Annotated in this window: 46 protein-coding genes and 5 pseudogenes (1 of these 51 running past the window's edge); 36 read left to right on the top strand and 15 right to left on the bottom strand. The window is 65.4% G+C overall.

Features of this window, described 5'->3' with window-relative positions:
- Positions 1 to 344: 344 nt before the first annotated feature.
- The 11 genes and pseudogenes from BLV94_RS51370 (at position 345) to BLV94_RS46910 (ending at position 8,799) form a co-directional block, all read left to right on the top strand.
- Positions 345 to 1,034, top strand: coding sequence for a hypothetical protein (locus BLV94_RS51370; RefSeq protein WP_244163955.1), 690 nt, complete (start codon positions 345 to 347; stop codon positions 1,032 to 1,034).
- A gap of 118 nt (positions 1,035 to 1,152) precedes the next feature.
- Positions 1,153 to 1,554, top strand: a complete 402-nt coding sequence (locus BLV94_RS51365) for a hypothetical protein (protein ID WP_244163953.1) — start codon at positions 1,153 to 1,155, stop codon at positions 1,552 to 1,554.
- Positions 1,551 to 2,045: a BREX-1 system adenine-specific DNA-methyltransferase PglX gene (locus BLV94_RS46955; protein WP_244163952.1), complete on the top strand. Its 495-nt coding sequence runs from the start codon at positions 1,551 to 1,553 to the stop codon at positions 2,043 to 2,045. Before BLV94_RS51365 ends, BLV94_RS46955 begins: the two co-directional genes overlap by 4 nt.
- 92 nt (positions 2,046 to 2,137) lie before the next feature.
- A pseudogene (locus BLV94_RS48195) lies at positions 2,138 to 2,635 on the top strand (tyrosine-type recombinase/integrase); the annotation flags it as partial.
- A 45-nt stretch (positions 2,636 to 2,680) separates the two neighbouring features.
- Positions 2,681 to 2,926: pseudogene (locus tag BLV94_RS46940) on the top strand (transposase); the annotation flags it as partial.
- A gap of 269 nt (positions 2,927 to 3,195) precedes the next feature.
- Positions 3,196 to 3,642 (top strand): dsRBD fold-containing protein, encoded by a 447-nt coding sequence (locus BLV94_RS46935; RefSeq protein WP_341866528.1) that lies wholly within the window; start codon positions 3,196 to 3,198, stop codon positions 3,640 to 3,642.
- A gap of 9 nt (positions 3,643 to 3,651) precedes the next feature.
- A complete protein-coding gene (gene acsA / locus BLV94_RS46930; protein ID WP_072951315.1) occupies positions 3,652 to 5,424 on the top strand; it encodes an acetate--CoA ligase in 1,773 nt (590 codons plus the stop codon).
- Positions 5,421 to 6,419 carry a pyruvate dehydrogenase (acetyl-transferring) E1 component subunit alpha gene (gene pdhA, locus BLV94_RS46925; protein WP_072951317.1) on the top strand — a complete coding sequence of 333 codons (999 nt, stop codon included), beginning with the start codon at positions 5,421 to 5,423 and terminating at the stop codon, positions 6,417 to 6,419. Before acsA ends, pdhA begins: the two co-directional genes overlap by 4 nt.
- Positions 6,416 to 7,390: an alpha-ketoacid dehydrogenase subunit beta gene (locus tag BLV94_RS46920; protein ID WP_072951319.1), complete on the top strand. Its 975-nt coding sequence runs from the start codon at positions 6,416 to 6,418 to the stop codon at positions 7,388 to 7,390. Before pdhA ends, BLV94_RS46920 begins: the two co-directional genes overlap by 4 nt.
- A 15-nt stretch (positions 7,391 to 7,405) precedes the next feature.
- Complete coding sequence (locus BLV94_RS46915) at positions 7,406 to 8,542, top strand: dihydrolipoamide acetyltransferase family protein (RefSeq protein ID WP_072951321.1); 1,137 nt, start codon at positions 7,406 to 7,408, stop codon at positions 8,540 to 8,542.
- 8 nt (positions 8,543 to 8,550) lie between these two features.
- Positions 8,551 to 8,799, top strand: a complete 249-nt coding sequence (locus BLV94_RS46910) for an acyl carrier protein (RefSeq protein ID WP_072951331.1) — start codon at positions 8,551 to 8,553, stop codon at positions 8,797 to 8,799.
- Between the two features lie 11 nt (positions 8,800 to 8,810).
- Here the strand turns inward: BLV94_RS46910 and BLV94_RS46905 are convergent, their stop codons facing one another.
- Entirely contained in the window at positions 8,811 to 11,561 is a 2,751-nt protein-coding gene (locus BLV94_RS46905; RefSeq protein WP_072951324.1) for a cation-translocating P-type ATPase, read from the bottom strand.
- Positions 11,562 to 11,762: 201 nt separating this feature from the next.
- Between BLV94_RS46905 and BLV94_RS46900 the strand changes: the two genes are divergently transcribed.
- On the top strand, positions 11,763 to 14,093 hold the full coding sequence (locus BLV94_RS46900; RefSeq protein ID WP_072951326.1) for a heavy metal translocating P-type ATPase: 2,331 nt from the start codon (positions 11,763 to 11,765) through the stop codon (positions 14,091 to 14,093).
- A 12-nt stretch (positions 14,094 to 14,105) separates the two neighbouring features.
- Here the strand turns inward: BLV94_RS46900 and BLV94_RS46895 are convergent, their stop codons facing one another.
- The 4 genes from BLV94_RS46895 to BLV94_RS46880 all read right to left on the bottom strand — a co-directional run bounded on the left by BLV94_RS46895 (position 14,106) and on the right by BLV94_RS46880 (position 17,920).
- Entirely contained in the window at positions 14,106 to 14,987 is an 882-nt protein-coding gene (locus BLV94_RS46895) for a universal stress protein (RefSeq protein ID WP_072951329.1), read from the bottom strand.
- Positions 14,988 to 15,104: 117 nt separating this feature from the next.
- Complete coding sequence (locus BLV94_RS46890) at positions 15,105 to 16,835, bottom strand: GAF domain-containing sensor histidine kinase (protein WP_074933987.1); 1,731 nt, start codon at positions 16,833 to 16,835, stop codon at positions 15,105 to 15,107.
- A 70-nt stretch (positions 16,836 to 16,905) separates the two neighbouring features.
- Positions 16,906 to 17,553, bottom strand: a complete 648-nt coding sequence (locus BLV94_RS46885) for a response regulator transcription factor (protein WP_072950075.1) — start codon at positions 17,551 to 17,553, stop codon at positions 16,906 to 16,908.
- Between the two features lie 64 nt (positions 17,554 to 17,617).
- Positions 17,618 to 17,920 (bottom strand): hypothetical protein, encoded by a 303-nt coding sequence (locus BLV94_RS46880; protein ID WP_072950072.1) that lies wholly within the window; start codon positions 17,918 to 17,920, stop codon positions 17,618 to 17,620.
- Between the two features lie 451 nt (positions 17,921 to 18,371).
- Between BLV94_RS46880 and BLV94_RS46875 the strand changes: the two genes are divergently transcribed.
- Positions 18,372 to 18,974 carry an Rv1733c family protein gene (locus BLV94_RS46875; RefSeq protein WP_072950070.1) on the top strand — a complete coding sequence of 201 codons (603 nt, stop codon included), beginning with the start codon at positions 18,372 to 18,374 and terminating at the stop codon, positions 18,972 to 18,974.
- 47 nt (positions 18,975 to 19,021) lie between these two features.
- Here the strand turns inward: BLV94_RS46875 and otsB are convergent, their stop codons facing one another.
- Both otsB and BLV94_RS46865 read right to left on the bottom strand, forming a co-directional pair.
- The gene (gene otsB / locus BLV94_RS46870; protein WP_244163950.1) at positions 19,022 to 22,774 is read right to left on the bottom strand and encodes a trehalose-phosphatase; all 3,753 of its coding nucleotides are present in this window, start codon (positions 22,772 to 22,774) and stop codon (positions 19,022 to 19,024) included.
- Between the two features lie 75 nt (positions 22,775 to 22,849).
- Positions 22,850 to 23,383: a flavodoxin family protein gene (locus BLV94_RS46865; RefSeq protein WP_072950066.1), complete on the bottom strand. Its 534-nt coding sequence runs from the start codon at positions 23,381 to 23,383 to the stop codon at positions 22,850 to 22,852.
- Positions 23,384 to 24,020: 637 nt separating this feature from the next.
- On the opposite strand from BLV94_RS46865, the gene BLV94_RS46860 reads away from it, so the two are divergent.
- Complete coding sequence (locus tag BLV94_RS46860) at positions 24,021 to 24,806, top strand: universal stress protein (protein WP_244163948.1); 786 nt, start codon at positions 24,021 to 24,023, stop codon at positions 24,804 to 24,806.
- A 48-nt stretch (positions 24,807 to 24,854) separates the two neighbouring features.
- Here the strand turns inward: BLV94_RS46860 and BLV94_RS46855 are convergent, their stop codons facing one another.
- The gene (locus BLV94_RS46855) at positions 24,855 to 26,087 is read right to left on the bottom strand and encodes a serine hydrolase domain-containing protein (protein WP_072950063.1); all 1,233 of its coding nucleotides are present in this window, start codon (positions 26,085 to 26,087) and stop codon (positions 24,855 to 24,857) included.
- A gap of 217 nt (positions 26,088 to 26,304) precedes the next feature.
- Between BLV94_RS46855 and BLV94_RS46850 the strand changes: the two are divergent.
- From BLV94_RS46850 to BLV94_RS46810, 9 genes and pseudogenes are all read left to right on the top strand, one after another.
- Positions 26,305 to 26,575: pseudogene (locus tag BLV94_RS46850) on the top strand (SHOCT domain-containing protein).
- 182 nt (positions 26,576 to 26,757) lie between these two features.
- A complete protein-coding gene (locus BLV94_RS46845; RefSeq protein WP_072950061.1) occupies positions 26,758 to 28,176 on the top strand; it encodes a wax ester/triacylglycerol synthase domain-containing protein in 1,419 nt (472 codons plus the stop codon).
- Between the two features lie 70 nt (positions 28,177 to 28,246).
- Positions 28,247 to 28,534, top strand: coding sequence for a DUF1876 domain-containing protein (locus BLV94_RS46840; protein WP_072950058.1), 288 nt, complete (start codon positions 28,247 to 28,249; stop codon positions 28,532 to 28,534).
- 33 nt (positions 28,535 to 28,567) lie between these two features.
- Positions 28,568 to 29,725, top strand: coding sequence for a 4Fe-4S dicluster domain-containing protein (locus BLV94_RS46835; RefSeq protein ID WP_072950055.1), 1,158 nt, complete (start codon positions 28,568 to 28,570; stop codon positions 29,723 to 29,725).
- Complete coding sequence (locus BLV94_RS46830) at positions 29,722 to 30,183, top strand: cyclic nucleotide-binding domain-containing protein (RefSeq protein ID WP_072950053.1); 462 nt, start codon at positions 29,722 to 29,724, stop codon at positions 30,181 to 30,183. Before BLV94_RS46835 ends, BLV94_RS46830 begins: the two co-directional genes overlap by 4 nt.
- A 5-nt stretch (positions 30,184 to 30,188) precedes the next feature.
- Positions 30,189 to 31,028, top strand: a complete 840-nt coding sequence (locus tag BLV94_RS46825) for an FAD/NAD(P)-binding protein (protein WP_371851615.1) — start codon at positions 30,189 to 30,191, stop codon at positions 31,026 to 31,028.
- Positions 31,028 to 31,813, top strand: coding sequence for an NADH-quinone oxidoreductase subunit B family protein (locus BLV94_RS46820; RefSeq protein ID WP_072950050.1), 786 nt, complete (start codon positions 31,028 to 31,030; stop codon positions 31,811 to 31,813). Before BLV94_RS46825 ends, BLV94_RS46820 begins: the two co-directional genes overlap by 1 nt.
- Positions 31,797 to 33,089 (top strand): Ni/Fe hydrogenase subunit alpha, encoded by a 1,293-nt coding sequence (locus BLV94_RS46815; protein ID WP_072950048.1) that lies wholly within the window; start codon positions 31,797 to 31,799, stop codon positions 33,087 to 33,089. Before BLV94_RS46820 ends, BLV94_RS46815 begins: the two co-directional genes overlap by 17 nt.
- A complete protein-coding gene (locus BLV94_RS46810) occupies positions 33,086 to 33,553 on the top strand; it encodes a hydrogenase maturation protease (protein ID WP_072950046.1) in 468 nt (155 codons plus the stop codon). Before BLV94_RS46815 ends, BLV94_RS46810 begins: the two co-directional genes overlap by 4 nt.
- A gap of 24 nt (positions 33,554 to 33,577) precedes the next feature.
- Here BLV94_RS46810 and BLV94_RS46805 read toward each other — a convergent pair whose 3' ends face one another.
- Entirely contained in the window at positions 33,578 to 34,567 is a 990-nt protein-coding gene (locus tag BLV94_RS46805; protein WP_072950044.1) for an Acg family FMN-binding oxidoreductase, read from the bottom strand.
- Between the two features lie 178 nt (positions 34,568 to 34,745).
- On the opposite strand from BLV94_RS46805, the gene BLV94_RS46800 reads away from it, so the two are divergent.
- The 9 genes from BLV94_RS46800 (at position 34,746) to BLV94_RS46760 (ending at position 44,554) form a co-directional block, all read left to right on the top strand.
- Positions 34,746 to 35,657, top strand: coding sequence for an ABC transporter ATP-binding protein (locus tag BLV94_RS46800; protein WP_072950079.1), 912 nt, complete (start codon positions 34,746 to 34,748; stop codon positions 35,655 to 35,657).
- The gene (locus tag BLV94_RS46795; protein ID WP_072950042.1) at positions 35,647 to 36,447 is read left to right on the top strand and encodes an ABC transporter permease subunit; all 801 of its coding nucleotides are present in this window, start codon (positions 35,647 to 35,649) and stop codon (positions 36,445 to 36,447) included. The genes BLV94_RS46800 and BLV94_RS46795 overlap by 11 nt, the downstream gene beginning before the upstream one ends.
- Before the next feature lie 2 nt (positions 36,448 to 36,449).
- Positions 36,450 to 37,352: a universal stress protein gene (locus tag BLV94_RS46790; protein WP_072950040.1), complete on the top strand. Its 903-nt coding sequence runs from the start codon at positions 36,450 to 36,452 to the stop codon at positions 37,350 to 37,352.
- Between the two features lie 23 nt (positions 37,353 to 37,375).
- Positions 37,376 to 38,674 carry an MgtC/SapB family protein gene (locus BLV94_RS46785; RefSeq protein WP_083395998.1) on the top strand — a complete coding sequence of 433 codons (1,299 nt, stop codon included), beginning with the start codon at positions 37,376 to 37,378 and terminating at the stop codon, positions 38,672 to 38,674.
- Positions 38,675 to 38,826: 152 nt separating this feature from the next.
- On the top strand, positions 38,827 to 39,846 hold the full coding sequence (locus BLV94_RS52275; protein WP_425272521.1) for an Acg family FMN-binding oxidoreductase: 1,020 nt from the start codon (positions 38,827 to 38,829) through the stop codon (positions 39,844 to 39,846).
- 131 nt (positions 39,847 to 39,977) lie between these two features.
- Positions 39,978 to 40,829 (top strand): universal stress protein, encoded by an 852-nt coding sequence (locus BLV94_RS46775; protein ID WP_072950033.1) that lies wholly within the window; start codon positions 39,978 to 39,980, stop codon positions 40,827 to 40,829.
- 143 nt (positions 40,830 to 40,972) lie between these two features.
- Positions 40,973 to 41,572 carry an Rv1733c family protein gene (locus BLV94_RS46770; RefSeq protein ID WP_072950031.1) on the top strand — a complete coding sequence of 200 codons (600 nt, stop codon included), beginning with the start codon at positions 40,973 to 40,975 and terminating at the stop codon, positions 41,570 to 41,572.
- Between the two features lie 105 nt (positions 41,573 to 41,677).
- Entirely contained in the window at positions 41,678 to 43,111 is a 1,434-nt protein-coding gene (locus tag BLV94_RS46765) for a wax ester/triacylglycerol synthase family O-acyltransferase (protein ID WP_072950029.1), read from the top strand.
- 87 nt (positions 43,112 to 43,198) lie between these two features.
- Positions 43,199 to 44,554, top strand: coding sequence for a wax ester/triacylglycerol synthase domain-containing protein (locus tag BLV94_RS46760; protein ID WP_072950026.1), 1,356 nt, complete (start codon positions 43,199 to 43,201; stop codon positions 44,552 to 44,554).
- On the opposite strand, the gene BLV94_RS46755 is transcribed toward BLV94_RS46760, so the two are convergent.
- The gene (locus BLV94_RS46755) at positions 44,544 to 45,149 is read right to left on the bottom strand and encodes a hypothetical protein (RefSeq protein WP_072950024.1); all 606 of its coding nucleotides are present in this window, start codon (positions 45,147 to 45,149) and stop codon (positions 44,544 to 44,546) included. The two genes, BLV94_RS46760 and BLV94_RS46755, sit on opposite strands and share 11 nt — an antisense overlap.
- Before the next feature lie 64 nt (positions 45,150 to 45,213).
- Complete coding sequence (locus BLV94_RS46750) at positions 45,214 to 46,095, bottom strand: universal stress protein (protein ID WP_072950022.1); 882 nt, start codon at positions 46,093 to 46,095, stop codon at positions 45,214 to 45,216.
- Positions 46,096 to 46,486: 391 nt separating this feature from the next.
- Here BLV94_RS46750 and BLV94_RS46745 point away from each other — a divergent pair, with 391 nt between their 5' ends.
- Positions 46,487 to 46,669 (top strand): hypothetical protein, encoded by a 183-nt coding sequence (locus tag BLV94_RS46745; protein ID WP_072950020.1) that lies wholly within the window; start codon positions 46,487 to 46,489, stop codon positions 46,667 to 46,669.
- A 74-nt stretch (positions 46,670 to 46,743) separates the two neighbouring features.
- Here the strand turns inward: BLV94_RS46745 and BLV94_RS51360 are convergent.
- Positions 46,744 to 46,893 (bottom strand): annotated as a pseudogene (locus BLV94_RS51360) (universal stress protein); the annotation flags it as partial.
- A gap of 552 nt (positions 46,894 to 47,445) precedes the next feature.
- On the opposite strand from BLV94_RS51360, the pseudogene BLV94_RS46740 reads away from it, so the two are divergent.
- A pseudogene (locus BLV94_RS46740) lies at positions 47,446 to 48,119 on the top strand (response regulator transcription factor).
- Here BLV94_RS46740 and BLV94_RS46735 read toward each other — a convergent pair.
- Positions 48,095 to 49,513 carry a sensor histidine kinase gene (locus BLV94_RS46735; protein ID WP_083396000.1) on the bottom strand — a complete coding sequence of 473 codons (1,419 nt, stop codon included), beginning with the start codon at positions 49,511 to 49,513 and terminating at the stop codon, positions 48,095 to 48,097. The pseudogene BLV94_RS46740 and the gene BLV94_RS46735 sit on opposite strands and share 25 nt — an antisense overlap.
- Before the next feature lie 268 nt (positions 49,514 to 49,781).
- Positions 49,782 to 50,255, bottom strand: coding sequence for a DUF2231 domain-containing protein (locus BLV94_RS46730; protein WP_072950016.1), 474 nt, complete (start codon positions 50,253 to 50,255; stop codon positions 49,782 to 49,784).
- A gap of 533 nt (positions 50,256 to 50,788) precedes the next feature.
- Here BLV94_RS46730 and BLV94_RS49830 point away from each other — a divergent pair.
- Entirely contained in the window at positions 50,789 to 50,944 is a 156-nt protein-coding gene (locus tag BLV94_RS49830) for a DUF6131 family protein (protein ID WP_095864291.1), read from the top strand.
- Positions 50,945 to 51,115: 171 nt separating this feature from the next.
- Positions 51,116 to 51,391, top strand: coding sequence for a hypothetical protein (locus tag BLV94_RS46725; RefSeq protein WP_072950014.1), 276 nt, complete (start codon positions 51,116 to 51,118; stop codon positions 51,389 to 51,391).
- A gap of 96 nt (positions 51,392 to 51,487) precedes the next feature.
- Here the strand turns inward: BLV94_RS46725 and BLV94_RS46720 are convergent, their stop codons facing one another.
- On the bottom strand, positions 51,488 to 55,830 hold the 3' portion of the coding sequence (locus BLV94_RS46720) for a non-ribosomal peptide synthetase (RefSeq protein ID WP_072950012.1). Its footprint extends 181 nt past the window's final position; only the last 4,343 of its 4,524 coding nucleotides appear in the window; the start codon falls outside the window, past its right edge; the stop codon is at positions 51,488 to 51,490.

Below are 55,830 nucleotides of genomic sequence, written 5' to 3'. Positions count from 1 at the left end.
CGCCCGCCGTTCCCGACGAGATCCTGCAGCCGATGCTCGCGGCGGCGCTGCACCTGATGCAGGTCCTCGGCCCGCACGCGGTCGCATTGAACCAGCAGGTCCGCGAACACGACCGCGTCCATTCGGTCAGATCGGACAGCGGCGTCAAACCACCACCTCTGCGGTCGACGACATCGTGACCGTGTTGGCCGACTACACCAGGACAGGGACGCGCTGCCCGACACGAAGACCATGAGATCACCAAACGGCTGGCCGCCGGATGGTCAGCCGACGACCTACTGCTGCCCGTCGCCACCGGGATTCTCGCCAGGCAGGCCGGACGCCGCAATATCGACTCCCGTTGGTTGCCGCGACTGCGCGGACCGCTCACCAACGCAGTCGCCCGCGTCGGGGTCGAGAAGGTATTCGCTCGCGACGCCGAACAGGCGCCGACCGCCGACGGCGCGACACGGCCCTGGAGCCTGCCGCTGCACCGATCGCAGGCCGTCGCCGTGGTCGGGATCGTCCGAACAGCCGCGATCATCGTGCTCTCGGCATCATCAGGGATGCGCAGCAGCGAGTTGATGGAACTACGTGTTGGCTGCCGCCGCCCGATCGAGGAACCCATACCCGGGCTCATGCGCTACCGCATCGCCAGCAAGATCGTCAAAGGCCAGCCGCTCGGCGGCACCGACGACGAATGGGTCGTCATCGAACCGGTCCACCGAGCTGTCGAACTCATCGAACAACTGCACGACGATCCACGCGATGATGCTCTTCTGTTGTCCCGGTTCAGCTTCCGGGTCCGTTACATCTGGTTCCGCAACTGGGTCAACTCTTCGGCAGGAGAACGCCTGGGCCTGGCCCCAATTCCCGAGGGACCGGTCTCACTGCGGATGCTCAGAAGAACGATCGCGCTGGAATTGGCCTATCGCCCCGGGGGTTCTCGCAGCAAAACTGCAGCTCAAGCATATCGCAACCGCAACAACCGAAGGCTATGCGGCCCGGCCGGGTGGCGCTCAAGCCGAGTTACTGGCCGAGGTCAACAAGCATGAAGCCGACCGCAACCTTCAGCTGATACTGGCCGAGTTCCACAACTACCGCAACGGCATCCTGCCCTCCGGCCCCGGCGCACGAAACCTCACCGAGTTCTTCGCCACTGTCGACGCCGACGTGAACGCGGAATCGGCTGCGGCACCGAAGGTGCAGCGCAACGATCGCGACATCCTCAACCTGCTGTCCAAACGAGCCAAGGTCCTGCACCTGGGCCCGGCGAACTACTGCTGGTTCGTCGACCCGTCCCGCGCCCTCTGCCTCAAGCTGGCCGGCACCCCGACCGCGACGCGGCCGATGATCGGCATGTGTGACTCGGCGCGTTGCCCGCAGGCCACCCACCACGATGTCCATCGCTCCGTCTGGGCCGAGCACGCCGAACGCACCAAGATCTTCCTCGGCCAACTCGGCAAGACTCGCGCCACCGAGCGCACCCGCCTGCAAGCCGACCACGACCGCGCAGTCCGGGTCATCGCCGATATCGACACGGCCACAACCACCGCGAGCGGGGACCTGCCATGAGAATCAGTGCCGACCAACGCACCCAGAACGAGAACCGCATTCGCGCCGCCATCGACCGACTGCTGCGCGGCGAGATCCCACCCGGCGGAGGCTGCGACATCAAGACCCTCGCCGCGGAGGCCGGCGTCGATCGCACCGCCTTCTACGGCAGCAGGCCCTACGCGCACCTACGCGCCGAGTTCGAACACCGGCTTGAGCAGCTACAGAGCAACGGCGACACCCCCGACCCGAAGACTGCGCAGATCGAACGACTGAAAGCAGAGATAGACAAGCTCAAAGAGCGCCTGAACCAGGCCCATTCGACCATCGAGGAGCTCACCGACTTCCGCGGCCAGGCACTGGCGAGGCTGGCCGCACAGCACGAAGAAATCCTCCGCCTCCGCGCCGCCGCAGACCCGAACACCACCGTCACCGCCTGCCGACGACACGCCAGAAAATCATCGGGCCATGCTGACGCGAGATCGAGCGGTGACGTCAGTCACAAACACTAACGTCTTATCGCTACACAGGCGGCCACGAGCGTCGCGAACTCCGCGCCGGAGACCCTCCATTTCAAACGCAACACGAAACCCGACCGCACACGGCCTCTGCGGACACAAGGCACACCTGGGCGACCGAACTCGCCAATGCCGGAATGAGCCTGCAGGCGTTGATGGCGCTGCTCGGGCACGTCACTCCTCAGATGACTCTCCGCTACGCCACCCTCGCATCGCCGACGCTGCGCGACGCCTACGACCAGGCCATGGGCAAGATGCGGCGGCGGTTCACCCTCACCCCGGTCGGCAAACCGATCGTTCCCGACACCGTCAGCTGGCTCGGCAGCGAGATGCTCAAAACCCGCCTCGCCCATGGCTACTGTTCTCGGCACGAGGCGGCCGGAGCCTGTCCCTATGCCAACATCTGCGAGACCTGCGACAACTTCGTCACCGGACCCGAATTCCGCGACACGCTCGAGGCGCAACGCACCGACGTCCAGGCACTCGAAGCCGATGCCTGCGACCGCGGCTGGCCCGACGAAGCTGCTCGCCACCACCGCGTTGCAGACGCCCTGACCGATCACCTTCACCGGCTCGACCGCTGACCCAAATCGCGAACCTGAGGTTGACCCACACGCGAAGGCCGGTTAATCGAACGATTGAACAAGGAGATCAAACGCCGCGCCGATGTCGTCGAGATCTTCCCGAACCCGGCAGCGTTCCTCCGGTTGGCGACGGCGGTGGTGATCGAAGCGCACGACGAGTGGCAGGTCACCCGCCGCTACGTCTCAGACGTCAGCATGGACGAGCTCAAAGTCATCATCGCCGCCAAACAACGCGCCTCGACTGACGACACGACGCCGCAATCGTTGACACCCGAACTCGAAACCGCATAACCTACAAAATGACTCGTTGATCACGAACCAGATGGTTCACCGATCCGAAGTACACCACCCCATGGGACGCTGTCTTCCGAGTTCGGTGCGTACTTCACCCAAGACGCGATTGTTCGCACGGTTGCGGGCAGTATTGCGGACCTTGCGGGGGTTCCGATCGAAGACCTACCGGAGCTTGCCGAGCGGGTTGCGCGGCAGCGACTCTTCACGGCTCTGGAACTTCACCCGGAATCGGTGCTGTCCCTTCGCTACGAGTCGGCGCCGAACACATGGGCAGTCATCACTCCGACCGCCGGCACGGTGCCCTACGGCCTGGCGGAAGTGGGTCCGGCGACCGAGCACCACACACCGACCGAAGTGGAGGGGCCATGACAATGCCGTGGCAAGATCACGAATCGCAGGGGTGCCGACCCGCGATGAGCCGACCGATCCCCGCAACCAGTTGGCCCGTGGAGATCGAGATACGAGAAACCGACGCGGAGCCCACCTGCTCACGGGCCACGGCGCGCCTGCACACTCGCGATGAGACCATCGAAGGACAGGGCGAGGCCGGTTGCCGTTCCCGACACGCCGACACAGTCCAGGTCAGTCGCCAGATGGCCGCCGCACGTGCCTTGACTGACCTGGCGCACCAACTGTTCGAGCTGGCAGCCACCGACGACGCGGCTGCGTGCGCCCACGGGCACAGGGCTCGCGAAACCGGATGTGGGCTGTGAGCAACCGTCATGACCATCATTCCCACATCGCCGTCCACGAACTCGGTGAAACCGAACTTCACCGACTACGACGGTGAACGCACCCGGTTCTCGTGGTCTGACATCGAGCGTCAGCTCGGGCCCGCCCCCGGCGGCTGCAACATCGCCTACTATGCAGTCGACCGCCACGACTGCGATTCGCACCGGAACGAGATCGCCTTCCGATTCGTGGGGCCGAACACCAACGATGTCGGCGAGCTAGCCACCACGGAGATGACTTTCGGGGAATTCGCACTCCAAGTCCGCAAGTTCACCGACGTGCTCCGCGAACTCGGCGTCGGCAAAGGCGACCCCGTCGTCGTATTCACCGGCCGGATCCCGGAGCTGTACGTCAGCATCCTCGGCGCGTTGCGCAACGGAAATATCGTGTCGCCGTTGTTCTCCGCCTTCGGCCCCGAGCCGCTGGCCACGAGAATTCGACTCGGCGACGCTCACGTACTGGTAACCACCGAGCAGCTGTACCGGCGACGGGTGGAGAAGATCCGCGGCTCGCTGCCCTCCCTCCGACACATTCTGGTGGTGGGGGATTCCGGATCGACCACCGACATTCCGGACACGCTCGACTTCCACAGTGCGATGGCGGACGCCGACGGGGACTGCGACATCACCCCGACCTCCGCCGACGATGCTGCCCTGCTGCATTTCACCAGTGGAACCACCGGTACCCCGAAGGGTGCGATCCACGTCCACGGCGCCGTGGCCACACATTATGCAACCGGACTGTACGCCCTCGACCTGCATCCCTCGGACGTGTTCTGGTGCACGGCCGATCCGGGCTGGGTCACCGGCACGTCGTACGGGGTGATCACACCGCTGTTGCACGGCGTCACGTCGATCGTCGACAGCAACGAATTCGACGCCGAACGGTGGTACCGCATCCTCGAAGAGCAGGCCGTCACGGTCTGGTACACCGCGCCGACCGCGATCCGCATGCTGATGAAGTCCGGTCCGGAGCTGGCGCACAAGTACTCCCACCCGAACCTGCGGTTCATCGCGAGCGTCGGCGAACCGCTCAACCCCGACGCCGTGTTGTGGGGACGAGATGTGCTCGGACGGCCCATCCACGACAACTGGTGGCAAACCGAGACGGGCGGCATCATGATCGCCAACACACCCGGCTTCGCCATCAAACCGGGATCGATGGGTCGACCGCTTCCCGGCATCGACGCGTGCATCGTCCGGCGCACAGACGATGGCGGGACCGCACCCGTCGAAACACCGAATGTGGAGGGGGAACTCGCGATACGACGCGGCTGGCCCTCGATGTTCCGCGGCTATCTGAACAACGACGACCGGTACCGGCGTGCATTCGCCGGCGACTGGTATCTGACCGGCGACCTGGCCAAGCGCGACGCAGACGGCTACTACTGGTTCGTCGGCCGCGCGGACGACGTCATCAAATCGGCGGGTCATCTCATCGGCCCTTTCGAGGTCGAGAACGTCCTCATGGAACACCCCGCGGTCGCCGAAGCCGGAGTCATCGGTAAACCGGACCCGATCGTGGGGGCCGTGGTCAAGGCCTTCGTGTCCGTGAAGAAGGGCCAGAACCCGGACGACGCCCTGCGCCGCGAACTTCTCGGGCACTCCCGCAAGAAGCTCGGCGCTGCGGTCGCCCCCAAAGAGATCGAATTCGTGGACGTCCTCCCGCACACACGGAGCGGCAAGATCATGCGCAGGCTGCTGAAGGCACGCGAACTCGGTCTACCGGAGGGAGACACATCGACCCTGGAGGTAGGCGGATGACTGCCCCGGACTTTCCCTACGACAAGACGTTCGCGGTCGAGTTGCTGACGGACATGCTGCGCATCCGCCGCTTCGAGGAGAAGGCAGCAGAACTGTACGGTGCCCAGAAGATCCGCGGCTTCCTGCATCTGTACGTGGGGGAGGAAGCGGTCGCGGTCGGGGCCCTGCATGCGTTGTCTCCGGGCGACGCGGTGGTCGCGACCTACCGCGAACACGGCCACGCGCTCGTGCACGGTGTCCCGATGAACGCGATCATGGCCGAGATGTTCGGGAAACGCGAAGGCTGTTCGAGGGGCCGAGGCGGATCGATGCACCTCTTCGACGCCGCCACCCGCTTCTACGGGGGCAATGCGATCGTCGCCGGCGGCCTACCACTCGCGGCCGGCCTGGCGATGGCAGACAAGATGCAGGGCAAGCGCCGGGTGACGGCCTGCTTCTTCGGCGAAGGTGCCATGGCGGAGGGCGCCTTTCACGAGACCATGAATCTCGCATCCCTGTGGCAGTTACCGGTGCTGTTCTGCTGTGAAAACAACCTGTACGCCATGGGAACAGCCTTGTCCCGTTCGGAATCGCAAACGGATCTGTGCGTCAAAGCCGCGTCGTTCGACGTCCCGACGCTCAAGGCGGACGGGATGGATGTGATCGCCTCATTGCACGCGGCCCGCTCCGGTGCCGCCCACGTCCGCACGACCGGAGGCCCCTTCTTCATCGAGTTCCAGACGTACCGATTTCGTGCCCATTCGATGTTCGACCCAGAACTGTATCGCGACAAGGCGGAAGTGGAGTCGTGGAAGGAGAGGGGCCCGATCCACACCTTCTCGGCACGGCTCAAAGCGCTCCAGTTGTTCTCGGAGGAGGAGTTCCTCCGTATCGACGACCGCGTCATGTCGGAGGTCGATGCTGCGGTGACCTTCGCCGAGGCCGGTACCTGGGAGGCGCCGGAGGATCTCCTGCGCGACGTACTCACACCGGCGCAAACCGAGGAGGCGTCGTGAAAATCACCTTCCGAGATGCGATGCGGGAAGCGATCCGTGAGGCAATGCACTCCGATCCGCGGGTGTTTCTCATGGGGGAAGACGTGGGACGCTACGGCGGTACATACGCGGTGTCCAAGGGCCTGCTCACTGAATTCGGGGAGGAGAGGATCCGCGACACCCCGCTCTCGGAGTTGGGTTTCGTGGGCATCGGTATCGGGGCGGCCGTGGGCGGGATGCGCCCGATCATCGAGGTGATGACCGTCAACTTCAGCCTGCTCGCTCTCGACCAGATCGTGAACACCGCGGCATCGCTCCGGCACATGTCGGGCGGACAATTCTCCGTCCCAGTGGTGGTGCGCATGGCGACCGGCGCCGGCAGGCAACTCGCCGCCCAGCATTCGCACAGCCTCGAGAACTGGTATGCCCACATCCCCGGCATCCGGGTCCTGGCGCCCGCGACGGTGGCGGACGCGCGCGGCATGCTCCGACCCGCCCTCGCGGACCCCGATCCGGTGATCATCTTCGAACACACCCAGCTGTACAACTCGTCGGAAGACCTCGAGGGACCCGTCCCGGTGAACATCGACTCGGCAGCGGTACGCCGGGAGGGAAGCCACATCAGCCTGATCACCTACGGTGGTTCGCTGCCCAAGGTCCTCGCCGCCGCCGACGTCCTGGCGGAGAAGGGAATCGCCGCCGAGGTCGTCGACCTTCGGGTGCTGCGCCCCCTCGACACCGATACCATCGCTGCATCGGTCCGAAAGACACACCGCGCCGTGGTGGTCGACGAGGGCTGGCGCACCGGCAGTCTCGCGGCGGAAGTCATGGCGCAGATCGTCGAACGCGAATTCTACGAGCTCGACGCGCCACCTCGCCGCGTGTGCAGCGCCGAGGTCCCGGTGCCCTACGCCAAGCATCTCGAATACGCGACCCTCCCTCAGGTCGAAACCATTGTGTCCACGGCATGGAATGTGATCGGCGATCGGTAGGAACGAGGCACTGTCATGTTCGATTTCACGCTGCCTTCCCTGGGCGCCGACATGGACGAAGGAACGTTGACGGACTGGTTGGTCAAACCCGGGGACGCGGTCGAGCGCGGTCAGGCGATCGCGACGGTCGACACCGTGAAAGCGGCCGTGGACGTGGAGATCTGGCAGAGCGGCACCGTTCACCGACTCCTCGTCGAGCCCGGAACGACCGTGTCGGTCGGAACCCCGTTGGCAACCCTGATCAGCCCCGGAGAATCACCACCACCGGAGCGACCTACGGCCGATGCGGTGCCCGGCACCACTGCGGCCGCCCCCGCACCGGAACCGGCACCGCGACGCAAGGTCTCGCCCAGGGCGCGCAGGGAAGCGGAAAGAGCAGGAATCGATCTCGCCGGTGTCACCGGGACAGGCGCCGACGCTGCGGTCACGCTCGACGACGTCCAGCGCGCGGCAGCCCATGGCGTCGAGCACGGACCGGCCGAGGCCAAGACCCGCGACATGCGCGGCGCCATCGCCGCGTCCATGAGCCGCTCCAAGCGGGAGATCCCACACTACTACCTGATGGACGAGATTCCACTTCGGACGGCGACGGACTGGTTGCGCACCGAAAATGCCGCCCGCCCGATCACCGAACGAGTCCTCCTCGCCGCCGTGCAACTCAAGGCAGTAGCGCTCGCTGCCCAGCAGTTCCCGGACCTCAACGGGTTCTGGCTGGACGGCGAGTTCCGGCCGGCACCCCACATCCACCTCGGGGTGGCGATCTCGCTGAGAGGAGGCGGTCTGGTCGCTCCCGCGATCCACGACACCGCCGACAAACCCCTCTCCCAGCTGATGGTGGAACTTAACGATCTGGTGACCCGCGCCCGCGCCGGCTCGCTGCGCAGTTCCGAGATGTCGGACCCGACGTTGACCGTGACGAACCTCGGCGAACACGGGGTCACCACGGTATTCGGTGTGATCTATCCGCCGCAGGTGGCGCTGGTGGGTTTCGGGAAACCCAGTGAACGCCCCTGGGTGTTCGAGGGTGAACTGCAGGTCGCGACGGTGGTGACCGCCACCCTCGCCGCCGATCATCGTGCCAGCGACGGAACACGGGGTGCACAGTTCCTGAGCCGAATCAACGAATTGCTCCAACAGCCGGACACGTGGTGAGGACGACGATGAACGCTGAATCGATCGACTCGAAAGTTTTGCACGCATTGCGGGATATCGCTCCGGAGATCGAGGACGAGGAGGTGTCTCCGGACGTGCCGTTGCGCGATCAGGTCGATCTGGACTCGATGGACTGGCTGAACTTCCTGGTGCGCCTGCATGCCGTGTTCGACGTCGATATCCCGGAATCCGACTACGCGACGCTGGTGACCGTGGAGGACATCGTCGAATACATTTCGTCGCATACACACGCCTGACGAACGAGCGACTACGGCGCGATCTCGGCCGCCGCTCGGGTGGCGGTGCTGCGCGGTGTTCGTCGCCGGTGCCATCGCCACAGTTCGTCACATCCCCAGACGACGAATGGTAGCGGAAGGAGCCACAGCACCTGGTTCCACTGTGGGGGTACGGTGCCGAAAACCTGTCGAAGCACCGGCACTGTGACGACCAGCGCGGCAAAACACACCTCGAAGGCGATGCCCCACAGCAACAAGGGATTGGAATTGACCCCTACCTCGGTGAGCGACGCGTGTTCGGTGCGCGCGGCGAACGCAGTGCCGATCTGACAGGCAACGATACCGAGGAAGCTCATTGTCGTCGCCGATTGCCAGGTGTGGTGCAGGTTTCCGGCACCCACATCGGCACCCACATACCAGCCGCCTTCGAGAAGTGTCGTGAAGAACAGTGCCATCACCAATACTGCCGACACACCTCCGAGCAGGCCCCACGACCGGACGAGGATTCCCCGGTCGACCACGTTCTGGGTGCGCGTGCGCGGACGCCGATCCATCAGGCCCGGTTCCGCCTTCTCCCGACCCAACGCCAGCGCCGGCAAGGTCTCGGTGCCCAGGTCGATGGCGAGGATCTGCATCACCGTTAGGGGGAGGGGAACCTGTCCGCCGGAGAGCGCGTAGACGAGGAACGGCACCACCTCGGGGGTGGCGTGCGCGAAAATGTAGACGATGAATTTGCGGACGTTGTCGTAGACCCTCCGGCCCGCCTCGACGGCGCTGACGATGGTCGCGAAATTGTCATCGGTGAGGACCATCGTCGCGGCCTCCCGCGCGACATCGGTGCCCGACCGCCCCATCGCCACACCGATATCGGACCGTCGCAACGCGGGAGCGTCGTTGACGCCGTCACCGGTCATGGCGACGACCTGCCCGCTGTCGCGCAGGGCGTCGGTGATCCGTAACTTCGCCTCGGGGGAACTGCGAGCGAAGATCAACTCGACGTCGGTGGCGAGCAACCTGTCCAGATCGGGTTCGGGCATCTGCTCGAGTTCCGCGCCGGTGACGACCCGCAGACCGGCGTGCCCAATCCCCACGCTCCGTGCGATCCCTCGTGCGGTGAGGCCGTGATCACCGGTGACGACGATGATCCGAATTCCCGCCGAATGACACCTGGCGACGGCCGCCGCCACTTCCGGGCGCGGAGGATCGAGCATCGCCGCGATTCCGAGGAGGGTGAGGTCGCTCTCCGCCTCCCCCCGCGTCAGTCCCGGGTGGGTGGCCGCGTCGAGGTCGCGCTCGGCGACGGCGAGCAGACGCAGACCTTCTCGCGCCCAGTCGCGTATGAGGTTCGCGGTGAACTCCCGATCGGAACCGGTGAAGACCCTGTCCGCACCCGCCGGACAGGCGATGCGGGTACACCGGTCCAGAATCTCTTCGGGCGCTCCCTTGACGTGAACGTGCAGCCTGTCGCCGATACGATCGACGGTGGACATCCTGCGCAACTCTGGGTCGAAATGGAACTGCGACAACCGGATTGCGCCAGCGGCCTCACCTGTGACTCCCAAGGACAGCGCGGCGTGCAGCAACGCCACCTCCGTCGGATCACCGGGTTCGACACCGGAACTCGGGCGGCGGATCTCCGCGCTACAGCACGCGACGACGGCCCGGGCCGCCCGACCTGCCGGAGCATCCGGTGCCGGAACGGCGACGGAGCCATCGAATGTCACGACACCGTCGGGGGTCCACAACTTGGTGGTGCGCATCCGGTTCATCGTCAGGGTGCCGGTCTTGTCGGTACAGATGACGCTGGTGGAACCGAGAGTCTCCACGGCCGACAGGCGTTTCACGAGGGCGCCCTGTCGGGCGAGAGTGCGCACGCCCACCGCGAGAGCCAAGGTGATCGTGGGCAGCAATCCCTCGGGCACGTTCGCGACAAGCAGACCGATGGCGAAATTGACCGAATCGTCGAGCGACAATCCCGCCATGAGCGTCCCCAGCGGGATGAACGCCAGACCCATCGCTACCGCAACCGCCGCGATCAGCCAGGCCACGCGCTTCACCTGTTTCTCGAGGGGGCTTTCCTCGTGGCCCACGCGTTGTGACAGCGCAGCGATGCGTCCGAGTTCGGTATGCATTCCGGTGGCGAACACGACCGCGGTGGCATCGCCGCCCACAACGTTGGTGCCGCTGAAGACGATGTCCGGCGCCTCGATCAACGGTCCCGTGGTCGACCCGGCGTCGAAGCGGATCAGAACCGGCACGGACTCACCGGTGAGTGTCGACAGATCGACCTCGACCGATCCCGACAGAAGTCGCGCATCGGCAGACACCCGGTCGCCTTCGGACAGGAAGATCACTTCACCCGGCACCAGTGACCGCACGTCGACCGTCTCCGTCGTTCCCTGACGGGCGACGCGCGCCCTGGCCGGCAGAAACGCCGCCAGCGCCTCGACCGCCTGCTCGGCGTGCCGTTCCTGCACGAACGCAAAGGCGGCGTTGAGCAGGATCACGATGACAATCGCGACACCCAGCGGTGCCGAACCGCTGATACCGGCGAGAACGGCAGCCATCCACAAGAGCAGCGCCAGCGGATGCGTGAACTGGCGCACTAGTTGTCGGGGCCAGGCGCGACCGTGATGCCGTATCAGTTCATTGGTCCCGTAAACGAGTGTTCGCCGCTCCGCTTCTCTCGGGGACAGGCCGTCCCGTCTGGTGCGGAGGTCACGCAGAAGCCGGTCAGTCGACTCCTGAGGGTCCACCTGCGCAGTTTCGGTCGCTGTCACCATCGCGCTCCTGGTCGTCGGGCCATTCCAGCACGGATGAGGTGGGACGGGCCGGCGGAGTTCTTCTCCGACGGTGCGCCACCGATGGTCGCGAGGAAAGGGACCTTGGTCCTCACTTGCCATCGCACGCCGCCTTAACCGGGTTCGGGCTGCAACGATGGAGACACGCGTCCTCACGCGTCGACCCTCGACGAGGGAAGGTCCATGCACGACACACGAACCCACACAACGTGGAAATCGCACCTCGCGAGGCTGCCGGCCCCCACCCTGCTGGCAGTCACCTCGGTGGCGCTCGTGTCCGGCATTGTGGCCAGTTCGCTGGGTCGTCCTAGCGTTGCGGACGTGTGTTGGGCGGTCGGCACTGTGGTATCCCTGATACCTGCTGTGGGATGGGTCGTCGTGTCACTCCTTCAGCGCACGGCTGGTGTCGACCTCATCGCCGTGCTCGCCCTCCTGGGAACACTCACGGTCGGCGAATACCTGGCAGGTGCACTCATCGGGTTCATGCTCGCGACGGGACGGACGCTCGAATCCGCGGCCGAACGACGCGCGTCACGCGATCTGCGTGCCCTCCTCGAACGCGCACCACAAAGAGCACACAAACGGATCGGCGAGAACGTCGTCCTCGTACCCCTTGACGACGTCGAGCCCACCGATCTGCTGGTTGTCGCCTCTGGCGAGGTGGTCCCCGTCGACGGCGTCGTCGCCGACCGACCGGCGGTCCTCGACGAGTCCGCGCTCACCGGGGAGTCACTTCACGTCGAACGACGGGTCGGGGAATCGGTGCGCAGCGGGGTGGTGAACGTAGGATCGACGATCGAACTGCGTGCCACCGCGAACGCGGCGGACAGCACCTATTCCGGCATCGTCCGACTGGCTCAGGCAGCAGCAAACGACAAGGCACCGATCGTGCGGATCGCCGACCGCTTCGCCGTCTGGTTCCTTCCCCTGACCCTGCTGGTGTCGTCTCTCGCGTGGTGGCTGAGCGGTTCAGCCGTGCGCGCGGTCGCAGTCCTCGTCGTTGCGACACCGTGCCCGCTGCTGCTCGCCGCCCCTGTTGCCATCGTGTCGGGGCTGTCTCGCGCTTCCCGGATCGGTGTCGTCATCCGCGGCGGTGGAGCGTTGGAAACACTCGGTCGAGCGCAGACCCTGGTAATGGACAAGACAGGAACTCTGACGACCGGCAGGCCATCCGGACTCGACGTCGCAACCGCCCCCGGTCATACCCCCGACGAGGTACTCCAACTCGCCGCTGCCGTCGACCAGTTGTCTCCCCATGTTCTCGCCGAGTCGATCGTGCACTTCGCGAAGGCGCGAGGCTGCGCACTGCCACTGCCCACCGACGTCAGCGAGCAGGCCGGGACCGGGGTCAGTGGCATCGTGAACGGTCGTGCCGTCAAGGTCGGTGCGGACCACGGCGTATTGCCGGACTGGGCGGAGGGCGTCTCGACCCGATCAGCCCTGGACGGCGCGGCGGTGGCCTGGGTACAGGTCGACGGCACGTTGGTCGGGGCGATTCTGTTGCGGGACCCGCTCCGACGAGACGCACCTCGCACGTTGCGCCGCTTGCGGGCGGCCGGGCTGGACCGACTGATCATGCTGACCGGTGACCGCCGAGCGCCTGCCCTCGAGATCGGATCGATCGTCGGACTGGACGCCGTGCTCGCGGAGCAAACTCCCGTGGACAAAGTGGCGGCAGTACAAGAGGAGAAGCGCAGGGCCGTCACGATCATGGTGGGGGACGGGATCAACGATGCACCGGCCCTGGCGGCCGCGTCGGTCGGAGTCGCGATGGGCGCGCGCGGAGCCACAGCCAGTTCCGAAGCCGCCGATATCGTGCTGACAACCGACCACCTCGCCCGGGTGGCGGACGCCATGGAGATCGCCCGGCGGTCGAGGAGGATCGCCGTCCAGAGCGCCGGCATCGGTATGACACTGTCGCTGCTGGCGATGGTCGCCGCGGCGGTCGGGTGGATCGCTCCCGCGCCCGGTGCCCTGCTGCAGGAGGGGATCGATGTGGCGGTCATCCTCAACGCTCTGCGCGCCCTTCGCGGCGGCCGCTCCCGAGAGCTCGCGGTCAACCGGGAAACCGGGCTGCTGTTGCAGCGATTCGATCGTGAGCACGACGATCTGCGGGGAGCGTTGGCTCTGATCCGTGACGCGGCGGAACAGATGAGCGCCGAAACCGGACCCGACGCTCTCGCAGCGGTACGCAGGGCACACACCGTTCTGGTGGAGCGTGTCCTGCCACATGAACGTGCCGAGGAGACCCAACTGTATCCGGCGCTGGCCGATGCATTCGGGACCGTCGAAGCGACTGCTCCGATGAGCCGCGCTCATGCGGAGATCGACCGACTCATCCGGCGGTTGGACACTCACCTCGGCACGGCTGAGGCGCACGGTGGAGTCCAGCCAGATCAGCGGAACGATCTTCTTGCGTGTCTGTACGGGCTATATGCCGTCCTGCGTCTGCATTTCGCGCAGGAGGAAGAGGACTATTTCGCGCTCGCCCCGAGAGTCGAGGACGAGCACTGACAGTCGTCGGCACTATCGCACGATGAGCAGCGGACAGCGAACCGAATGCATCAGGGCCCGGCTCGTCGATCCCAACAGCATGCTGGTGAATCCACCGCGTCCGCGGCTACCCACGACGAGAAGTCTTGCGTTGTCGGCCTGTTCGCGCAGGTTGCGTACTGGTCGGTCCATGACGACCATCGTCCGGACCTTGACGTCCGGGAAATCTTCGGCGCGTCCGGCGAGACTCTCCGACAGCAGGGCCGTTTCCTGGGTGACGATCTGTTTCCACCCGGAAACGCTCCCGCCTTCGAAGTGCACGGGAAGGTCGATGTCGGACCAGGCGTGAACGGCCACCAGTTCGCACTGCCGCAGTGCCGCCTCTTCGAAGGCCATCGAAATGGCGGGCTCACTGTGTGCGGAACCGTCCACTCCGACCACGACAGACCCCTCGAGTTGGGTGACGTCGGTATCGGGAATGCTGCGGACCACCGCTACCGGGCACCGTGCGTGGGCTGCGACGGCGGAGCTGACCGATCCCAGGAAGCCGCGCTCGACGATTCCCCTCCGACTCGAGCCGACGACGATCATCGCTGCCGTGTTCGATCGCTCGAGAAGTTCACCGGCCGGGGTTCCGGTACAGAGGGTGGTGTGAATGTCGAGGGAGTAACCAGGTACCGCTCGAGTGGCGGCCTCCGCTGCGGCAGCCAGCCGATTCTTGCCGTTGCGTTCCTCGTCCTCGAAGAAGCTCGTCGGCATGCCGATCGGGACACCGTAGGCGCCGGCGACGAACGTCGTCGCGATCACGGAAAGCGGACACCGTCGCAGCGCTGCCGCCTGCGCGGCCCATGCGACTGCCTGCAAGGACGAGGACGAACCATCTGTTCCGACAACGATCGGTCGGCGGGCAGTCATGATGTTCTCCTCAGAAATCGCGAAGTCTGGGTCTCCCTCTCTATCGTTACTGTGCGCCCGTTGTCGGCGTAGGGGAGAAGGTCCCCAGCTTGGTGAGCGGGCACACCCCGAGCCCACTCAGGGTAGCGGGGCGGACCAATGGAGGGTTGTTCCGCCACCAGGTGTTGTATCGATGGTGAAGTGCCCGTTTACGTCCCGAGCTCTGTCAGTCAAATTCTCCAAGCCGCTCCGGGGAGCGTTTTCCGGAATGCCGGTCCCGTTGTCCGCCACTTCGATGGTGAGATCGTCGTACACAGAGATGCTGACCGTGACCATGTCGGCTCCTGCGTGCCGGACCACGTTGCTCAACGCCTCACGCAGAACCGCCTCCGCATGCTCGGCGAGCGTGGAGTCGATGACCGACAGTGGCCCGGAGAAGTGCACGGTGGTGCGGAGCCCGGAATCCGCGGTCACCTCGGCGACGATCTCGTGCAGCCGCCGCCGGAACTGGGTCATCCCACCCGAACCGCCGTGCAGGTCGAAGATGGCGGTGCGGATGTCCCGCACGATGTCGTGCAGGTCGTCGACCGACTGTACGAGCCGCTGCTTGACCCCGGGCGATTTGGTCCGTTGCAGGGTGCTCTGCAGCGACAGACCGACCGCGAAGAGCCGTTGGATGACGTGGTCGTGGAGGTCGCGGGCGATCCGATCGCGGTCGGACAACACGTCCAGTTCGTGCATCCGGCGCTGGCTGTTGGCGAGCTGCAGTGCGACCGCCGCCTGGTCGGCGAATCCTGACATCAACGCCAGCTGGTCGTCCGTGAACGGCGCGGCATCGACATGGCGGAGCGTCACCAGCACCCCGGACACCGATTGCGCGGCACGCAGGGGCAGCGCCAGCGCAGGACCGAACCGGGCCCCCGTCTCGAACCCGGGATCGAACGCCAGCGCGGTGACACGAAGCGGGGTCCGCTCCCGGAACGCCTCACCGGACGTCGACCGCTCGACCGGGATCGCCCGGCCGATGATCCGATCCGGCACCGTCCCCGCCGATGCCGTCACCACGAGCTCGGTCACCTCGTCCGACGGGATGTCAGGATCGTCCGGCACCGCGAGAAAGGCACTGTCGGCGGCGGTCAGGGCCAGCGCGTCGTCGGCGATCACCTGCAGCACCTCCGCGGTCTCGCTGCCGGCGAGCAACTCGGTCGCGATCTCCCGTGTCGCCTCCAGCCACGCCTGCCGCGTCCGGGACTCCTCGTACAGGCGGGCGTTCTCGATCGCGATACCGGCGGCCGCCGCCAGCGCGCGGAGAAGCACCTCGTCGTCCTCGGTGAACTGTCCACCGTTGGCCTTCTCCGTGAGATACAGATTCCCGAACACCTTATCCCGGATCTGAATGGGAACTCCCAGAAAGGTTTTCATCGGCGGATGGTGGTCCGGGAATCCCACCGACGCCGCGTGATGAGACAGGTCCTCCAACCGGACCGGCTTCGGATCCGTGATGAGGAAACCGAGGACCCCACGCCCACGCGGCAGGTCACCGATACGCTCGCATGTCTCCTCGTCGATGCCCTCGAAGACGAACTCACTCAAGCCCCCACCCGGGGCGAGCACCCCCAGCGCACCGTACCGGGCATCGACCAAATTGATCGCGGCGTGCACGATGGTGCGAAGCGTGCGGTCAAGGTCGAGCCCCGACGCGACCGACAGCATCGCATCGAGGAGTCCGTCGACGTGATCGCGGACATCGACGATCTGCGCGATACGCTCCTGCACCTCGGTCAACAATTCCCGGAGCCGGAGTTGGGATAGGCTACCCAGCAGAGGACTGTGGTCGCGCTCATCCGATTGCCCGGTCACGAGATTCATTGTCCCACCTTGTGGCATCGTGAGGAGTCGGAACTACTACGGCGCGCACGTCGGGGCGGGGCTTACCTCGTCAGGTGTCGGACGGTCGCGACTGCATCTTCGTGGCCAGCACCGCCGCCTGCGTCCTGCGCTCCACCCCCAGTTTGGTCAGCAGCCGCGACACGTAGTTCTTGACGGTCTTCTCCGCCAGGAACATCCGTTCGGCGATCTGCCGGTTGGTCAACCCTTCACCGAGCAGGGCGAGCAACGTCCGCTCCTGATTGGTCAAATGCCCGAAGATTCCGTCCTTATTGTGGGCGTCTGCCCGAATTCTTGCCATCAGTGCGCCGGCAGCGCGACTGTCGAGGAGTGATTTCCCTGCACCGACGTCGTGGACCGCCCGGGTCAGTTCCATACCCCGGATGTCCTTCACGACGTACCCGCTGGCCCCGGCGAGAATCGCGTCGAGCATCGCCTGGTCGTCCGTGAACGACGTCAGGATGAGGCAATGCAGCTCCGGCATCATCGAGTGCAGTTCCCGGCACAACTCGATGCCGTTACCGTCGGGTAGGCGCACGTCGAGGACGGCCACCTCCGGTTTCACCGCCGGCACCCGCGCCAGCGCCTGCGCATAGGAGGCCGCTTCACCGACCACCGTCAGATCCGGATCCGAGGTGAGGAGATCGGCGATGCCGCGCCGGACGACCTCATGATCGTCCACCAGAAAGACTCTGATCACTGGCAACCTCCAGTTCCTGGCTGCGTCACGTTCCGGACCTCAGATTACGCCAACAATAGATACATCAGTGGCTTCTTTGTTGACGGAGCGTGCGGTCTTCACCGTGCGGCCGGACGGAGCGGATTCCGCGACGCCGCGGCCGGTGTGGCATCAACATCGCCACCGCCAGACCGACGGTGGCGACGAGTGTCGCCGCAGCACCGACGCCTACGAGGGGAGTCGCGAGCCAGGCGCCGAGCAGAACCACCAACCCCGCGGTAGCTACCCCTGACGCAACCGCGAGCGCGAGCCCCGCCGGATGCGCATACAGGTAGTCCCCGGGCTCGTCGTCGCGCGGCCGCAATACTACGGAGCCACGCTCGAACATTCTTCCCTCATTCCCTTGCCGACGAAGTGGTTTCGATATCGTGCGCCGGCCTCATCCACAACGGTGCGACAACTGCGCGCGGGATTCCAGGGCCGAAGGTCACTGTTGTTGGGGTCCGGCGGTTAGGGCGGAGCGACATCTGTGACGGTCGGCCACCGTTTCAGAAGAGGCTGTGCTCGTGCCAGACCCTGTCATGGAATGCGTGGACTGTGGCCGCCTCCCGGTACACGGCGAAGGCCCGCCGCTATCGGCGGCGATCACCGAAACGCTTTGCAGGGCACAGGAAAGCGATCGCCGACGCGATGCCGGTGCGGCGCGCCTCCGACTGCGCCGCCCTGGACTGTTCGGACGACGGTCCATGCTGCGCCCTCGCCAATGACCTTGTGCTCTAGGACGCTGACCTCGTGAGCGTAAGACTCTGAACGAGAAGGGACGTCAGAGGAGGCTCGAGATGAACGCCGATCAGGCTCTGCGGCTGTGGCGTCTGGCGCCCTGGAGTCGGAATCTTCTCATGCGGGCCACGGATCGCTTCGACTCTGTCGCCGCGGTCGTCATGATCACCCTCATCCTGATTGCGGTCCCGTTCGCGGCCGCCCTCGGCACCGCGACATACACGGGTCTGAACGAGCAGTCGCATTCCGAACTCCAGACCAGACATGCACAATCTGCTGTGCTCATCGACGATCCGCGACTGGTGATCATCGGTCGCGCGCCCAGTCGGTCCCCGGAAACGCAAGATCGTGCGACGGCTCAGTGGACTGCACCGGACGGTGCTCTGCGCTCGACCGTCGTGGACACCAAGCCTGGCATGCACCGTGGGGACACCGTCGATGTGTGGGTCGATAGAGACGGCAACGTGGTCGACGAGCCACGGTCGGGAGTGGGGAATGCGGAGATCGCGGTGAGCGCAGCATTGTCCGCGTGGTCGGTGGCGGCGGTCTGCTCCTTCGTGCTGTACATGGGGGTGCGGTGGATGAACAGGCGAAGCCAGATGCGTCACTGGGATCAGGAATGGAAAGATTTCGGCCGAACACCCGGATGGCCGGTCAGTTGACGTGCACTACCGGTCCGGGAGCGGTGGCGCACGCACCGGACGTGTCCCTAGCCCAGACTGACCGTGCACCCCGGTTCCAGTCGAACTACCTGGTCACGACACGCGATCTCGATCGCGCGTTGATTTCCCGCGCCCGCGCTGACCTGAACACACCGGCCGCTGATCGTCAGCCACAACTGGTGTCCTCGATAGACGATCGGAAATTCCAGGACGCCGAGCGCTTCCGGCCACTCCGGGCCGAAGACGAGGCGATCGCCACGAGTTTCCAGTCCGGTGAAACAGCGCTGAAGTAGGTCGATACTTCCTGCCATGGCCGCCAGATGGATCCCCTCAGAGGTCGTGCCCCCCTGAATGTCGGTGATGTCGGACGCAAGAACCCTGTCGAAGAATTCCATGGCTTTGTCACGGTTGGCGCGAGCCAGCACCCAGGAATGCACGACGGCGCTCAGCGTCGAACCATGTGAGGTCCGCGCGAGGTAGTAGTCGATGGTTCTCGGTATAGTTTCCGGCTCGAGCTGATATCCGAGTCGTTCGAACAGATCTCGCAATTCGTCGGCGGACAGCAGATAGAACATCATCAATACGTCGGCCTGCTTCGAGGCGCGGTACCGGTTGACGTCATCACCTTCGGCCTCGAGGATCCGGTCGAGTCGTTGAATATCGGCATACCGCGCCCGGTAGCGGTCCCAGTCCAGTTCCGTCAACGCTTCATAGCCCTCGAACTGGCTGATGACTCGATCGTGGAACGGAATGAACATCCGACGGCTCACGTCCGCCCAGCGCGCCAACTCGTGCGCATCCAGGCTCCGAGAGTCGACGAGTTCGGATCGGTTCGCGGCCGGAATCGCGTCGAGCGCCTCGATCGCCCGGAGGATTACCCATACAGCCATCACATTGGTGTAGGCGTTGTTGTCGACTCCCTCGTATGGAGCCTCGGGGTAGCCGGAGTGAAACTCGTCCGGGCCCATCACGCCACGGATCGTGTAACGCCCGCGGGATCGCTCATAGGAGGAGAGGCTGGCGAAGAATCGAGCTATCTCTATCAGCATTTCGGCGCCGAAATCACTGAGAAACTCGATGTCGCCAGTGACCTGGTAGTACTGCCATACGTTGTAGGCGATCGCGATGCCGATGTGATGTTGGCGCCAACTCGGGTCCGGGAGCCAGCGGCCGGACTGCGGGTTGAGGTGCACCTGCTGACTTTCCTCCCGGCCGTCGCTACCCGACTGCCACGGGAACATCGCGCCACGGTAGCCGGCCGCATGCGCCGCCCGGCGCGCCTCCGGTAGCCGGCGGTATCGGTAACGGAGCAACGAACGGGTCAAGGCCGGCACTCGCAGGTTCAGGACCGGGAAGACGAACAGTTCGTCCCAGAAGATGTGCCCTCGATAGGCTTCGCCGTGAAGTCCCCGGGCGGGCACGCCGACGTCGAGATCGGCGGTGTTCGGCGAGACGGTCTGCAGGAGTTGCATCTGATGAAACCGTGTGATGCGCCGAGCGTCCTCATAATTTCCGAGTGTGATTCCGACACGGTCCCACAGGTGCTCCCACGCCAGAACGTGACCATCGAGCACGTCGTCGAACGCGCCGATGCACGAAAGCCACCGCGCCGCTTCGTCAGCCGGCTCGGACATCGCGTGATCACGCCCGGTGAAGACCGTCACCACCTTCTCGAACGTCACCGAGTCACCGGTCTTCAGGTCGACTGTGATGTCGTGCCCGACTCTGTGGTCGCCCTCGAGCAGCCGGAACGTGGGCTCGTGGCGTCGGCCTCGCGAGGACAGTGTGGTGCGCGCAGCCATGGCCACAGGAATACGCGACTGATTGGTTTGCACCGTCAACACAACAGAGTCTTCCCCCAAGGCGCCCGAATCGATGAGTTCGAGATGATCGTCGGCGAGATCTCGGTATCGGTCGACGAGAGTGTTTCGGACCGAACCATCGAGAGCCGAACGAAATTCGAGGGATCCGGACCAGTCCTCCGCGATAATTGTCGTCTGCAGCGCGCACACGTGGGGGAGGTGCATGGCGACGAACCGTCGTTGGATGACCGACGTGGTTCGACCGCCGGCGTCGTGGTATCGAAATCGGCGGGTGAGCACGGCGCGACGAAGATTGAGGTATTGACGATACTCGAGCAACTCGACGGCATCGATGTCGAACCACGGTCCACCCTCGACCCGGAACGTGGTGGTCAGCCAGTTCGGTGCATTGACCATGCTTTCGTTGACAACCGACATCCCTGCGCGATCGTCGTGCAGACGGTTGTACACACCCGCAAGATACGTACCTGGGTAGTGGATCGTGTCGGCGGTTGATTCCGGTGCGCAACCACGAGTGCCGAAGTAGCCATTCCCCAACGTGCAGATTGCCTCTCGTAGCTTCTCGGTCGCCGGGTCGTAGCCGTCGAAGAACAACATCCACGTATCGGCCGCGGCAGCGGTTTCCGGGTCGCGGCCGAGGAGGTCGGCGAGCCGCTGCAACAGTTCACGGACCTGAACCGGATCGTTCACGGCGAATCGCGCCGCCGACCGTCGATTCCCGATCTCTCTGCTGCGGACGACTATCCCTACTCCGGTATCTGCGACGGCGTCGAATGCGTCCTCGTCGGTGAGGTCGTCACCGACGTAGATCGGAAGCAGGGACTTCGCGTCGAGAAGGTGCTCGAGTACCCAGTTCAGCGCGCGGCCCTTGTCCCAGTCGACATCAGGACGGAGTTCGACGACTTTGCGGCCACCGGTAACTCGCAGCCTGACGTCTCCGGAAGTGGCGACGTCACGGACGGTGGCGAGGACCTCGTCCAACCGGTCGGTGGCGACGTTGCGGTAGTGCACGGCGACGGTGAACTTCTTGGGTTCGATCACCACACCTGGCACCTCGCGCAGCCGACTGGTGAGCGCGCGAGTCGCCTGCGCCAGTGCCGGCACCGCGGCGAGCGCGTCAGGGTTCTGGTAGTACTGCCCCTGCGGTCCGGCCAACTCGTATCCGTGGCTGCCCGCGTACCAGATCTCCTTCAGGCCGACCCGTGCTTGCACGTCCTCGAGGTCGCGTCCACTGATGACGGCTACAGGGCATTCACGCGTCAGTCTGGTCAACTCGGTGGCCACCCCGTCCATGAGGACGGCCTTCGGCGGATCTGACACGATCTCGGACAGCGTGCCGTCGAAGTCGAGAAACACGGCGGGGCGGCGGACGCGGAGGAGGGCGGTGAGCTCGTGACGAGACGTGAGAGCGTCGGGAATCTCGGACAGGCGGGGATCGACTGCACGGATCTGTATCTCGGAGGCGTCGGCCACGACCATATCTGCCCCGCATTTTCGCAGTTCGTCAGCATGGCGGTCACGGCCGACCCCGACTACTAGACCGAAACCGTCGCTGCGAGCCGCGGTTGTCGTTGCTCCTGATGCCGTGACGATGACCGCACCGTCAGGTCGGATACCGAGTCGATTGGCGGCGTCGACGGGCGATGCACCGTCGGCCCGCACAGCGAACAAATCGGCGATCCCTGCGGCGTCGAGGACCTGTTGAACATGTCGATGAGACGAGAAGGCCGCTGTCGCCACCCCGAGGCTCCGCAGTTGGCGGAGCAGAGTCACCGTGGAGTCGACGGGAACAACGGAGCCATGTGCGACTTTCTGGTGGAACAGGTCTGTGCTGTCCAGGTTTCCGCACCGAATGGGGGCGCTGTCGAACGAGTCCTGCGACAGGAGGTCCGGTGCTGTCGAGATGTCGGGCAACACATTGTCGAGGTCGAAGATCACCGCGTCATGTCGCCGCAGGTCGATCGCGGGCGTCGACATAGGTCAACCTCCGGTTGATGGACACGTGGAAGGCCCAGCGGGGCCACCATGCGGTTGGCGCTGGGCCAAGAGTCGTTACTTCCGAGAGGAACTGGTCTGCTGGGCGAGTGTGCGGCCCCATTGCTCGGCACGCGTCTCCTCACCTTCCTCCAGTCGCGACTCCTTGTCGACGAGGAAGCTCTCGGACTCGGCGACGAGATCGAATCCGCGCAGACGCAGTTTCCGGCAGATGCCTTTCGATGCTCTGCCGGTCAGGAGGGCAGGACCGCCGGCACGGGTGTCGAACGCCACCGCTTTCCCGTGCGATGGTGGCAGTCCGTCGAGCCATTCGCGGAGTCCCTCGCTTTCTGCATCGGGCTCCAATGTGACAGAGCTGTCCGGCTTGTGCGCTGTCACTGCCGCCCCGTGGCGGGTCGAATCGCGACTCATCCCGTGGACATGCGTCGGGCCGCCCACCATTACAAGGTCGTAACTGGACAAGTCCTCATCGCCGACTCGGGCAACCGGGACCGTTGCCACGGTTCCGGCGTCCTCGAGACCTCGGGCGATTGCTTCGGCCACGTGTCGGGTATTTCCGAACATCGACTCGTAGACCACGAGTGTTCGCATGTTGACTCCTCGGGAGTGGGCGGTTGGTGGGATGAGTAGGAAAAAGACTGTACACAAACATGTTCCGGGCAATCGTGTTGCTAGTTCGACGTGTGTGCGCCGAACATCACGCGCGTCCACCATTCGGTCAACGGGCTCGGATCGGGCCAAACAATTCGGTCTTCGCTCATGATCGGCGCAGGCTGCGATGAGTACTGCACCCTCGAGCGGGGAGCGTCGGTCGTCGCCGTCTGTGATCGGACCCCCGTCGTCGGCGGATGCCCCCTTTGGTGACGGTGGGGTGTGGGATTCATGGCGAACTCCAGGTGTCGTGGTCCTTCGGATTCAACCAACGATGTCGTCCACCGAGTAGGGTCTACCGTCACTTTCCGGTCCGTTGGAGCGTGAGTGCGGTGACCAATGCCCCTAGTGACTGCACTCCCGCCGGTGCGACCGTGGCGGTAGCGGGGTGCGACCCAGCGCAATCGGCAGCCGAACATGGACACTTCGCCAACGCGGCCGTCCGCCCGAGCAAGGAGTTGAGAAGGATGAGCGTTCTCGCACAACACCAGTCCATCATTGTCGGTGTAGACGGTTCGGAACGTGCGATGCGAGCCGCGGTGTGGGCGGCGGCGGTCGCCGGCAGAAGTCTGTTCCATTGCTGCTGGCCCATGTCCTGCCGAGTCCGGGATACCACTACAGCGAGGCGGCCCTGCTCTATCAGAACGAGTTCGCCGAGGAGGTCGAGCGCTCTGCCCACGAAATCCTGGATCGGGCAGGTCGGCGAGTGGCGAGCGCGTTTCCTGACGTCACGGTGTCGACCAGCACGCTGCCAGGACCGGCCGGACCGGCACTCGCGGGATTGAGCACGCATGCCGAGCTGGTAGTGGTGGGATCAACGGGTGCGGGAGCGATGGCGTCCCTCGTCACCGGGTCCACGGTCATGCAGGTGGTCAACCGTGCGCACTGTCCCGTCGTGGTGTTCCGATCCGAGTCCTCGTCCACGGTGCCCGACCACCGTCCCGTCGTCGTCGGGGTCGACGGAAGTGAACTAAGCTCACTCGCAATCAACACGGCCGTCGAGTTCGCGGCGACCTTCGAGGTCCCACTCCTGGCGGTACACGGCTGGGGTGCCGGTGATATTGCGGGGCGCGACACGGCCTTGAAGATGGTGAACTGGGCGGTCGTCGAGGAAGAACAATCCGTTCTGATGGCAGAAAATCTTGCGGGCTGGCGGGAGAAATTCCCGGATCTGCAATTGACCACCATCATCGAGCAGGCAAACCCGGCGGAGCTGATCCTCGAGTATGCTCGCGACGCCCAACTCGTCGTAGTCGGCAGCCACGGCCACAACCGACTGGCCGGTGCTCTTATGGGCTCGACGAGCCAGAACCTGCTCCATCACGTTGCCTGCCCGCTCATGATCTGTCGCCAGACGAACTGACGTCCGCGATGACTCGGCCGTGCCGACGGGCATGCTGCCACATCGCATTCATAATCGCCGGGCGATCGATTCCGCCTGCGCGCCCAGTTTCGCCAGACGCAGGTCGGCGAACGGGGTCAGTGCACCACCCATCCGGTTCGTCACGAATGCGACCGACAATCCGGTTTCTGGATCGGCGAACGCGCCTGACCCACCGAGCCCGTAGTGCCCGAACGCGTGTGGAGACTGGTTGCGGCTGGCGACGAACGCCGAGTGATAGCCCAGCCGCCAGTTCATCCGAATTCCGAGCACGTAGTCTCGCGCCGTCGTCTGTACCTCACCGACTTGCGCGAGAGTCTCCTCGCTGAGGAATCGGTTACCACCCACAACGCCGCGGTTCGCGATCGCCGCATACATCCGGGCGAGAGCGCGGGCGCTGAAGACACCGTTCCATCCGGGCATCACATAGTCGTGAATCGCTGGATTTCGTACAAGCTCGTCGAATCCTTCCGGCATGCCTGCGTTGGCGATGTTCCGAAGGACGGGCAGGCAGGACAGCGCGAACGACGCCGTTTCCCACGGCACTCCAAACGGATTGATCCGGGGGAACAGCTTCGCGATGCGGTGACGTTCCTCCGCAGGCACCTGGAACCAAAACTCTCCGACTCCGAGGGGTTCGGCGATTTCGGTGCGGACGAGGTCGGTGAACGACGACCCGGTTGCCCGCGTGGTGAGCTCCGCAACCAACGAACCGAACGTGACGGCGTGATAGCCCGGCATGACGGCGCGGCGCCGATCCGGCGTCGCGGATGCGAGCGCGCCGACGACGCTGTCGTGATCGAACAGAGCCGACGGGCCCGGTACCAGACCGCGCACCTGTTGCAGCCCGGCTCGGTGCGTCAACAGCTCGCGCACCGTTACCAACTCTTTTCCGGCGCTCGCGAACTCGGGCCAGTACTCGGCGACGGGCGCGTCGTAAATAATCAGTCCGCGGTCCACGAGACGGTGCAGCACCGTGCTTGCAACGCCCTTTCCGGTCGAAAAGGACACCGATACGGTGTCAGCTTGCCAGCGCGTGTCCGGGGTAGCCCACCCCGACCAGATATCGACCACAGGCTCGCCGTGAAGGTAGAGCGCGAGGGCCCCGCCCCCGTCGCTGGGCCGCCCGAAGAGCCGGAAGAACTGTCCCGCCAGCCCGCCGAAACGAGGGTCGACGAGCATCATGCGAGGCGCGGGCAACTGTGCCCGGGCCACCGCACTATCGGTCGCCGACCTCTTCGCCGATTCACGAGAGCTGGTCATGATGCACGTCTTCTACCTTCCAGCGGTCGCCTGGCGCCACCACCATCTTGTGTATACAAACACCGTATACGTGGTGTTCATTCCTCCGGTGGTACTCATGAAACGGCCGAAAGACCCTGTGAAGACCACCTCCGGTAGTCGGACACTGGAGGCAGAAGGACGGTAGATCCATTCCGGACGAACACCGCCGAACTGTCTGTAGGAGGGCCGCACCGTGATGTATGACGACTATTCCGGTGGTTGGGGGTATGCCCTGATGTTCGTCGGGATGGCGCTCTTCTGGGGGCTGCTGATTCTCGGGATCTTCTTGGTGATCCGCTATACGAGCCACTCCTTCCCGGCGTCGCCAGGCGCGTCGCCTGCACTTCGCAGCGCCGAAGCGGTTCTTGCCGAGCGGTTCGCACGCGGGGAAATCGACGAGACGGAATACAGACGAGACGGAATACAACAGTCGCCTGAGCATTCTCCGCGCAGGGAAAACACCCTGACGCCCACCACCGAGAGGAGGTAATTGTGATGGATGCGATGCAGATGTTCCACATGTTCATGATGTGGCTGCACAGCATGGGCATTCTGCCCCCCATGCACATGATGCCGATGTGACTCCGTCGCCAGGGAGCCGAAGGATCGACTCCCCGGAGGCCGATACCCGGGCCGATCGAAGGGCGAGTTGACCGCTATGAGCACGACCAACCAGCGATACATGACCCAGACGGATTTCATGTCATGGCGAATGGAGGAAGACCCGATCCTCCGCTCGACCATCGTCGCTGTCGCGCTCCTCGACCGTGGCCCGGATCAGACCCGATTCGTCGACATGATGCGCCGGGCGATCGAGATGGTACCCATCTTCCGGCAGAAAGTGATCGAAGATCCCAGGGGCCTGACCCCGCCGCGGTGGGCGGAGGACCGGGATTTCGATCTGACCTGGCACCTGCGCCGCTACACCCTCACCGAACCCCGAACGTGGGACGCGGTACTCCGGTTCGCCCGGACCGCCGAGATGACCGCGTTCGACAAGTGTCGCCCGCTCTGGGAGTTCACGGTCCTCGACGGACTGGATGACGGCAAATCCGCCTTCGTGATGAAGGTGCATCACTCCCTCACCGATGGAGTGGGAGGCATGCAGATCGCCCGGGAGATCGTAGATTTCGCCCGGGAAGGGACCCCGAGGTCAAGTCCTGATCTTCGGGATACCACGCCAAACGGTGAAGCGGCCGTTTCGCCTGGCCGTCTCACCTGGTACCGGGACACGGCGGCGGATGTGGCCCATCGGGCAACGAATGCACTGGGTCGCAACGGTATACGAGCAGTTCGAGCCCCGAGAGAGGCCGGGCGTCAGGCGGCTGCCGTCGCCGGCTCCACCATGCGCCTCGTGCGTCCCGTCCTCTCCACGCTGTCGCCTGTGATGACGCAACGCAGCACACGGCGCCACTGTGCGGTGCTCGACGTCCCGTTAGAGGCACTCGCTCAGGCAGGCACGACCGGCGGCGGCTCGCTCAATGACGCGTTTCTCGCTGCAATCCTCCGGGGAATGGCGAAGTATCACCGACTTCACGGCACCGAGATCAGCGAACTACGGATGACGCTACCGATCAGCCTGCGCACCGAGACGGACCCGGTGGGTGGCAACCGGATCAGCCTGGCGCGCTTTGCGCTACCCACCGATGTCAGCGACCCTGCCGAGTTGATCCGCCGCGTGCACGCCACAGTCGATACCTGGCGCCACGAGCCCGCGATTTCGCTGTCTCCGATGATCGCCGGGGCTTTGAACCTGCTCCCGGCCGTGACACTCGGAAACATGCTCAAACACGTCGACTTCGTCGCCTCGAACGTCGTCGGATCTCCGGTGCCACTGTTTATTGCCGGCTCGGAGATCCTGCACTACTACGCGTTCAGCCCCACGCTCGGATCGGCGTTCAACGTCACCCTGATGTCCTACACCACGCAATGCTGTGTCGGGATCAACGCCGACACCGACGCCGTCCCCGATCTCGCCGCCTTGACCGATTCGATAGCAGATGGGTTTCGCGCCGTTCTCGGGTTGTGCGCGAAGTCAACCGATACGAGCGTGGTCGTGGCCTCGTGATCGCGGCACCCCCACGTACCCGACAACCACGTCGAGGACGCGACACTGCGTCCGCACCGAACGGAGGCCGATGAACATGAACGAGAAGAAGTGGTCTGTGGAGATCGTCATCGACGAGCACGACGCCGACGAAGGCGGCTCCAGAACCCGGGCGCAGGCCCGGCTCCGAACCCGCGACACCCACACCCTGGTCGGGGTCGGGCTCGCACGCCGGAATCCCGCGGACACCGAGATCCCCGAGATCGGGGACGAACTGGCCACGGCACGTGCGTTGGCCGACCTCGCCCACCAATTGATCGAGCTCACCGCGGCCGACGTGGAAGCGGCCACGCACAGCCGCGTCCATCTCACCGAATAATCGGCCCCGCAGGGTCGGTAAAGGAGTCAGCGCATGGAAGGGCAACCTACCGCGAACACCGGTGCGAGTGTCTTGAATCGTCTCGGCCTCGACCACCTGATCGAGGTGCTTCGCGCCCGCGGCTATTGCGTCGTCGGTCCCACCGTGGAGGATTCGGCCATCGTTCTCGTCGAACTCGAATCCGGTGTGCAGCTGCCGTCCGGCTGGGGTGTGACAACCGGGGCCGGGACGTATCGGCTGCGTCGGCGAGACGACACCGCGGTCTTCGGTCACTCGGCGGGTCCGCAGTCGTGGAAACGATTCCTTCATCCGCCCCGGCAGCAGCAGTGGTCCCTCGACCGGGACGGTGCCTTCACCGGACCGGGCCACAACGAGCGGCCCTACGCATTCGTGGGGGTCCGCGGCTGTGATCTCGCGGCGATCTCGGCCCTGCGCCGGGTGCTGTGTCCGGACCCCGATTCCGACAGCGCCACAGCCCGCAGGTTCCGGCGACTGTTCATCGTGGCCGCCCATTGCACCGAGCCCGGTGAGGTCTGTTTCTGCGCCTCGATGGGCACCGGCCCGGCGGCCGGCCCTGGGTACGACCTGGCGCTGACCGAGCGCATCGACGACGACGGTCATCGGTTCGTCGTCGAGGTCGGCACAGAGTCCGGTGCCGACGTTCTGGCCGGGATCGCCCACCGCGCCGCCGCGACCGCAGAGGTCGACGACGCCCGGCACGCTGTGAGCACCGCAGCCGGCCGGATGGGACGGGCCATGCCCGAGGTCGATCTTCGTACGTTGCTCCGCGATGCACGCGGTGCCGACGTCTGGGAGGACGTTGCCAGCCGGTGCCTGACCTGCGGCAACTGCACCATGGTGTGCCCTACCTGCTTCTGCACCACCAGTGAGGACGTCACCGATCTGACGGGGGAGCACGCCGAGCGGTGGCTGCACTGGTCGTCGTGCTTCGAACCCGACTTCAGCTATGTGCACGGCGGGAACGTCCGGACATCGGGGGAAAGCCGGTACCGGCAGTGGATGTCCCACAAACTCGGCACCTGGTTCGACCAGTTCGGCAGCTCCGGTTGTGTGGGATGCGGACGGTGCATCGACTGGTGCCCCGTCGGTATCGACATCACCGCAGAGGCCGCGCGGCTGATCGAGATCATGCCGGCGTACCGGCCGAAGGATGACCGGGAGGAGCCGTGAACGCCGAAATATCGACGCTGCCACGTGCCCTCGGCCACCTCAGCCGCGAACACCGGCTCCGGCTCGCGGAACTCAGCACCCCGGTTCGCTTCGCCGAGGGAGAGTATGTCTTCCGCGAGGACGAGCCGGCGACGCGGTGCTGGCTGCTCGGCACCGGAAGTGTCGTCCTGACCACCCTGGTACCCGGCCGGGGCACCGTCGCACTCGAAACCCTGCACGGTGGTGACGTTCTCGGCTGGTCCTGGCTCGGCGCCCGGCAGGTGTGGCAGTTCGATGCACGGGCCACGGTAACCACAGTCGCTGCAGAGGTGGACATCGCCGCGCTCGAGCAGATGGCGCTCAGCCGTCCCGACTTCGGATATGCCGTCACCCGCGCGATGTCCGGGGTGCTCATAGCCCGGTTGCAGTCCACTCGCGCGCGACTCCTCGACCTCTACGCGAACCGGGGGGACCGGTGACCGCAATGGCGGACGACCGCGCGCTGCCGACCAGATACCGGGTCGTGTCCCGATCGGTGGAGACACGCGACTCGGTCACCATGACACTCGCCCCGGCCACCACACCTCCGACGCCGCTCGCGCAGTTCACCCCCGGCCAGTTCATGATGCTGTACGCCTACGGGGTCGGCGAGGTCGCGATCTCGGTGTCCGGTGACCCGTCGGCCACGGACGGAACCCTGGTCCACACGATCCGGGATGTCGGGGCCGTGAGCCGAGCACTCCACGATGCCCCGCTCGGCACGATCATCGGTGTGCGGGGCCCCTTCGGGCGGGGCTGGAAAATGGCCGGAGGCCCGGATCGCGACCTCGTGATCGTCGCCGGGGGAGTGGGATTGGCGCCCCTGCGCCCGGTAATCCTCGCCGCGCTGGCCACCAGGGAGAAGCTCCGCCGGCTCACTCTCGTCGTCGGCGCCCGCACCCCGGCGGATATCCTCTACCGTGCCGAACTCGAGACATGGCGGGCCCGCACGGACCTCGCGGTGGAGTTGACGATCGACCAGCCGATCGCGGGATGGACGGGCGGCGTCGGCTTCGTCACCGAAGCCCTGCACCGAGTGGACCTCGACCCCGAACGCACCACCGCACTGCTGTGCGGACCGGAGCCGATGATGCGGTTCTGCGCCCGGGCACTGACCGACCGCCTCGTCAGTCCGCACGACATTCAGGTGTCCGTGGAACGGAACATGCAGTGCGGCATCGGGGCCTGCGGACACTGCCAACTCGGCGAACTGCTGCTGTGCCGGGACGGTCCCGTCGTCGACTACGCCACCGCCGAACCACTCCTACGGGTACCGGAGCTGTGATGAGCGCACCACCGATCACCAAACCGAAACTCGCCGTCTGGAAGTTCGCCTCCTGTGACGGCTGTCAACTCACCCTGCTCGACTGCGAGGACGAGCTGCTCGCACTGTCCGAGGCCGTGGAAATCTCGCACTTCCTGGAGTTGTCCGACACGATCACCGCGGGCCCGTACGATCTGTCGCTGGTCGAGGGGTCGATCACCACGATCGCCGACCGGGACCGCATCCGCGCGGTGCGGGCGCAGTCCCGGTACCTGGTCACCATCGGGGCCTGCGCGACGGCTGGCGGCATCCAAGCGCTACGCAACTTCGCCGATATCGACGACTTCTTGGCGGTGGTCTACGCGAGACCTGAGTACATCGACACCCTCGCCACCTCGACCGCGATCTCGGCGCACGTCCCCGTCGACTTCGAGCTGCGTGGTTGCCCGATCGACCGGCGCCAGCTCCTCGAGGTCATCACCGGGTACCTGGCGGGCCGGCGGCCGAACATCCCGAACACCTCCGTGTGCACCGAGTGCAAGCGACGCGGACTGACGTGTGTGATGGTAGCCGACGGCACACCGTGCCTCGGCCCGGTCACCCATTCCGGGTGCGGTGCGCTGTGCCCGTCGGTCTCCCGTGGTTGCTACGGCTGCTTCGGCCCCACCACCGACCCGAACCTCGCCGCGATGAGCGGGTGGCTACGCAGGTGCGGGATGAACGAGGACGCCATAGACCGCATTTTCGCCACGTTCAACGTGGCGGCCTACGGATCGGAAGGGCACGACCGTGGCGCCGCGAAGTAGGGAACTGGTCGTACGCGCCCTCGCCAGGGTCGAGGGCGAGGGCCGCGTCGACGTGACCGTGCGCGAGGGGAGAGCAGAACGCGTCGAACTCAACATCTACGAGCCGCCCCGCTTCTTCGAGAGCTTTCTCCGCGGCCGCCACTTTCTCGAGCCCCCGGACATCACCTCGCGTATCTGCGGCATCTGCCCGGTTGCCTATCAGGTGAGCGCCTGCAATGCCATCGAGCAGGCATGCGAACTCGAGCTCGACGGCGCGGTGATGGATCTGCGGCGACTGCTGTACTGCGGCGAGTGGATCGCGAGCCACGTGCTGCACATCTACTTCCTGCACGCACCCGACTTTCTGGGGCTCCCGGATACGGTTGCCCTCGCCCAGCGTGAGCGGCAGGCCGTCGAGCGGGGACTGGCGCTCAAGAAGGCGGGAAACGCGATCCTCGATGCGATCGGTGGCAGGCCGATCCACCCGGTCAATGTCCGAATCGGCGGATTCTATCGGGTGCCCACGAAGGCCGAGCTGGTTTCTCTGTCTGACCAACTGCGGTCGGCACTCGATCACGCCGTCGCGACCGTGGAATGGGTGTCGTCGTTCGCCTTCCCCAACGTCGAACTCGAGCACGACCTCCTCGCACTGCATCACGACTCCCGCTACGCCATCGAGGACGGCGAGATCTGGTCGTCGACCGGGCTGCACTGCACCGCCGACGAATTCCCGGATCACATGGTCGAGCATCAGGTGCCGTACTCGACCGCGTTGCACGCCGAGCTCGACGGCCGCCGGTATCTCACCGGACCGCTGGCTCGGTACTCGCTCAACTCGTGTCAGCTCGGTGGTGCGGCAGCGGACGCTGCCGCTGCCGTAGGGCTGGGCGGGCAGTGCCGAAATCCGTTTCGCAGCATCGTTGTCCGCGCCGTCGAGGTCGTCTACGCCGTCGAGGAAGCGTTGCGGATCATCGACCGATACCAGCGCCCCGCTCGGCCGTTTACCGCCGGGCCACCGATACGCACGGTCGGACACGGGGTCAGCGAGGCGCCCCGCGGGCTGCTGTATCACCGATACGAGTTCGACCCCACCGGACTGATCCGCGCCGCCACCATCATTCCTCCGACCTCGCAGAATCAGGCCGCCATCGAGCACGACCTACGGCGCACGGTAGACGCGAACCTCACGCTGGCAGACAACGAGCTGACAGCGCTGTGCGAACGAACCATCCGCAACTACGATCCGTGCATCTCCTGCGCCACACACTTCCTGACACTGACGATCGACGGCCGATGACGATCGTGGTGATCGGTCTGGGAAACGATCTTCGCCGCGACGACGGAATCGGACCGACGGTCGCGCGAGCAGTGGCTCCGAAGGTCGGCCCAGACGTCCAGACCGTCGCCTCCGGAGGTGACCCCGTGGCGCTCCTGGAGCTGTGGGCCGGCGCGGATCTCACGGTGATCGTCGATGCCGTCATCTGCGACCCGCCCCGACCCGGCGTCGTACACCGGCTCACTCCGGCCGAACTCGACGCAATGCGGGCGGGGATGTTCAGCACACACGGAATCTCCCTCAACGACGCGGTGCGGCTCGGTGCGGTGCTGGATCGGCTTCCGCGCAGGATGGTCATCCTGGCTGTGGAAATCGCTGATCTGGATGATGGTCGCGGGCTTTCACCCGCGGTGGGCCGCGCTGTCGATGCGGTGGTCTCGGCGGTGCTGTCGGAGATCGGTGCGCCGTCCGAGCGAGTGGTGTGAACGTCCGTGGGGGCGATCTGTTCGTCAACTACGGGAGTGTGGGCGGCGGATCGAGAACACCGACTCGAGGGGACGTCGCGGTGTCTGACGCGGCGGAACCTTCTTCTCAGTCGTACCTATCCGGATCAGGGTTTGCGGAAAGCCGCGGGCGGGGAGCAGTTCGCGGATCATTTCCCGGCTCTGATGGAGTTCGGTCATGTGGGTCAGCGGACACGTGGCGAGACCGCCGACGGTAGCCTCCAGAAGCACCGAGGACAGGGCCTCACCGGCCCGGAGCCACGCATCGCGACCGTCGGTGTCGGTGCTCAACACCAGAACAGTCGAGCGATCGATCTCCGCGGCCGAGTCGTTGTCGCGGCCGGCGGGGAAGCGGCGCCCGATGTCGACGCGGTCACGGTTCTGCGCGGTCGCGAGGGAATCCACTGGTATACCACCCTGTCGAAGGGAATGACCCGCCCACCAATGGAGCTCGGCCTGGTAGGCGGAGTCGTATTTCCGCGCTGCCGCCGTCATTTCGGTCGCCTTCGCAAGTGCCGGGCGGGCGTCCTGCCCCAGTACCGTCAAGTGGACGCCCCTGCTGCGCACCATGTCGGGCAAGGTGGCAGGCATGGGGGTCTTCACGCTGACCGGGCCGAACGGCCTGCGGTCGGAATATCGGTGCCGGATCGCCGCCAGCAGGTCGAATTCGTGCGACTGAGGTCGCGCGCCGTGGCGGAATCGAATCGTCGCCAGGTGCGCGGAGTGCGGGCCGTCGGGGGTTCGCTGGATGTCCGCGGACCATCTCAGCCCAGTCATTGCGGTCTGGAGATGGTTCAGCGCCGCACCGCAACTGATCACCAATTGCCGGCCCGACGGGTCCGCCGACGCCAGAAGCCGGCCGCGTTCGGTGTAGAGGTCGAGTTGACCGTCGGCGTACGTCCACTGCCACGGCTGGCTGTTGTGTACCGACGGTGCACGGCAGGCGAGGTCTACGGCGATGCGGATGACGTTTTCGTCGGGAAGGGTGCTGTCCATGATCGGCTCCTCACTGATGCGCGCTCCGCCGGGGTCTGGGGCGGACAATCGGTGCGTGCAACCAGTATTCGCCACCCGCCGAACGGGAGTAAGGGCCGATGGTCACTGCCAGGACATCGCCGTCGATTCGGGTCGGAAGACCCTACTGGCGACAACTGTGCGCTGCAAGCCTGAGAACATGTCCAGCGGCATCGCCATTCGCACGCTCGACCTCACCAAGCGGTTCGGCACCCTGTTGGCCCTGGACTCGGTGGAGCTGAACATCGTCGAGGGTGAGATCTTCGGCTATCTCGGCCCCAACGGCGCCGGGAAGTCGACCACGCTGCGTCTGCTCGTGGGGTTGCTACGTCCGACTGCGGGATCGGCGCGAGTCTTCGGCCTCGACCCATGGTCGTCGGCACCCGCAGTTCATCGCCTGATCGGCTATGTCCCGGGCGAATTGGCACTCTACGACCGCCTGACCAGCCGCCAGCACATCACGTTCTTCGGGCACCTGCGTGGCCGGCCCGACGACAAAGCGGCAACGGTGATCGCCGATCGGCTCGACCTCGATCTCGATCGGCCCGTCCGGACGATGTCGAAAGGAAACCGCCAGAAGCTCGCACTGGTCCTCGCACTGATGTCCAGCCCACAGCTGCTTATTCTCGACGAACCTACCGGTGGGCTCGATCCACTCGTGCAACACGAGTTTCATGCAATGATGCGTGAGCACACCGCGGCCGGCGGAACAGTCTTGTTGTCATCTCACATACTCAGTGAAGTTCAGCAGGTGGCCGACCGCGTCGGTGTACTGCGGGAGGGTCGCCTCATCGCCGTCGAAAGCCTTCACGAACTACGCCAGAAGTCGCTGCACCACGTCACCGCCGAGTTCGCGGCGCCGATTCAGGAATCGGACTTTCGCGAGTTGGCCGGCATCCGTGACCTCACCATCAACGGCGCCACGCTGACGTGCAGCGCCCCCCAGTCTGCGCTGGACGCCCTTATCAGGCGGATCTCGCAATTCCGCATCGTTGATTTCGCATGCGCCGAGGCCGACCTCGACGAGACGTTCATGGCGTTCTACGAGATCGGGGCCCGAAATGCTGCATAGCGTACTGACCAAGACGTTGTACGACCAGCGGCGAGCGTTCCCTGCATGGGTTGCCGGGCTCGCGCTGCTCGTGGCGATGTACGTGGCGATCTGGCCGAGTGTCCGCGACCAGCCGTCGATGAATCAATTCCTCGATCAGATGCCGGAGGCATTCCGTGCACTCTTCGCGATGGCCGGTGCCGACATGTCCACCCCCGTCGGATACATCCAGATCGAACTGCTGTCGTTCATGGGCCCGATGCTGCTCCTGATCTATGCGGTCGGGGCGGGTGCGGCGGCGATTGCCGGAGAGGAGGAGCGGGGAACGCTCGATCAGTTGCTCGCCACACCGCTCAGTCGCGGGCGAATCCTCACGGAGAAATTCGGTGCCCTCACCGCGGGCACGGTGGCGCTCTCGGCGGTCATGGGCCTCGCTCTGCTCGGGGAGGGGATACTCGCCGACATGGATCTTCCGGTGGGAAACGTCGCGGCGGCAATGGTGCACCTGGCGCTTCTGGCGCTGGTCTTCGGCGCACTCGCCTTGGCGATCGGCGCCGTCACTGGCCACCCCGCGCTGAGTCGCTCGGTTCCTGCCGTAGTCGCGATCCTGGCATACGTACTGAACGGCCTCGGTCCCGTGGTGTCGTGGTTGGCGCCGTGGCAACGATATTCCCCGTTCTATCAATATGCCGCCCATGACCCGTTGCGCCACGGGTTCTCGCCTGCGGCAGCAGCGGTGTCCGCGTTGACGGTTGTGGTGTTGCTCGGGATCGCGCTCGTCGGGTTCGCCCATCGCGACGTGATGCGGTAGCCGTGACGTCGACGTGGACACCTCCTCTCGAGCCGGTCGTCGTCGGAGTCGACAACACCGCAGCAGCGAGAGCGGCCGCGCGCTGGGCCGGGGCGGTCGCGGAGCAGATGGGAACGACGCTGCACCTGGTTCACGTGCTCCCCCGGGCCCCCGCCTTCTACGCGGAACCTCGTCCTCTGCCGTCGTACGACGACAATCGCATTGCGGGAGAGACGTTGCTGGCGGGCGCGTTGCGCAGCATCAGGTCCGACCGGCATGCGCTATCGGTGGAGTGCTCCCTGCTGACCGGCTCGACGGCGGCCGACGTCCTGCTGCCGTTGGCGAACTCGGCGTCGATGGTGGTGATCGGGTCGACGGCAACCGGCCCGGTGCAGGGATACCTGAATGCGACGGCATTGCGACTTGCTCATCACTCCCGATCCCCGGTCGTGGTATGGCGGGGAACCGAAAAACACGCGGTCCCCGATCGTCGCACGGTCGTCGTCGGTGTGGACGGCAGCCGGTGCAGTGTCGCCGCCGTAGCCGATGGCTTCGATTTCACGGCGCGATTCGACGCGCCGCTGGTGGCAGTGCACTCGTGGGGGTCAGGTTTTCCACACCCCGCAGAGAACGAAGCCGACGAGGTCGCAGTCTGGCAACGGGAACGGGCAGTTCTGGCGGAAAGCCTCGCTGGTTGGGGCGAACGATATCCGGACGTGGTCGTGCGAGAAGTCGTCGAGTGCGGCGGCGCAGGCGAGGTATTGCTCCGCTGGTGTACGGACGCGCAGCTTCTCATCGTCGGAAGCCACGGGCACGGCGCGCTTGGTCGTGCGGTCCTCGGGTCGACGAGTCAGGACATGCTTCACCGGGCTCGGTGTCCGGTCATGATCAGTAAGGTTGACCGTGACGCCGCCAACGGTGCATGACGGGACAGTGGAATTCGGTAGTCGTGGACATCGCTGAGTTCCACGCCTACGGCTACGCCGCCGCCCTGCTGATCGGGCTCGGGCTGGGAATCGAGCGGGAACACACGGCACGGACCCCACCAGACGGTGAAGACCCGGGATCGTGGGAATTGCCGGGAGCCCGTACCTTTCCGCTCATCGCCCTTGCCGGCGCCATCGCGACGCATCTCGGCACCGAAGTAGTCACTGCGGCTTTCGTGGGGATCGCGGCCCTCATCGTAGGGTGGTACTGGGTGCGCACCCATATCCCGCCACGACCGGACGTCGGGACCACCACCGCGTTCGCTGCCCTGGTGGCCTTCTTGCTCGGCGCTCTCGCCTGGCACTATCCGTCACTTGCCGTCGCGCTCGGAGTGATCGTGCTCGTCCTTCTGTCCGTCAAATATCCCATGCACCAGTTCGCGGAGCGCATGATCGACGAGCGCGACATCACGGACTTCTGCGTACTGCTCGCAATCGCCTTCCTCGTCCTACCACTACTTCCGGACCGCGACGTCGGACCCTACGGTGCGTTGAACCCCGCGACGATCGGCCGACTGCTGCTCATGCTGAGCCTGATCGGCTGGATGGGCTACGTAGCCACCCGGATCCTCGGCCCCCGGTGGGGACTGCTGATCGTCGGCTTCGGTGGGGGATTCGTCTCCGGCGCTGCGACCACCGCCGTGATGGCACGGACAGCGCGCCGAGAACACGATTCGCCTGATGCCCTACCTGCGGCTCTTATTGTGAATCTGTCCACCATCGTGCTCGTCGTCGGCATCACCTGGGTCGTCAATGCCGAGGTATCGGCACAACTGGCACTGATATTCGGTGGAGCCGCCGCACTGGTTGTCGCGGAGACCGCCGTTCTCGTGCTTCGTGGATCGCACGACAGGACGCCGGCCAGCGGCGGCGAGCAGGCACAGCCGGCGACGGGCTTGCTCGACCGCCCGATCTCGGTGCCGACAACCCTCTCACTGGCAGGGATCCTGCTCGTTCTCCTCATCATGACGAAGGGCGCCGCCGACATGTTCGGTGGTGGCGGTGTGATCGCCGCATCGGCCGTCGGCGGATTCGCTGACGCACATTCCTCGTCGCTCGCCGCTGCGTCCGCCGCAGGCGCCGAGATCACCGTCGGCACCGCGACGGCGGCTGCAGTGGTTGCCGTCGGAACGAACCTGCTCACCAAGCTGGTTCTCGCCGCCGTCGCCGGTTCGTTCCGGTTCGCCGTCACGCTGGCGGTGTGGCTGGCCCCACCGGTCGCTGTGACGGCACTGACCGTGTGGGTCGTGCTCGTTCGGTGATCGGCCGAGGTGCGCCGGTGCGGTCGTTGCGCCCCGGGGTGTCGATGACCTACGGCCCTAGAGGCATCGGGCAGCGGGCGCAACACTCGAAACTACGACGACGCAGGAGACACGATGATCGGCGGAGTACAAGATAGACCGACGGGCGCGTTGTGAACACGCGAGCGGCCCCCGTGGTACCCGACCGGCGCACCGTCGAAGTAACTGTGGCGCGGGCGTGCCGTGCCCCATCCCTGCACAACAGCCAGCCGTGGCATTGGGTGATGAGCGCAACCGAGCTGCGGCTCTACAGCGATCCCGACCGACTGTTACCTGCCACCGACGGCTTCGGTCGTCAGATGGTGATCTCCTGCGGTGCAGCGTTGAATCATCTCGAGTACGCATTCGCGGCACATCATTGGCGCCCTCTGATCGAACGACTGCCGCGCTCATCCAACCGGCAACTGTTGTCGACAATCGGCTTCGCCCCGGCCCCGAACCCGACAGATTTCGTCGCCCGAATGGCGGCGGCGATCGAACGACGACGAACGGAACGACTGCCCCTGGATGCGCCGCCCGCGTGGCGGGAGACACTTGAACAGTTGGTGCGCATCACGGCGGGCACAGGCGTCGACCTCGAAGACTTGGGCGAGCGAAGCCGCCCCGCACTCGAGGAAGCATCACGCCGAATGACCGGCTTACGGCACGACGACCCTACCTATCAAGCCGAACTGCGGTGGTGGTCGGGGCGTGGACTGTTTCCGGACGGTGTGCCGGAACAGGCGCGCCCATCCGACCGGCAGCAACACGCGGTGCACCTCTCGCGAGAGTTTCCGCCCGGCCGCGCGAGCACACCCGACGGAAGCCCATCGGAAGACCGATCCGCGATCCTGCTGCTCTCCACATCCGCAGACTCGCGACTTGATTGGCTGCGGAGCGGCGAAGCGCTCTCGTCCGTCCTCCTTGCATGCACGGATCGTGGGCTCGCCACCTGTCCTGTCACCCATCTGACCGAACGTGCTTCGACCCGCACAATGTTGCGAGAGCTGTCGTCGGGGGCGGGGATGCCGCAGGTCCTGATCAGGGTGGGAGCGAGTACCAGAGCTCCGACGCCACCGACCACGCCCAGACGCCCGTTATCGGAGGTCTTGGTTCGCGAGCGGCCGGCTCCGAGCAACGCGCATGGTGAGTAGCTGCGGGCGGAAACCCTCCGCACAGTGTAGCTGTCAGCCCAACGACGTAGCTGTCAGCCCAACGACGCGAGGCACACCGTTGACATGATCGAAGCCCAGGCAATGATCGGACATCGCAGAGGAGGTCACCCATGGTCGATCCGGCGATCATTGTAGGAGTGGACGGATCCCGATCGTCGCTGGATGCGGTGCGGTGGGCCACCCGAGAGGCTACAGTTCGTGGCGATCCGCTAATATTATTGTCCTGCAGCACCTATCGAGGCACGAAAGATGGACCGCGTCTCGTCGAAGAGCTCCATGCCCGAGCCGAGCGGGCCATTTCAGAAGCGCTCGAGGCCGCACGCGCGGCATCCACCGATGCCGGCATCGACATCCGGGCCGAGGTGTCCCACCAGTACGCTCCGGGCTCCCTCGTCGACCGATCCGCCGGTGCAATAATGGTCGTGCTCGGCCGCCGGGGACTCGGCGAGTTCACCGGCGGGCTGATCGGCTCCGTGAGTTCAGCCGTGGCCCAGCATGCACAGTGCCCGGTAGCACTGATCGACGGCTGGTCGAGAGTCGCGGACGGCAGAGGACCCGTCGTCGTCGGTGTCGACGGATCGCCGAACAGTCAACGAGCCCTCGGTCTGGCGTTCGAAGAGAGTTCCCTTCACCACGCGCAACTGATCGCACTGCACGCCTGGTCCGACCAAGACCTGTCGACGCTCCCGGTCGGTGTCGAGCAGACCCTGGAGCAGTCAGTGCTCGAGACCAGCGTGGGCGGATGGTGTGAACGGTTCCCTGACGTCTCGGTGCGGCAGAAACTCGTTCGAGACCGCCCGGTGCGCCATCTCCTCGAAATGGCCGACGACGCCCAGATGATCGTCGTCGGCAGCCGAGGACGGGGCGGCTTCCCCGGGATGACGCTCGGCTCGACCAGCGCGGCCTTGATGCACATCACTCCGTGTCCGCTTCTGATTGCCAGGCCGTGCACTAGCAAATAATGGTCAATACGTTCGCCAACCATCGGATCGCGGACCGCCGTCCCGAAGATCGAGGACAGCGCGAACAAGGGCGATGACCTTGGGCCCTACATCTGCACCCCGGTCCGGCGCGACACTCGAAGGAGCAATCGCAGGAGGCCGTCATGATCGAGGAACAGACGCTGGTGGTGCGAATGTGGCGATTGAGGCCGTGGAGCGGGAACCGCCTGATGCGGGGAAGCGACCGCCTCGAATCCATGCTCGTCCTCTTCGTCGTCGCCCTGATCCTGATCTTGGTGCCCCTCGCCGCGGCCTTCGGTACCGCCACCAACACACGCCTCAATGACCAGTCCCGCGCCGACCGAGAAACTCGACATCAGATAGCGGCAGTGCTCCTCGCGGACGCCACCGTGAACCTGGCGGATACCACCCCGGCAACGGGTGCCACGGGACAGGCCCCGGCCCAGTGGGCCGCGAATGGCACCACACACACCGGAGTAGTGCAGACTGGACCGGAAACGAAGGCAGGACAAACGATCAGCATCTGGATCGACCCAGACGGCAACCTCGCCGACGCGCCGAAGACAGGCACGGAGAACGGGTTGGAGGCCGTAGGCGCCGCACTCGCCCTATGGACGATCAGTGCGACGGCCTGCCTCGCGGTGCTGATGGGAATTCGCTGGGCAGAAGCGAGATACCGTCTGTCACAGTGGGACCGGGAGTGGAGGAACCTCGGGAAAGCCCCAGGATGGCCCGTCAGCTGACAACCATCACACGGCGCGGCGCGGCAGGCCGAAGATCCGGGGTGAGACCACCGCTGATGCCGGACAGAAGAAGACGATGATAGGGAAGGGCGAGGCCGAAGGCACGTGGACGACAACCTGAGCTTCCTGGACGCGGGTTTCCTCGAAACGGAGGACTCCGACCCACACGCGAGCCTGACCATCGGAGCCCTCGCCATCATGGAGGGACCCGTTCCCGGGCACGACGAGTTTCGTGACACCGTGGCCGCACGTTTCGCGAAGCTCCCGCACGCCCGAGACAGGGTTCACACCGTCCCCCTGGACTTCAGCGCACCCTCATGGTCACCGGACCCCCATTTCGACCTCGGTCATCACCTGCGGAGGGTCGCGCTCCCGGAGCCAGGGGAGGAGGAGGACTTGTTCGGCTTCGTCGCCCGGGTCATGGCACACCGACTCGACCGCGACCGCCCCTTGTGGGAATGCTGGGTCGTAGAAGGCCTCACCTGCGACCGCTGGGCCGTGCTGACCAAGATTCATCACTGCATGGCGGATGGAATCACCGGGACGAAACTGTTCGAAGCGATGTGTGACGAAGTCGTGGCCGAAACGTCGAGCGCTGCACAGTCCGACACCGACACCGACACCGAAGTGGTGCCGACCGGCGGCACACGCCTCGAGAGAGTCGAGAGCCTCGCACACTCGACAATCGAGTTCCTTTCCCCGGCGCGGCAACTACGGCTCGTCTCCGAGACATTGGCCGTTCCGCGCCGACTCACAGCCGCCGGCATCGGCGTCGCAACCGGCCTGACGCACTTGCTGTCCGAGATGCTGACCTCGTCTACGGACACTTCGCTGATCGGATCGATCGGGCGCCAACGCCGCTATTGCGCCGCGCGAGTCCGGATGCACGACGTACGAGAAATCTGCAGCACGTACCAGGTTACTGTGAACGATGTCGCACTCGCCGCGATCACCACCGGTCTACGGCAGCTGCTCGTGAATCGGGGCGAGCGTCCCGAACCGCACACGGTCCGTACGCTTGTTCCCGTCTCCGTCCGCTCCACCGCCGAGGAACGGGCGATCCACAATCAGGTCTCGCTCATGCTGCCCTTCCTGCCCGTCGACATCGAAGACCCGGTCGAGCAGTTGGTCGCCGTCCATAACCGGCTCACAGCACACAAGGCGAGTAAGGAGGCCGAAGGGGGCAAGGCGTTCACTGCGGTGGCCCAGTACGGTCTCTTCATGCCCATGGCCTGGGCCGTACGGCTCGCCACCCGGTTCCCTCAACACAGCGTCGTCGCCGTCGCAACCAATGTCCCCGGACCGAAGGCCACACGCCATATGATGGGGCGGATGATCCTGGAGATCTTCCCGTATGTCCCGATCGCCCTGCGGCTGCGGATCGGGATCGCGATCCTCAGCTACGGCGACCATCTCGCCTTCGGTCTCACCGGCGACTACGACACCACACCGGACCTCACCGACCTCTCCACCTCGATCGAACGAGGGGTACTGACCCTTCTCTCCTCGGCACGCGCCGCCGATGCAGCAACCGAATGAAGGCGGTCCCGAAGACCCGGTTGGCAGCGGTGAAAAGCATCGAGGTTGACATACCAATCAATTCGACCCACCGTCGATGAGGAGCATATGGTGCCTGACCCCTCACCCGTTCACCGGTCTTCCCGGCATCACAGTGTCGATCGCATCGGCCCAGGCGATGTGATCGAGCTCGTCTCGGATGTCGGACCGGTGCCCCTGAATGTCGGCGCGATACTCTTCGTGGCCGCTGAGAACGGCGTGGACATTTCTGCCGTCGAGGCCACGTTCACGCAGCGGATCGAAGAGATTCGACGCTTGCGGCAGCGTCTGGTCAGGGCGCCGTGGGGCTTGGGCCGACCGTATTGGGTCGACGACGACAGATTCGAGGTCGGGGTCCATGTGTCCCGGGTGCACTGCCCGAGCCCGGGGGATCGTGACACTGCCCTCGCCTGCGCTGTGGACGCGGTTACCAGGCCGTTGCCGTGGACGCGGCCATTGTGGCGGTCGGCGATCATCACCGATCTCGTCGGTGGTCAGATCGGTCTGGTGATGGTGATGCACCATGTCCTGGCCGACGGAATCGGCGGCCTCGCCGTCCTCGCGCGCCTCGTCGACGGCACGGACGCGACGGAGCCGCCACACGGTGTCGCAGCCCCGTCTTCGGCGCCCCGACCGAGTGACCTCCTGTACGACTGCGTTGCCGAACGCCTCGACACGCTGCGCCGACTACCGGGCGCCGTCGCACGTATGCGGGGTGGCTGGTCGGAACTCGGCCGCGGCCGCGGCAGGCGTGCACCGAGGTGTTCCCTGAATGTCGCCACCGGCTTCCGCCGCAAGGTGGTGTCCCTCGACGTCCACCTCGACGAGGTGCGGGCAGTAGGCCATCGGCTGGGGGCCACCGTCAACGATGTCCTATTAGTCGCCGCCACAGGGGCTTTGGCCGCACTTCTGCGTGAGAGAAACGAGTTCCCCCTGGAGTTGGTGGTTTCGGTGCCCGTCTCAGCCCGGCGATCGACGACAAGTGGGCACCTGGGAAACCGGGTCGGTGTGATGCCGGTCCGCGTACCGCTCGCAGGAACCTTCGAAGAGCGGCTCACCATCGTTGCAGGTCGTACCCGCGCCCAGAAGACCCGAACCCGCGGTACCTCCTCGGCGTTGATCGGACCTATCCTTCGGCTCCTGGCCGCCGTACGGTTGTTTCGGTGGTTCCTCGACCGTCAGCAACTCGTCAACTCGTTTCTGACCGACCTGGCCGGCCCACCCCGACAACTCGCCATCGCTGAAACCCCGATCACAAGCATCGTGCCGATTACCGCCACTGCGGGGAACATCGGCGCCGCCTTTGCGGCACTGTCCTACGCAGACACCCTGACGGTCACGATCATTGTCGACCCCGATGTCGTGCCGGAGATTCACACCCTCGCCGAGGCTCTGCAACAACAATTCCGGACGGCTACCGAATGACTGCAGAGGCAACCTCGGCCTCATCACGGATCAGTCGCAGTAGCGGCCCGCTCATCGCCGTGACGAATGGACCCACGACCGTCCAATACCTGCGAAACGTCCGCCGCGCCCCTGCATCGGTGCCGTGGACTCGGACCTCGGTGGCCAGGATGGACGTACGAGTGTCGTATGCCAGAGCCGTGAAACTCCAAGCACCGATACCATATCCGGGAAGGGAGAACGTGCGGAAGTCTTCCGGCTCCCACTCGACGCGACCGTAGCCTTTCTCCCACCAGCGTCCGATGAACCCGAGTACGATCGCGTGTTCGGGCTCCTCCGCAAGAAGATGGAACCCGCCGTCGGGTTCCAGCAGTTGGTCGAAACGAAACTGCGACCCGCTCGGGACGTGTGCACACCGGCGTGAACGGAGTGCGTCGATCGCGATACGGGCTCGGTTCGGCAACGCGACCACAGGCGACTGGAAGAAGTCGACGCTGCGGATGGCTGAGAAGATCTCCGAGGCAGATGCATATATGACTTGCGTGCGGAGAATGCGTTGTTCATACGTCGGCAGCTGGGCTTCGATCAGACTCGAGGTGAGACCGGAGTCGTCCACCACGATGGACCTCCTGGAGGTAGTTTCGAGGCCGAATCACACCCCGCTGTCTCGACAGATATAGCTATCGAACGATGAGGAGTGGGCAGACGACCGAATGCATCAACGCCCTACTGGTCGACCCAAGCAGCATACTGGAAAATCCCCCTCTCCCTCGACTCCCGACAACGAGAAGTTGCGCGTGTTCGGCTTGCTCACGCAGGTGTCGGATGGGCCGATCCCTGACCACGATGGTGCGCACCTTCACGTCCGGGAAGTTATCCGCGTAGCCGGCGAGATTCTCGGACAACAACGCGGTTTCGTTGGCCGCATCCCGCTCCCACTCGGCATCGGTGCCGCCGTCCAAGGAGAGTTCCAGAACAATATCGGACCATGCGTGGACGGCAACGAGTTCCGACTGCCGCTGAGCTGCTTCCTCGAAGGCCATCGAGATAGCTGGTTCGCTGTGTTGAGTACCGTCGACGCCGACAACAACCGGTCTGGGGTGGCCGTTTATGTCGCGATCGGGTATTCCGCGGATCACGGCCACCGGGCATGTGGCGTGGGTAGCCACCGCCGAACTGACCGATCCCAGGACGGTGCGTTCGATGATTCCCCGTCGGTTGGCACCGACCACGAGCATCGAAGCATCGGCGGACCGTGCAAGTAGTTCACCGGCGGGAGTTCCGGTGCAGAGTGTGGTGACGATCTCAATGTTGTGGCCGGGCACTGCATCACGGGCGGCCTGCGCCGCACGGTTTAACCTCTCCTGACCGTCGCGTTCTTCGTCTTGGAAAAAGCTGGCGGGCATGCCGATCGGGACTCCGTACGTGCCCGGAACGAACGCCGTCGTGATCAGCGACAGGGGCGTGGCGCGGAGCGCGGCTTCCCTGGCCGCCCACGAAACAGCCTGCAACGATGATGGTGAGCCGTCGATTCCTACGACGATCGGGCGGTGGCCGGACATGGTGCACTCCTCGGGGTTGCTGGCGCCGAATTTCTGCCTTTGGTACTCATCGTTGCGGCCCGCGTGTGACCCCCGTAGGGGAGAAGGTCACAAGCCCGACGACCAAGGACTTGGGTGTCTCGGAACGGGCGGCTCGCGACCCGCGATTCCGCAAGCCGTGCGTCAGCAAAGCGGCAGCCCGGGAGGTGACCAAGGGCTCTGGCACCGCAGACCGGCGGTGACGACACTGAGACAATGGATGCAATCGCACCCCGCGAGATCACATATACCGGGTATCGGCCCGGCGGTATCCGGTTGATCGGGATTCATTCCGACATTTCCGAGAACGGACGGAATCCTTCGCGACCGTCGGCGGTCGCCGGCGGACCGTTCTCGGGGAAGGGATCGGACTGTGAGTGATCGCAACACCGGTGCTGCGGGAGGTGGGGCGATCTACGCCCTGGGCATCTTCGGAGCCTGGGTGTGGTTCTGGCAGCAGGCGGACGCGTTCTGGGACTACGTCCTCGCGATCGTCCAGGGGCTACTGTGGCCGGCCTGGATGGTCTACGACGTCTTCAAGACCCTCGCCGGCTGAGCGTTCCGGTCGAACGGCCACTCGGACGGCAGGAGCGAACCAGAGCTTGGTGACGAAGGTTTGAGGCCGGCGCTCGGTACACCACGCGCGCCGGGGACGAACACGGTGGTGGCCAACGTGAGCGGCGTCCTCCGCAGCGCAGCTTCCTCCGCCGCGCACACCACGGCCTGCAAGGACGACTGCGATCCGTCGACTCCGACTACGATCGGCCGGTGGTCGGTCATGATCTCGCCTCGGGTTCACGCGGATCATCCAGTCACCACAACCATCGTCGCGCAGACTTGATCGGCGCCGCAGAGGCCAAGGTCCATACTCCGCCAGCAGAACAGTCGATTCGCGCAGGCGCGCATGGTGAGCCATCTCCGTCGGCGAGCGGCGTAGCTGCACCTTCCACCGCGACCGATGGTGCTCGCGCTGGCAGGGATGCCGAGTTCGGCAGACGCCCAATGCAGCCTTGAACGATTTCGCCCAGGTCAGGGGCAAGGGGCGGCCCTGACCCAGGTGCGGACATGAACAGCATGGCTACTGTGCAGACGAAAGTGCTGGTGGTAGCGGGTGAGGGTGGCTCAGGTCGACGGACGAGTTCACCGCATTGGAGTCGTTCCGGCACTAACTCTTTCGACGAAATCTCGATGCTCAATGTCCCGTCGGCTTCGCAACTGCTTTGAGATTGCTTGCTCTGACCGGTAGTCGTTCGGGTCCGGCAGCGCGGGTGATTGCGATGAGCACCGTACCGTTGGTCTCCTGGTTGTGAAGTTGCGATGGAGGAGGCTGCGGTGCGGGTGTTGCTGGTCGAGGATGAAACCCGTCTGGCCGAGACGGTACGGCGTGGCCTGACGGCCGAGGGCTGCACCGTGCAGGTCGAACACGATGGCGTCGCCGGGTTGGCGGCTGCGTCGCGTGGCGGCTTCGACGTGGTGGTCCTCGACATCATGTTGCCCGGCAAACACGGATACGACGTAGTCCGGGAGATGCGTCAACGGCAGTTGTGGACGCCGGTCCTGATGCTGTCGGCCAAGGACGGCGAATACGACCTCGCTGATGCCTTCGACCTCGGTGCCGACGACTACTTGGTCAAACCTTTTTCGTTCGTGGTGCTGGTGGCGAGGTTGCGGGCGCTGGTGCGACGGGGGCACCGCCGCGGCCCCCGGTCCTCAGCGCTGCCGGACTCGAGTTGGACCCGGCCTCGCGGCGGGTCACCCGCGGTGAGACCCGCCTTCACCTCACGCCCCGCGAGCACAGCGTGCTCAAGTTCCTGATGCGCCACGCAGGTTCGGTCGTCACCAAACACGATATTCTGCAATCGGTTTGGGACTCCAACTACGAGGGTGACGACAACATCGTGGAAGTCTACATCGGCTATCTTCGGCGCAAGATCGATGCCCCATTCGGCACGACGAGCATCGAAACGGTCCGGGGCGTGGGCTATTCGATGCGGGCGGAGGGGTAAGTATCGTCGCCGATTGGGAGCGTGACGACGAAGTGCGCACCCCCACCGGCCCGGTCGAGGATGTCGATCGATCCATGGTGTGCGGCGACGATTTCCGCGGCGATGGCGAGCCCGAGTCCGGAACCACCGGATGCGCGGGTTCGAGGAGTGTCGAGACGGACGAACCGATCGAAGATGCGGGCCCGGTCCGTCGGGGCGATACCCGGTCCGTCGTCGCTCACCTCGATCACGGCGCCCTCCCCGCCCCTTCGGCATGTGAGGGCGATTCGGGTGCGTGCATGGCGGACGGCGTTGTCGACGAGATTGCGGACCAGCCGGGTCAGCTGCTGTGGATCGCCTGCCACCCGGATGGGGTGAACGGTGGCGGTGACTGTGACGGCCGAACGACCTCGGAGACGGGCGCGTTCGGCGAGGATCAGATCGTCGATATCGACATCGACGCGGATTCGGGATAATGAGTCTTCGTCGGCGCGCGCGAGCAGGAGGAGATCTTCGAGCAACGCATGCATCCGCCGGGCCTCGGGAAGCAACGACTCGTCCACCAGGGCGGTGTCGATCAGGTCGGGCCGGGACTGTGCGAGTTCGAGCGCGGCGGTGATGGTTGCCAGCGGGCTGCGCAGTTCGTGGGAGGCGTCGCTAACGAAGCGTTGCTGAGCAAGGTGCCCGGCCTCGAGCCGCGCGAGCATGCTGTTCATGGTGACTGCTAGATCGCCGATTTCGTCTCGCGCCGCGGGCACGGGGACCCGTTCGTCGAGTTGAGCGGTGGAGATTGCCGCCACGTGGGCGCGGATCCTCTCCACGGGGCGAAGGGCAGTGCCGATGAGTCGGTAGGTGGTGGCGGAGGCGAACCCGATGACGAGCGGGGCCCCGATCGCGAGCAGCGCCGCGACGGTGGCCAGGACACCTTCGACCAGTTCGCGGTCGGCGCCGGTGACCACGGTGACCGGCCCGTTCGGGGACGTGGTGCCGATAGCGGCCACCCAGTAATCGCGGTCGTGCCCGAAGTGGAGGTTTCCCAGGTAAGCGGACTCACCAGGTGGGAGCGGGGAGGCGAAGACCGGTGATGACGGAATCCCGACCGAGGTGGCGAGCACGTTTCCCTGGGTGTCAAGGATCTGGATGGCTCCGATCTGACCGTCGGTCGCGAGTAAGGATGCGTCGAGTTCCTGAGGCGGCTGAGTGTGGAGTTGCTCGATGATCTGGTGGGCCCGCGAGTCGGCGGCGACGCGGGCGGAGTGTTCGAGCGCGCGGTACAACACGAACAGGAGTGCACCGCTGGCCAGAAGCAGGCACACCGTGACGGCGAGGACCGCAGCCGCGGTGGACCGCACCCGCACATTCCAGCGTTGGGGGTGCAGGCTGCGGCGGTCCATGGTGTTCAGTCTGACCGACACTGCGTCCGCCGACTCGGTGTCGGAGTTCATGCGTGGCCACGGCAAGGATGGTGCGCAGCAGAGGGGACGGAATCCGGCGGTGGAGTTAGACGAAGAAGTTGGCCGTGTACACCAGTTCGCCGCCGATCCCGGCCGGGTCACCACGTCCACTGTGCGGCGGTGAAGTTGCTCACAGACAACCGACCGGAAGAACGGGTGCGGCAAGCGGGGGACCAGAACCTTCCGGCGTCGCGGTGCGGAAATCCGCCGGTTCGAGTTCGGGACGGTGTCACGGCGCTGCGTTCGAGGTGGCGACATCGCCCCAGGTGGCACGCGACCCGGACTCGCCGATGCGGTAGACCTGAACCACCGTTCCCACTGCCACCGCGATCGCGAGAAGGGCAACGATCAGCGTGAGCGGCCGTGAGGGTTCCGACTTTCGTTCGCGAAGCTGGACCAGGGCGACGGCCAATGCGGCGAGCAGAAGCGCGACGGAGAAGTAGATCATGGTGTCGCCGAGTTCGGTGTGGGTGTGCACGGAAGCTGACCGGGCGACCTGTTTCTCGAGCCACTCGCCGGCGTCGGCGGTCAGCGGGGTCAGAACTGCGGTCACCGCCGCGAGCGCGAGAGCGAGCCATACCAATCGATGTCTGGCCGCGGGCCACACGCTGCACAGGACGACCAGAAGTGCGGTCAGCGGCGCCAACACCACGATGAAATGGACAAACAGTACATGGGCGGGCAACCCGCTGACAGTGGACATGATCCAAGTATTCGGGGACGACGCTGAGAAACCACTGAAGGTTCAGCTCGGACGGCCGCGACGGTGTCCATGTGCCACCGGTGTGCCTCGGGCGAAGACGTCGCGCAGGCTTGCGACGAAAAGAGCCTCCGTCGATTCGTCGAAGAGGTCGGTGGAATTCAGGATCATGCCTGCATTCGGCCGTATCGGTCAGTTCGGTGTAGCCCTAGACGATCACGCCGGTCGCGGCTTGTCCGAACCGTCTCAGGGCCAGCACCCGGGTTCCCACTGTCAAGGTTCGAGGCTTTGGCTTCTTGTCACTCTTCTCGGGCCTGTGTATCGAACCTCCGACTCACTCGGCGGTGTTTCCGGAGCACAAGCATGACCGCTCTCTGTCCGTCGAGCGGTCGATGGCGAGCAGACCAGGGGCTCGGCACTGGGGACGATCCCGCAAACGACGACGCCTGCACCGTCGTTTCCGACAACCCCTACGGGGTAATCCAGGATTACGGGGCGAACAGCCAATGGCGCACATTGGCGAAACGAGGCTGATAGTGATCATTCTCGGACTGATTCTGCTCGTGATCGGATTCGTGGCGCACATCTCGATCCTCTCGACCATCGGGATCATCCTGCTGGTCATCGGGATCATCCTCGCGCTGCTCGGCGGCACCGGCCGCGCCGTCGGCGGCCGTCGTCACTGGTTCTAGCATGCGGGACCGTGGGTGCCAGATCCGCTCCCGCGATCGGACACGCCTTTGCTGCCGCGTGCAACACAATGCGCCGTCGGAGCGATACACCCGTGGGGCGGGGCCGACAAGGGTCGACCGATCGCGTCAGCGGAGGACACCCAGCAAACAAGGAAAAGTCGAGAACCCGGTATGAATATGTTCTGGACGGTCACGGTGCTAGCTGCCACGCTGACCGTGATCGCCGCGTCTTTCGCCGCAGCGATCACCGCCGACGTGGCGTCCCGCAAGCAGCTGTCGGAACGAACCGATCAGGCGGCATCCGACCTGCAATCACGGGTGCTCACAGCCGAGTCACTGCAAGAAGGGCGGGATTGGCACCGGGACGCGATCCGGGCGTGGACGATCTGTGTTGTCGCCTCGCTCAGTGCAATCACGTTCGTCGGTGTGCTGATCATCCTGGGATGACGCCGCCGCCGGTGCGTGGAGGCTGGCGCGCATTTCACCCTGCCGGCAGAGTAGGTCATCGACGCCGGTCCATGGGATGTCCTCTGCTGTTTGACCTCAGTATCCCCGTCGATCGGTTTGGCTAAGGGATGTTCGGGTACCGCGGTGTGCCCGGGCGAGGACGTCGCGCAGTCCTTTCACGAAGTTCGTGATCGTCGATTCGTCGAAGAGTTCGGTGGAGTACAGGATTTCGGCGTCGATGCCGCCTGGTGCGCCGGTGTCATCGCGGCGTTCGGTGAAGTAGAAGTGCAGATCGCACTTGGCGACGTCGAGCGGGCGTGGGGTGATCTCGATGTTTGCTCCGTCGATGTCGACCTCGGCGGCGGTGAAGTTCTCCAGCGACAGCGCGACCTGGAAGAACGGGTGCAGAGACGGCGACCGCGGGGGGTCGAGGATTTCGACCAGCCGCTCGAATTGCAATTCCGTATGCGCGAAGGCCCGTAGCTCACACTCGCGCGCCGCGGCCACCACCTCGTGGAAGGTCATGTTCGGTGTGACCCGGGTGCGCAGGACCACCGTGTTGACGAACATTCCCACCACGTGATCGAGGTGGGGATGTCCGCGTCCGGCGATCGGTGCTCCGATGGCGATGTCGGTGTGGCCGCTCACTCGGGCGAGCAGGATCGACACCGCCGCCCGCAGTGTCGTGAACAGGGTGGCGTGATGGATGTGCGCCGATGCGAGTAGTGCGGTGTGCACGGTGGGGTCGAGGGAGAAGGCCAGACGTGCGGCCCGGTAGGACCAGCGCGTCGGTCGTGGGCGCTCACAGGGCAAGTGCAGATCGCCGCGCAATCCTGCCAGTTCGGTTTCCCAGAAGTCGATCTGCGTCGACGCGCTGCTGGCGGGGTCGTGCTCGTCCCCCAACACGGCGTGTCGCCACACGGTGTAGTCCGCGTACTCCACCGCACGAGCCGGCCACTGCGGCGCCGTACCGGACGCCCTCGCGGCGTAGGCCAGGGTGAGGTCGCCGGCGAGGGTGGCAAACGACCACCCATCGACGCTGATGTGGTGGAACACGCAGGCGATCAGGTGCTCGTTCCGGCCGTGCTCGAACACCCGGATTCGCAGCGGCGGTTGGGCGCGAACATCGAAGGGGTCCGCAAGGACGGCATCGATGACGGCGGCGTCCTCCCGCGGGGTCGGTGTCAGATCGGGAAAGGCGTCGGCGACGTCGAGCAGGTGTTGGTAGGGGCCGGCCGGTCCGTCGGGGTAGATGGTTCGCAGCGCACGGTGGCGTTCGAGCACGTCCCCCACGGCCTGTTCGAACGCGGCGCGGTCGAACCGGCCACGGACCCGGATTGTGCACGGAATACTGTACAGGGCTGGCGCGGTGGCGGTTCGGTCGATATGGGCCTGGGCTGGGGCGAGCGGGATCTTCTCGGGTAGCTCGATCTGACCGAGTCTCGGTCGGGCGTCGTCAGGGGATGGCTCCTCGATCCGTGCTGCCAGCGCAGCAACCGTGGGGGCGTCGAAGACGTCGCGAACCCCGAGCCCGGTGCCCCACCGATCATTGATCCGTGCCACTACCCTTGTCGCGGAAAGGGAATCGCCGCCGAGGTCGAAGAAGGAGTGGTCTGCACCGATCCCGGCTGCGCCTAGTACGTCGGCGAACACCTCGGCGACATCGCGCTCCGCCGGGGTGCCGGGATTTCGGTGGGGAACGGGTCCGCCGAGGTCGGGCTCCGGCAGCGCCGCGCGATCCAGTTTTCCGGTCGGGGTGAGAGGAACCGATTCGACGATCGTGATGGCCGCGGGAACCATGTAGTTCGGAAGGAATCGGTGTGCTCGCGCGCGGAGGGCGTCAATGTCGACGGTGGCCGCCTCCGCGGCGGCGACGTAGGCCGCGAGGACGGGATCACCGGCTGGTGACCGGTGCACCACGGTGGCGGCGAACGTTACAGTGGGATCGCCGGACAGGACTGTGTCGATTTCGCCGAGTTCGATCCGCAGGCCCCGAATCTTGACCTGATCGTCTGCCCGGCCGAGGAATTCGAGTTCGTGTTCGATCGTCCAGCGGGCCTGGTCGCCGCTGCGGAACATGCGGGAGCCGGGTTCGCCGAGAGGGTCGGCGACGAATTTCGTCGCGGTCAGGGCGGGTCGTTCGTGATAGCCGCGGGCCAGGGCGGGCCCGGCCAAGTACAGCTCACCGGCGGCGCCGGCGGGCAACGGGTGCAGATTCTGGTCGAGGACCGCGGCGCGGACACCGCGCATCGGCGGGCCGAGCGTGATGGGCGACTGCGGCTGCAGCGGTTCGGTGAGGGTGACACTGCACGTCGTTTCGGTGGGGCCGTAGGCGTTGCGCATCGCCCGTCCGCCGGCCCACCGTCGAACGAGCGTCGGCGGGCACGGTTCGCCGCCGACGAGCACCAACTCGACCGTGTCGAGGTCGTCCGGGTCGACGGTGGCCAGCGCGGACGGTGTCGCGAGCAGGTGCGTCACACGGTTCTCGCGCAGGTATGCGGCGAGTTCCTGCCCGCCGAACGCGGTGGCCGGGGCAATCACAAGGGTGGCGCCGTGGATGGCGGCCGCCAGCACTTCGACGAGGGCGGTGTCGAACGTTGGTGATGCGAGATGCAGGACGCGGGAGGTCGAGGTGACATCGTACTTGTCGCGAATTTCCTGCGCGAGGTTCGCGAGACCGGTGTGGGTGACGACGACGCCTTTCGGCGTGCCGGTGGAGCCGGAGGTGTAGATGAGATACGCCGGGTGAGCGGTGTGCAGCGCCGCAGTGCGTTCGCCGTCACCGATGGGACCCGATTTCGTTGCCCGGCAGTGGTCGTCGGCCGCCAGGTTGTCGAGTGGCAGCCAGTGCACCGCCTCCGGGAGGCGCGGTCGCGATTGCGATTGCGATTGCGGCATCGTCAGGCCGAGGGCGGCGCCGGAATCGGCGAGTGTGAACGCGATGCGGTCGGTGGGGTGAGAGGGATCGATCGGGACGTATGCGGCGCCGGTCTTGGCGACCGCCCACAGCGCCACCATCGATTCGGCGGACCGCGGGAGGGCGACCGCGACGGGGGTTTCGGGGCCGGCGCCGCGGGCGATGAGGGCACGAGCTACCCGGTTGGACCATCGGTCCAGTGCCCCGTAGGTCAGCGCCCGATCCGGGGTGCGCAACGCCACCGCGTCGGGTGACCGTACCGCTGCCGTGGTGAGCAGTTGGTCGAGTGTGGTGGGCGGGCGATCTGCGGCGCCTCGTGCCGGTGCGCAGTCGGTGCGCTCGCCGGGATGGAAGAGGTTCAGGTCCGCGACCGCGGTCGACGGGTCTGCGGTGGTGAACGTGCGCAGGAACGCCATGAATCGTCGGTGGTGCGCGGTCAGTTCCGCTTCGCCGTACACGGCACTGTTGCCTTCGAAGTCGATCCGCGGCACTGACTCTGCTGATCCGGGGTAGATGTTGACCGACAGGTCGGCGGTCGGCCCGGTGGAGAGCACGTGCACCGATCCGGCGACGTCGCCGAGGGAGATCTGCTGTGTGAACATCATCAGATTGATCACCGGGCCGAACTGTGCCGGATCGTGTGAACCTGTACCGAGGTCGCGGCCGATGTCCTCCCGGCGGTACCGCTGGCGCCGCAGGGCGGCCGTGAGAGCGGCCTGGGTGTTGCGCAGTAGTGTTTCGACCGTGCCGGTTCGGACCTTCCGAAGTCGTAGCGGCAGCACGTTCGACACCGATCCGGCGGAATGGCGCAGCAGCGCAGAGGTTCTCGCGGAAACCGGCAGGGTCAGCAGGATGTCGTCGGAGCCGGTCATGAGTGCGAGGAAGGCAGCGAACGCCGCAATGATCTCCGCCGCCGATCGCAGGCCACCCTGGTTGAAGCGGGCGCCGTCACGGCGTGCGACAGGGGCGCCGACCCGGTGCGAGGCGACGCCGGGTGGGGCGCTTCCACCGCCGAGTGATGCCGGGTGCGGTAGATCGGTGATCTCGCCGAGCCAGAAGGACCGATCGCGCTCTCGGCGCGTGGACCGCGCGTACCGCAGGTCCTCGCCGAGCAGTTGGCGGGCAGTGACCGCGGAACGCTCGGGTGGTTCACGCCCCTCAACGGCCGCGACGTACAGTTCCGCGGTCCGGCTGATCAACTGCATCGCTCCGTAGCCGTCGAGAGCGATGTGGTGGGCCCGCGAGTACCAGTAGGTGTTCTCGTCGGAAAGTCGCAGGATGGATGAGCGCACCAGGTGGTCATCGTGGATGTCGAACGCACTTTCGGTGTCGGCTCGCATCCATTCGGCCGCCGCCTCCACCGGATTGTGCGCGTCCCGCAGGTCGTGGACCGCAACGGGCACGGTCACCGCCTCGGTGGCCAGCAGTCGGGGCTCCTCGTCGCCAGTCACCAGTCGGACCGACCCGACGCCGAGTTCGCGATGAGCGCGTTGGGTAGCGGCAGTCAGCAGCGGAAGATCCA

Origin of the sequence: Rhodococcus koreensis (genome assembly GCF_900105905.1) — a bacterium.
Lineage (GTDB): Bacteria > Actinomycetota > Actinomycetes > Mycobacteriales > Mycobacteriaceae > Rhodococcus_F > Rhodococcus_F koreensis.
Note: the sequence above shows the minus strand (reverse complement) of the source record. Positions and strands in the feature narration are given on the sequence as shown.

Excerpts from the sequence above, each read along its gene's own strand:
- pdhA (WP_072951317.1), top strand. The coding sequence starts at position 5,421 with ATGACTGCCCCGGACTTTCCCTACGACAAGACGTTCGCGGTCGAGTTG.
- BLV94_RS46935 (WP_341866528.1), top strand. The coding sequence starts at position 3,196 with ATGGGCAGTCATCACTCCGACCGCCGGCACGGTGCCCTACGGCCTGGC.
- BLV94_RS46865 (WP_072950066.1), bottom strand. The coding sequence starts at position 23,383 with ATGCGAACACTCGTGGTCTACGAGTCGATGTTCGGAAATACCCGACAC.
- BLV94_RS46855 (WP_072950063.1), bottom strand. The coding sequence starts at position 26,087 with ATGACCAGCTCTCGTGAATCGGCGAAGAGGTCGGCGACCGATAGTGCG.
- BLV94_RS46770 (WP_072950031.1), top strand. The coding sequence starts at position 40,973 with ATGATCGAGGAACAGACGCTGGTGGTGCGAATGTGGCGATTGAGGCCG.
- BLV94_RS46910 (WP_072951331.1), top strand. The coding sequence starts at position 8,551 with ATGAACGCTGAATCGATCGACTCGAAAGTTTTGCACGCATTGCGGGAT.
- BLV94_RS46775 (WP_072950033.1), top strand. The coding sequence starts at position 39,978 with ATGGTCGATCCGGCGATCATTGTAGGAGTGGACGGATCCCGATCGTCG.
- BLV94_RS46760 (WP_072950026.1), top strand. The coding sequence starts at position 43,199 with ATGGTGCCTGACCCCTCACCCGTTCACCGGTCTTCCCGGCATCACAGT.
- BLV94_RS46730 (WP_072950016.1), bottom strand. The coding sequence starts at position 50,255 with ATGTCCACTGTCAGCGGGTTGCCCGCCCATGTACTGTTTGTCCATTTC.
- BLV94_RS46840 (WP_072950058.1), top strand. The coding sequence starts at position 28,247 with ATGAACATGAACGAGAAGAAGTGGTCTGTGGAGATCGTCATCGACGAG.
- BLV94_RS46880 (WP_072950072.1), bottom strand. The coding sequence starts at position 17,920 with ATGTTCGAGCGTGGCTCCGTAGTATTGCGGCCGCGCGACGACGAGCCC.
- BLV94_RS46825 (WP_371851615.1), top strand. The coding sequence starts at position 30,189 with ATGGCGGACGACCGCGCGCTGCCGACCAGATACCGGGTCGTGTCCCGA.
- BLV94_RS46900 (WP_072951326.1), top strand. The coding sequence starts at position 11,763 with ATGCACGACACACGAACCCACACAACGTGGAAATCGCACCTCGCGAGG.
- BLV94_RS46955 (WP_244163952.1), top strand. The coding sequence starts at position 1,551 with ATGAGAATCAGTGCCGACCAACGCACCCAGAACGAGAACCGCATTCGC.
- BLV94_RS46915 (WP_072951321.1), top strand. The coding sequence starts at position 7,406 with ATGTTCGATTTCACGCTGCCTTCCCTGGGCGCCGACATGGACGAAGGA.
- BLV94_RS46820 (WP_072950050.1), top strand. The coding sequence starts at position 31,028 with ATGAGCGCACCACCGATCACCAAACCGAAACTCGCCGTCTGGAAGTTC.
- BLV94_RS46890 (WP_074933987.1), bottom strand. The coding sequence starts at position 16,835 with ATGAATCTCGTGACCGGGCAATCGGATGAGCGCGACCACAGTCCTCTG.
- BLV94_RS46905 (WP_072951324.1), bottom strand. The coding sequence starts at position 11,561 with ATGGTGACAGCGACCGAAACTGCGCAGGTGGACCCTCAGGAGTCGACT.
- BLV94_RS46805 (WP_072950044.1), bottom strand. The coding sequence starts at position 34,567 with ATGGACAGCACCCTTCCCGACGAAAACGTCATCCGCATCGCCGTAGAC.
- BLV94_RS46835 (WP_072950055.1), top strand. The coding sequence starts at position 28,568 with ATGGAAGGGCAACCTACCGCGAACACCGGTGCGAGTGTCTTGAATCGT.
- BLV94_RS46750 (WP_072950022.1), bottom strand. The coding sequence starts at position 46,095 with ATGTCCGGCCACCGCCCGATCGTCGTAGGAATCGACGGCTCACCATCA.
- BLV94_RS46875 (WP_072950070.1), top strand. The coding sequence starts at position 18,372 with ATGAACGCCGATCAGGCTCTGCGGCTGTGGCGTCTGGCGCCCTGGAGT.
- BLV94_RS46810 (WP_072950046.1), top strand. The coding sequence starts at position 33,086 with ATGACGATCGTGGTGATCGGTCTGGGAAACGATCTTCGCCGCGACGAC.
- BLV94_RS46795 (WP_072950042.1), top strand. The coding sequence starts at position 35,647 with ATGCTGCATAGCGTACTGACCAAGACGTTGTACGACCAGCGGCGAGCG.
- BLV94_RS46800 (WP_072950079.1), top strand. The coding sequence starts at position 34,746 with ATGTCCAGCGGCATCGCCATTCGCACGCTCGACCTCACCAAGCGGTTC.
- acsA (WP_072951315.1), top strand. The coding sequence starts at position 3,652 with ATGACCATCATTCCCACATCGCCGTCCACGAACTCGGTGAAACCGAAC.
- BLV94_RS46725 (WP_072950014.1), top strand. The coding sequence starts at position 51,116 with ATGAATATGTTCTGGACGGTCACGGTGCTAGCTGCCACGCTGACCGTG.
- BLV94_RS46895 (WP_072951329.1), bottom strand. The coding sequence starts at position 14,987 with ATGACTGCCCGCCGACCGATCGTTGTCGGAACAGATGGTTCGTCCTCG.
- otsB (WP_244163950.1), bottom strand. The coding sequence starts at position 22,774 with ATGTCGACGCCCGCGATCGACCTGCGGCGACATGACGCGGTGATCTTC.